At 63.4% G+C, this 55,605-nt stretch carries 54 protein-coding genes and 1 pseudogene (1 of these 55 only partly in view); 16 read left to right on the top strand and 39 right to left on the bottom strand.

The features are described from left to right. The 12 genes from ACIPV6_RS18265 to ACIPV6_RS18210 all read right to left on the bottom strand — a co-directional run. A protein-coding gene (locus ACIPV6_RS18265; RefSeq protein ID WP_400272237.1) for a hypothetical protein crosses the window boundary here: on the bottom strand, positions 1-703 show its 5' portion. 113 nt of this gene lie to the left of the window's left edge; 703 of the gene's 816 nt are visible here — the first part of the coding sequence; the start codon lies at positions 701-703; its stop codon lies beyond the left edge, outside the window. Between the two features lie 495 nt (positions 704-1,198). After that, on the bottom strand, positions 1,199-2,401 hold the full coding sequence (locus ACIPV6_RS18260; RefSeq protein ID WP_400272236.1) for an FAD-dependent monooxygenase: 1,203 nt from the start codon (positions 2,399-2,401) through the stop codon (positions 1,199-1,201). 139 nt (positions 2,402-2,540) lie between these two features. Continuing rightward, positions 2,541-4,370 carry a helix-turn-helix domain-containing protein gene (locus ACIPV6_RS18255; protein ID WP_400272235.1) on the bottom strand — a complete coding sequence of 610 codons (1,830 nt, stop codon included), beginning with the start codon at positions 4,368-4,370 and terminating at the stop codon, positions 2,541-2,543. Between the two features lie 124 nt (positions 4,371-4,494). Continuing rightward, positions 4,495-4,707 (bottom strand): dodecin, encoded by a 213-nt coding sequence (locus tag ACIPV6_RS18250; protein ID WP_400272234.1) that lies wholly within the window; start codon positions 4,705-4,707, stop codon positions 4,495-4,497. A gap of 118 nt (positions 4,708-4,825) precedes the next feature. Continuing rightward, positions 4,826-5,359 (bottom strand): flavin reductase family protein, encoded by a 534-nt coding sequence (locus tag ACIPV6_RS18245; RefSeq protein WP_400272233.1) that lies wholly within the window; start codon positions 5,357-5,359, stop codon positions 4,826-4,828. A 13-nt stretch (positions 5,360-5,372) separates the two neighbouring features. After that, positions 5,373-5,906: an NADPH-dependent FMN reductase gene (locus ACIPV6_RS18240; protein ID WP_400272232.1), complete on the bottom strand. Its 534-nt coding sequence runs from the start codon at positions 5,904-5,906 to the stop codon at positions 5,373-5,375. 54 nt (positions 5,907-5,960) lie between these two features. After that, the gene (locus ACIPV6_RS18235; protein ID WP_400272231.1) at positions 5,961-6,755 is read right to left on the bottom strand and encodes a carbon-nitrogen hydrolase family protein; all 795 of its coding nucleotides are present in this window, start codon (positions 6,753-6,755) and stop codon (positions 5,961-5,963) included. 51 nt (positions 6,756-6,806) lie between these two features. Then, positions 6,807-7,463 (bottom strand): GntR family transcriptional regulator, encoded by a 657-nt coding sequence (locus ACIPV6_RS18230; protein ID WP_400272230.1) that lies wholly within the window; start codon positions 7,461-7,463, stop codon positions 6,807-6,809. 131 nt (positions 7,464-7,594) lie between these two features. Next, positions 7,595-8,677, bottom strand: a complete 1,083-nt coding sequence (locus ACIPV6_RS18225; protein WP_400272229.1) for an LLM class flavin-dependent oxidoreductase — start codon at positions 8,675-8,677, stop codon at positions 7,595-7,597. Positions 8,678-8,797: 120 nt separating this feature from the next. Further along, on the bottom strand, positions 8,798-10,177 hold the full coding sequence (locus ACIPV6_RS18220) for a purine-cytosine permease family protein (protein ID WP_400272228.1): 1,380 nt from the start codon (positions 10,175-10,177) through the stop codon (positions 8,798-8,800). A gap of 170 nt (positions 10,178-10,347) precedes the next feature. After that, positions 10,348-11,286 (bottom strand): cyclase family protein, encoded by a 939-nt coding sequence (locus ACIPV6_RS18215; protein WP_400272227.1) that lies wholly within the window; start codon positions 11,284-11,286, stop codon positions 10,348-10,350. Between the two features lie 2 nt (positions 11,287-11,288). Continuing rightward, positions 11,289-11,588: a Dabb family protein gene (locus ACIPV6_RS18210; RefSeq protein ID WP_400272226.1), complete on the bottom strand. Its 300-nt coding sequence runs from the start codon at positions 11,586-11,588 to the stop codon at positions 11,289-11,291. A gap of 167 nt (positions 11,589-11,755) precedes the next feature. Between ACIPV6_RS18210 and ACIPV6_RS18205 the strand changes: the two genes are divergently transcribed. Further along, on the top strand, positions 11,756-12,679 hold the full coding sequence (locus ACIPV6_RS18205) for a LysR family transcriptional regulator (protein WP_400272225.1): 924 nt from the start codon (positions 11,756-11,758) through the stop codon (positions 12,677-12,679). Between the two features lie 271 nt (positions 12,680-12,950). On the opposite strand, the gene ACIPV6_RS18200 is transcribed toward ACIPV6_RS18205, so the two are convergent. Together ACIPV6_RS18200 and ACIPV6_RS18195 are read right to left on the bottom strand one after the other, a co-directional pair. Beyond that, positions 12,951-14,105 carry a GGDEF domain-containing protein gene (locus tag ACIPV6_RS18200; RefSeq protein WP_400272224.1) on the bottom strand — a complete coding sequence of 385 codons (1,155 nt, stop codon included), beginning with the start codon at positions 14,103-14,105 and terminating at the stop codon, positions 12,951-12,953. 94 nt (positions 14,106-14,199) lie between these two features. Further along, complete coding sequence (locus tag ACIPV6_RS18195; protein WP_400272223.1) at positions 14,200-15,078, bottom strand: helix-turn-helix transcriptional regulator; 879 nt, start codon at positions 15,076-15,078, stop codon at positions 14,200-14,202. Positions 15,079-15,208: 130 nt separating this feature from the next. On the opposite strand from ACIPV6_RS18195, the gene ACIPV6_RS18190 reads away from it, so the two are divergent. Both ACIPV6_RS18190 and ACIPV6_RS18185 read left to right on the top strand, forming a co-directional pair. Next, on the top strand, positions 15,209-16,492 hold the full coding sequence (locus tag ACIPV6_RS18190) for an MFS transporter (protein WP_400272222.1): 1,284 nt from the start codon (positions 15,209-15,211) through the stop codon (positions 16,490-16,492). Positions 16,493-16,564: 72 nt separating this feature from the next. Further along, a complete protein-coding gene (locus tag ACIPV6_RS18185; protein WP_400272221.1) occupies positions 16,565-17,344 on the top strand; it encodes an isocitrate lyase/phosphoenolpyruvate mutase family protein in 780 nt (259 codons plus the stop codon). 84 nt (positions 17,345-17,428) lie between these two features. Here ACIPV6_RS18185 and ACIPV6_RS18180 read toward each other — a convergent pair whose 3' ends face one another. Then, positions 17,429-18,352, bottom strand: coding sequence for a LysR family transcriptional regulator (locus ACIPV6_RS18180; protein ID WP_400272220.1), 924 nt, complete (start codon positions 18,350-18,352; stop codon positions 17,429-17,431). 152 nt (positions 18,353-18,504) lie between these two features. Between ACIPV6_RS18180 and ACIPV6_RS18175 the strand changes: the two genes are divergently transcribed. Next, positions 18,505-18,843: a hypothetical protein gene (locus ACIPV6_RS18175; protein WP_400272219.1), complete on the top strand. Its 339-nt coding sequence runs from the start codon at positions 18,505-18,507 to the stop codon at positions 18,841-18,843. A 125-nt stretch (positions 18,844-18,968) separates the two neighbouring features. Here ACIPV6_RS18175 and ACIPV6_RS18170 read toward each other — a convergent pair whose 3' ends face one another. Together ACIPV6_RS18170 and ACIPV6_RS18165 are read right to left on the bottom strand one after the other, a co-directional pair. After that, positions 18,969-19,217 carry a hypothetical protein gene (locus tag ACIPV6_RS18170; RefSeq protein WP_397325133.1) on the bottom strand — a complete coding sequence of 83 codons (249 nt, stop codon included), beginning with the start codon at positions 19,215-19,217 and terminating at the stop codon, positions 18,969-18,971. A gap of 206 nt (positions 19,218-19,423) precedes the next feature. Then, positions 19,424-19,942, bottom strand: a complete 519-nt coding sequence (locus ACIPV6_RS18165) for a hypothetical protein (protein ID WP_400272218.1) — start codon at positions 19,940-19,942, stop codon at positions 19,424-19,426. Positions 19,943-20,127: 185 nt separating this feature from the next. On the opposite strand from ACIPV6_RS18165, the gene ACIPV6_RS18160 reads away from it, so the two are divergent. Next, positions 20,128-20,724, top strand: coding sequence for a dihydrofolate reductase family protein (locus tag ACIPV6_RS18160; protein WP_400272217.1), 597 nt, complete (start codon positions 20,128-20,130; stop codon positions 20,722-20,724). A 124-nt stretch (positions 20,725-20,848) separates the two neighbouring features. Continuing rightward, a complete protein-coding gene (locus ACIPV6_RS18155; RefSeq protein WP_400272216.1) occupies positions 20,849-21,883 on the top strand; it encodes an LLM class flavin-dependent oxidoreductase in 1,035 nt (344 codons plus the stop codon). 45 nt (positions 21,884-21,928) lie between these two features. Here ACIPV6_RS18155 and ACIPV6_RS18150 read toward each other — a convergent pair whose 3' ends face one another. Both ACIPV6_RS18150 and ACIPV6_RS18145 read right to left on the bottom strand, forming a co-directional pair. Next, positions 21,929-22,372, bottom strand: coding sequence for a helix-turn-helix domain-containing protein (locus tag ACIPV6_RS18150; RefSeq protein ID WP_400272215.1), 444 nt, complete (start codon positions 22,370-22,372; stop codon positions 21,929-21,931). A gap of 81 nt (positions 22,373-22,453) precedes the next feature. Further along, positions 22,454-22,654: a hypothetical protein gene (locus ACIPV6_RS18145; protein WP_397325127.1), complete on the bottom strand. Its 201-nt coding sequence runs from the start codon at positions 22,652-22,654 to the stop codon at positions 22,454-22,456. 151 nt (positions 22,655-22,805) lie between these two features. Here ACIPV6_RS18145 and ACIPV6_RS18140 point away from each other — a divergent pair, with 151 nt between their 5' ends. From ACIPV6_RS18140 to ACIPV6_RS18130, 3 genes are all read left to right on the top strand, one after another. Beyond that, positions 22,806-25,325 (top strand): CHAT domain-containing protein, encoded by a 2,520-nt coding sequence (locus tag ACIPV6_RS18140; protein ID WP_400272214.1) that lies wholly within the window; start codon positions 22,806-22,808, stop codon positions 25,323-25,325. Beyond that, positions 25,322-25,684: a CU044_2847 family protein gene (locus tag ACIPV6_RS18135; protein ID WP_400272213.1), complete on the top strand. Its 363-nt coding sequence runs from the start codon at positions 25,322-25,324 to the stop codon at positions 25,682-25,684. Before ACIPV6_RS18140 ends, ACIPV6_RS18135 begins: the two co-directional genes overlap by 4 nt. 117 nt (positions 25,685-25,801) lie before the next feature. Continuing rightward, positions 25,802-26,308 (top strand): universal stress protein, encoded by a 507-nt coding sequence (locus ACIPV6_RS18130; RefSeq protein WP_400272212.1) that lies wholly within the window; start codon positions 25,802-25,804, stop codon positions 26,306-26,308. A gap of 371 nt (positions 26,309-26,679) precedes the next feature. On the opposite strand, the gene ACIPV6_RS18125 is transcribed toward ACIPV6_RS18130, so the two are convergent. The 4 genes from ACIPV6_RS18125 to ACIPV6_RS18110 are packed head-to-tail and all read right to left on the bottom strand — an operon-like array spanning position 26,680 to position 31,692. Further along, entirely contained in the window at positions 26,680-28,071 is a 1,392-nt protein-coding gene (locus ACIPV6_RS18125) for a GntP family permease (RefSeq protein WP_400272211.1), read from the bottom strand. A 23-nt stretch (positions 28,072-28,094) separates the two neighbouring features. Then, positions 28,095-28,730: a bifunctional 4-hydroxy-2-oxoglutarate aldolase/2-dehydro-3-deoxy-phosphogluconate aldolase gene (locus tag ACIPV6_RS18120; RefSeq protein ID WP_400272210.1), complete on the bottom strand. Its 636-nt coding sequence runs from the start codon at positions 28,728-28,730 to the stop codon at positions 28,095-28,097. Continuing rightward, positions 28,727-30,385: an amidohydrolase family protein gene (locus ACIPV6_RS18115; RefSeq protein ID WP_400272209.1), complete on the bottom strand. Its 1,659-nt coding sequence runs from the start codon at positions 30,383-30,385 to the stop codon at positions 28,727-28,729. The genes ACIPV6_RS18120 and ACIPV6_RS18115 overlap by 4 nt, the downstream gene beginning before the upstream one ends. Before the next feature lie 8 nt (positions 30,386-30,393). Beyond that, complete coding sequence (locus tag ACIPV6_RS18110) at positions 30,394-31,692, bottom strand: alanine racemase (RefSeq protein WP_400272208.1); 1,299 nt, start codon at positions 31,690-31,692, stop codon at positions 30,394-30,396. A 191-nt stretch (positions 31,693-31,883) separates the two neighbouring features. Here ACIPV6_RS18110 and ACIPV6_RS18105 point away from each other — a divergent pair, with 191 nt between their 5' ends. From ACIPV6_RS18105 to ACIPV6_RS18095, 3 genes are read left to right on the top strand one after another with little or no spacing between them, the layout of a single operon-like run. Then, a complete protein-coding gene (locus ACIPV6_RS18105; RefSeq protein WP_400272207.1) occupies positions 31,884-32,945 on the top strand; it encodes a sugar kinase in 1,062 nt (353 codons plus the stop codon). Next, complete coding sequence (locus ACIPV6_RS18100; RefSeq protein ID WP_400272206.1) at positions 32,905-33,711, top strand: IclR family transcriptional regulator; 807 nt, start codon at positions 32,905-32,907, stop codon at positions 33,709-33,711. Before ACIPV6_RS18105 ends, ACIPV6_RS18100 begins: the two co-directional genes overlap by 41 nt. Continuing rightward, positions 33,708-34,112 carry a RidA family protein gene (locus ACIPV6_RS18095; RefSeq protein ID WP_159707956.1) on the top strand — a complete coding sequence of 135 codons (405 nt, stop codon included), beginning with the start codon at positions 33,708-33,710 and terminating at the stop codon, positions 34,110-34,112. The genes ACIPV6_RS18100 and ACIPV6_RS18095 overlap by 4 nt, the downstream gene beginning before the upstream one ends. A gap of 594 nt (positions 34,113-34,706) precedes the next feature. Here ACIPV6_RS18095 and ACIPV6_RS18090 read toward each other — a convergent pair. Continuing rightward, positions 34,707-36,020: an LssY C-terminal domain-containing protein gene (locus ACIPV6_RS18090; protein ID WP_400272205.1), complete on the bottom strand. Its 1,314-nt coding sequence runs from the start codon at positions 36,018-36,020 to the stop codon at positions 34,707-34,709. Between the two features lie 91 nt (positions 36,021-36,111). Continuing rightward, complete coding sequence (locus ACIPV6_RS18085; RefSeq protein ID WP_400272204.1) at positions 36,112-36,468, bottom strand: hypothetical protein; 357 nt, start codon at positions 36,466-36,468, stop codon at positions 36,112-36,114. Between the two features lie 571 nt (positions 36,469-37,039). Between ACIPV6_RS18085 and treS the strand changes: the two genes are divergently transcribed. Continuing rightward, positions 37,040-39,373: a maltose alpha-D-glucosyltransferase gene (treS, locus tag ACIPV6_RS18080; RefSeq protein WP_400272203.1), complete on the top strand. Its 2,334-nt coding sequence runs from the start codon at positions 37,040-37,042 to the stop codon at positions 39,371-39,373. A gap of 222 nt (positions 39,374-39,595) precedes the next feature. Here the strand turns inward: treS and ACIPV6_RS18075 are convergent, their stop codons facing one another. Both ACIPV6_RS18075 and ACIPV6_RS18070 read right to left on the bottom strand, forming a co-directional pair. Further along, positions 39,596-40,282: a hypothetical protein gene (locus tag ACIPV6_RS18075; protein WP_400272202.1), complete on the bottom strand. Its 687-nt coding sequence runs from the start codon at positions 40,280-40,282 to the stop codon at positions 39,596-39,598. Further along, the gene (locus ACIPV6_RS18070) at positions 40,279-40,776 is read right to left on the bottom strand and encodes an RNA polymerase sigma factor (protein ID WP_400272201.1); all 498 of its coding nucleotides are present in this window, start codon (positions 40,774-40,776) and stop codon (positions 40,279-40,281) included. Before ACIPV6_RS18070 ends, ACIPV6_RS18075 begins: the two co-directional genes overlap by 4 nt. 169 nt (positions 40,777-40,945) lie before the next feature. Between ACIPV6_RS18070 and ACIPV6_RS18065 the strand changes: the two genes are divergently transcribed. Together ACIPV6_RS18065 and ACIPV6_RS18060 are read left to right on the top strand one after the other, a co-directional pair. Next, the gene (locus ACIPV6_RS18065; protein WP_400272200.1) at positions 40,946-41,212 is read left to right on the top strand and encodes a type II toxin-antitoxin system Phd/YefM family antitoxin; all 267 of its coding nucleotides are present in this window, start codon (positions 40,946-40,948) and stop codon (positions 41,210-41,212) included. Next, positions 41,209-41,469 (top strand): type II toxin-antitoxin system RelE/ParE family toxin, encoded by a 261-nt coding sequence (locus tag ACIPV6_RS18060; protein WP_400272199.1) that lies wholly within the window; start codon positions 41,209-41,211, stop codon positions 41,467-41,469. The genes ACIPV6_RS18065 and ACIPV6_RS18060 overlap by 4 nt, the downstream gene beginning before the upstream one ends. Before the next feature lie 345 nt (positions 41,470-41,814). Here the strand turns inward: ACIPV6_RS18060 and ACIPV6_RS18055 are convergent, their stop codons facing one another. From ACIPV6_RS18055 to tkt, 9 genes are all read right to left on the bottom strand, one after another. After that, positions 41,815-42,177: a cupin domain-containing protein gene (locus tag ACIPV6_RS18055; protein WP_387439283.1), complete on the bottom strand. Its 363-nt coding sequence runs from the start codon at positions 42,175-42,177 to the stop codon at positions 41,815-41,817. A 122-nt stretch (positions 42,178-42,299) separates the two neighbouring features. Next, positions 42,300-43,739: a PepSY-associated TM helix domain-containing protein gene (locus tag ACIPV6_RS18050; protein ID WP_400272198.1), complete on the bottom strand. Its 1,440-nt coding sequence runs from the start codon at positions 43,737-43,739 to the stop codon at positions 42,300-42,302. A 157-nt stretch (positions 43,740-43,896) separates the two neighbouring features. Next, positions 43,897-44,634, bottom strand: a complete 738-nt coding sequence (locus ACIPV6_RS18045; RefSeq protein ID WP_400272197.1) for a YcnI family protein — start codon at positions 44,632-44,634, stop codon at positions 43,897-43,899. Between the two features lie 100 nt (positions 44,635-44,734). Beyond that, positions 44,735-45,334, bottom strand: a complete 600-nt coding sequence (locus ACIPV6_RS18040; protein ID WP_400272196.1) for a hypothetical protein — start codon at positions 45,332-45,334, stop codon at positions 44,735-44,737. A gap of 111 nt (positions 45,335-45,445) precedes the next feature. After that, entirely contained in the window at positions 45,446-46,468 is a 1,023-nt protein-coding gene (gene fbaA / locus ACIPV6_RS18035; RefSeq protein WP_400272195.1) for a class II fructose-bisphosphate aldolase, read from the bottom strand. A 33-nt stretch (positions 46,469-46,501) separates the two neighbouring features. Next, positions 46,502-46,975 carry a ribose-5-phosphate isomerase gene (locus ACIPV6_RS18030; RefSeq protein ID WP_400272194.1) on the bottom strand — a complete coding sequence of 158 codons (474 nt, stop codon included), beginning with the start codon at positions 46,973-46,975 and terminating at the stop codon, positions 46,502-46,504. A gap of 9 nt (positions 46,976-46,984) precedes the next feature. After that, positions 46,985-47,692 (bottom strand): ribulose-phosphate 3-epimerase, encoded by a 708-nt coding sequence (rpe, locus tag ACIPV6_RS18025; RefSeq protein ID WP_397326471.1) that lies wholly within the window; start codon positions 47,690-47,692, stop codon positions 46,985-46,987. A 120-nt stretch (positions 47,693-47,812) separates the two neighbouring features. Continuing rightward, the gene (tal, locus tag ACIPV6_RS18020) at positions 47,813-48,934 is read right to left on the bottom strand and encodes a transaldolase (protein WP_400272193.1); all 1,122 of its coding nucleotides are present in this window, start codon (positions 48,932-48,934) and stop codon (positions 47,813-47,815) included. 89 nt (positions 48,935-49,023) lie between these two features. Then, positions 49,024-51,186: a transketolase gene (tkt, locus tag ACIPV6_RS18015; RefSeq protein WP_400272192.1), complete on the bottom strand. Its 2,163-nt coding sequence runs from the start codon at positions 51,184-51,186 to the stop codon at positions 49,024-49,026. Positions 51,187-51,387: 201 nt separating this feature from the next. On the opposite strand from tkt, the gene ACIPV6_RS18010 reads away from it, so the two are divergent. After that, positions 51,388-52,662, top strand: a complete 1,275-nt coding sequence (locus ACIPV6_RS18010) for a LuxR C-terminal-related transcriptional regulator (RefSeq protein ID WP_400272191.1) — start codon at positions 51,388-51,390, stop codon at positions 52,660-52,662. Between the two features lie 99 nt (positions 52,663-52,761). Here ACIPV6_RS18010 and gnd read toward each other — a convergent pair whose 3' ends face one another. The 3 genes and pseudogenes from gnd to ACIPV6_RS17995 form a co-directional block, all read right to left on the bottom strand. Then, positions 52,762-53,646 (bottom strand): phosphogluconate dehydrogenase (NAD(+)-dependent, decarboxylating), encoded by an 885-nt coding sequence (gnd, locus tag ACIPV6_RS18005; RefSeq protein WP_400272190.1) that lies wholly within the window; start codon positions 53,644-53,646, stop codon positions 52,762-52,764. 86 nt (positions 53,647-53,732) lie between these two features. After that, entirely contained in the window at positions 53,733-54,497 is a 765-nt protein-coding gene (locus ACIPV6_RS18000; RefSeq protein ID WP_400272189.1) for a DUF5134 domain-containing protein, read from the bottom strand. Between the two features lie 298 nt (positions 54,498-54,795). Continuing rightward, positions 54,796-55,605: pseudogene (locus tag ACIPV6_RS17995) on the bottom strand (tyramine oxidase); the annotation flags it as partial.

The raw sequence follows: 55,605 nt of genomic DNA, 5'->3' as shown, positions 1-55,605 counted from the left end.
CGAGGACGTAGAAGAATGTCCACAGCACGGCAAGGTCGATGAAGCCCAGGGCATCGCCGTGGAGACCTGTCGCTACTGCTGGTTCGTGAAGGATCTGGTCAGCGGCGAAGGAGTAGTAGAGGGCGAAGGTTCCCAGACCGAGGGTGAACGTCAGCGCCGCCCGGGCCACCAGGTTTCCGGCCGCGGGCAGTGCGGTGGGCCGGTTCCCGAAAGCGGTGGCCCACAGAATCATCCAGAAGACCCAGCACACGCCCAGTTGCGCCGGGAACTGGGCGAAGGACGCTCCAAGCTCTGAAACAGTTTGTTGGCCCAGGAGTACATGGAGCAGTCCGGTCATTGCGAAGTACAGCCCCGTTCCAAGAACCAGGTTTCCGATGCTTGACGCCGCAGCCACCCTGCCTGGCCTTCCTCCGCCGATCTGATGCCATGGCCAGTTGTCCATGGTTTGTCCGGTCAACGTGATCGAAACGACCACGGAGTAGAACCAACCCAGAACCGTATCCAGCGGCATCAGCGCAGCAGTGGTCGTCGCCGACAGCGCCGGGAGACCAAACACCAGGTAGAGGCCAAGCGCCGGGAAGGCCAGGATCACAATTTGGACCAGCCCCGAGAGGGGTTGAGGAAGACGGAACGACGTTGAAGGCCACAATTTCCAGTTCTGGACGGACATCGCCCAGGTGACGAACCCGAAGAGGACGAACAACGCCCCGCCAGGTAGCCCTTTCCTTGCGGCCGGTCTGCTGCGAAGTCAGGGTGGGCTTCTCCCAGGAGGTGGGCCAGGAACCAGGTAACGGCTACGGCGAACAGGGACGCTGCGACCATGATGGCCAGGCCCCGGAACGGCTGTCTGAGTGTCCTGAAACCTGCAAATTCACAAATGAAACCTGCAAAGACGAAGAACAGCATGGCCCAGAAGACCAAAGCGTTGAACGGCATCGGGTACAGTCGCACAGGGCTTAGGAGCGGGTCCGCCAGTAAGTACCAACTGGAGAGGGACAAGGCTCCAACGACTGCCAGGTTGGCCAGTCCGAAGCCGATCCACTGTGCTGAACGACATGTAGAGGTCCGTCCCGGCACGGTTGCTGTGTGGGCGGTCATGGGCGATCTCCTTCGATCGGGGGCAGCTTCGACCAGCCAGTGCTCCTGTTCTCACGCAGAGACTCTGGCTACCGGTTCCACCCCGGAGCGAAGCTTTCGGTCAGTAGTTGAAGGACTCCCTCGGGCCGAGAAGACCGAATCGCATGGCGGGGTCCCCGGGTGTCCAGGAATTCGCGAACTGGGAGCTGTTGCCCATGTTGGCTGCACGTTCCAGCAGGGCGTTGCCGATCCGCAATTGCCCTGGTTCCCATTGCTGGAGTGCTTCCGGGATGTCACCGCCGGCCTTTTCGAGGGCATCCGCCAAGGCCCAGGCATCCGCTGCCGCCTTCGCTGTACCGGCAGCTGCGTGGGGACGGGCGGCGAAAGCGGCGTCACCGATGACGGCGACCCTGCCTGAGGCCATGTGCTCGGAGCGAACGTCGACGATGCGCTGGATGTAAGGCTGCTCCGTTCTCCGGACCAGTTCGGCCGCCGCAGGGGCGAGCACTTCGGCCCCTGCCCTCATCTGCTCAATGAAGCGGTCCTGTACCAGGCCTGGCGGAATGGACACGCCGCTTCGGGCACCACGCTTGTTGATGAAGATCTCTTCAGCTTCCGTGCCCTCGGGCATGTTCCGGTACCAGACGTAGTTCAGGAGCCGGTTGCCAACGGTCAGAGCCTCCTCCGGGCCCGGAATGGGGTACATGGCGATGTGCGTGTTGGGAGCGAAGGAGTAGGTGAACGCGTCGCTGAGCAGGTCGAAGGTCTCCTTGGAAACTTCGCCTTCAGGCACGGTCCCCCGCCAGCCGACATAGCCGGAGTAGTGCAGCGGAACGTCTCCATTCAGACGTTCACGTCCCACCGAAGAGATCCCGTCGGCAAAGACGACAAGTTCTGCCTGTTCGGTGCGTCCACTGGCGAAGCGGACCTCGACCGTGTCTGAATCTTGGGTGAAACCGACGGCGAACTCGTTCAGGACGCAGTTCTCTTGCCCGAAGTCGGTCAGCAGCGCCCGATACAACGTGCTCCAGGAGCTGTAACGCCATTCAGCCGGTTCCTCGAACAGAACCTGGTTGTCGCTGCCGAGATACCGCAACCACTTGGTGACTGTAGCGACTTCTTCAGGCGCGCTGATGCTGCGCTCGGTGAACCATCGGAGCATCTCCGGCTGCAGTACGATCCCACCGCCGCGCCCGTAGAGTTCGGAGGAGCTGCGTTCAAAGACCGTGACCTCGAAGCCTTGGTCCCGGAGCAGCAGCCCGGCAGTCAGCCCGGCGATTGAGCCGCCGAGTATGATGGCGCGCGATCCGTTCTTTGTGGTCATTTCCTACTCCTTTTGCTTCGTTGCCCGTCAGCGGCAACCGTCTACTTAAAGTGTGTTTCAGTTCCGGTATCCGTGAAATGGTCTGGCTGACACGAATCGGTCCCTGTGGTGGTGGCGGTGACACCACCGAGTTGGGTTCTCATCTGGTGCCTGCCTCCATGACGTCCTCGACGCTTAGCGCCGCCACGAGGTGCGCCAACGCCTCCACGCTGCTCAACTCGATGCCGAGTATCTCCTCGATACGCTTCCTCCGTTTGTTCACCGTGTTTCGGTGGACAAACATCCGTTCAGCGGTTTCGCGCATGTCCAGATCGGAGGCCAGAAGGACCCTGAGGGTAGGAAGCAAGGCGGTGCCTTCTGCCAGATCGCGGTGGCGAAGCGGACCGACGATTCGATCGACATAGGCGCTGAGCTTGGTGACGTCCGGCAGTTGCAGGAACAACCCGGCCATCCCCAGATCTTCAAGTGTCAGCGTTTTCCCGCCCAGTCCCCGCATGGCGGCAAGCTCCACGGCACCCCGGGCCATGGAGAAGATCTCAGGATAGTCGGGCATCCCCAACGCCGGCCCGGCGACGGCCATAACCATGTTGTTGTCGTGTTGACCCCGCATGTGGAACGTTTCGCGCATCATGCGGGCGAAGGTTTCCGTCCCGTTCAGTGAGCCGCCAGTCAAAGGCAAGAGCGCCACGATATAGCCATCGTGCAGGCCCAAGAGCGGTCGCGGTTCGTGCTTGTCCGCCAGTCGCTCGAAAAGCCAGGGAAGCTGATGGGGCTTCGGTCCCCCTCGGGTTGGGTCGGGCTTGAGCACAAACACTGCGTGCTGGCGGGAGAGATCGTGGCCAAGTCTTCCCGCCTGGCTGAGCAGCGCCGCTGTCCCGTGCCGGACGCCGGCGAGCAAGGCCGAAAGTATTTCCCCTGAATCCCGCCATGAAGCCTCAGCCGCAGCACGTGATCTTAGCAACTCCAGTGCCAGCACCGTGCAGGTTTGCTCAATGGCGCGGCGGTCCAGCGCTCGTAGGGTACCGGTTTCACCGGAGGTCCAGATCCACGCCACGACTTCGTCCTTGATCAGAACCGGAGCGCGGACAGCGCCGCGTAATCCGTAAGGGGCGTCGGCTGGTCCGGGCTCCGGTGGTACATCAAGGACAGCGCTGTAGTCTCCGGTCCCTGCGTCGATCAATAGAGCACCCAGATGTTCGCCACCGGATTCAGCGCTGTACATCAGCGAACCGGTGGCACTCTGAACAACGACGGGCCGGCCCAGGAGCTGGGCCAAAGCATCTGCCACCGCCGGCACTCCCCCACCTTCGAGTGTTAAGGCCGTCAACCGGGTGTGGATTTCCACGGCCTGGCGTTGTAGGTCGAATTGCTCTTCCAAAGACTCGTTCAACCTGTTGAGGTCGCTGATAGTCATGGCCTGGGCAGCGCGCAACCGGGAGGTGATGATGGCGATTGCTGCCTGGTCAGCCAGCATTCTCAGGAGCGAGACTTCATCCTCGGCGAAGACGTGTTCGGCCTTGGTGTAGCAGTTGAGAGTTCCGACGACCTTCCCGGCTGAGACCAAAGGCACCGAGATCGTCGAGATGAACCCCTGATCCCGCGCGACCCCAGCCCATGTCGCAAATGCCGGGCTGGTGCGGGTGTCGGTGACCTGAACTGATTCTCCGGACAGAAACGCCCCGCTGGAAGGTGCCATCGTCGGACCCGGAAGAAGAGGTATGGGGTGTGAGGTATTAACGCGGTGGATGTACTCCGCTGACAAACCATGGGATCCACGGATGAGCAAGGAGGAGGCGTTTTCGTCGGGAAGCGTGACGGCACAAAAGTCGTACGACATCAGTTGGCAGGCGGTTCTGGCGACGGTATCCAGTAGTTCCTTCAACGACACCGAGGTGTTCACCGCCGCACCAATGGCGGCCAGGGCACGGAGCCAGCCCTGAAGCCGATTGTCATTGTTTTCGTACTCCATGTCGATGCCAAATCTGCGGGAGAGGGGCGCCTAGCGCCGGTGACCGGTCCTACCGGACCTGAGGGGAAGGTGACAGGGGGCCGCTGGAAACCAGCGGCCCCCGAGGCCGCGCTACGAGGGTGGGTCAGTGCTCTTCTAGCCGGAAGCCGAGTTTGATGGTGACTTGCCAGTCAGCAACTTGTCCGTTCTCCAAGTGACCCCGGATTTCTTTGACCTCGAACCAGTCCAAGTGCCGCAGAGTCGTGGCCGCCTGGGCTACTGCCTTTTTTACAGCGTCATCCACTCCCTGATCCGACGTGCCGACGATTTCCGAAATGCTGTACGTATGGTTTGACATCGCTTGTCCTTATCCTTTGTTGTGATGGGTCTGCATCAAGCCTCATATCCGACGGGATCGGCATCCGACACGAGACCGGCCCTCGCGTCCCCCAATGGCTCCACCCCAGCCAGCTGGACTATTCTGTGGCGTTGAGGCCGCGGAGGTGGCGGTATTGGCCTTTGAAGTAGAGCAGTGGTTCTTCTTTGTGCCAGGTCGCCGGGCTCATTTCGTTGACGCGGCCGATGACGATGTAGTGGTCTCCGGCCTCGTGTTCTGCCCAGATGTCGCAGTCGAGCCACATCAGGGTGTCGGCGATGACGGGGTTGCCGGCGTTGGTTTGGGACCAGTCGATGCCGGCCCACTTGTCGGTGCCTTTGCGGGCGAACTGGTTGGAGACGGTGTCCTGGTCGTGGGCGAGGACGTTGACGACGAACTTTCCGGTCTCGCGCAGCCGCGGGTAGGTCGTTGAGTTGGTCATGACGCTGAAGGAGATCAGGGGAGGTTCGGTGGAGACGGAATAGAAGGATTGGCAGGTGAAGCCGATCGGGCCCTCTTCGTCGATGCCGCTGATGATGGTGATACCTGAGGCGTAGTGACCGAGCGTGTCACGGAAAACCCGCGGATCAAACGCCGGGCCGTGGACGATTGCATGGTTTTGGGCCAGGGACATGATGCTCGTTTCCTTAGGACACCGGAGCGGACAACGACGCGGCGATGTTGGCGACACGGCCGAGATTGGCTGCGTATTCCGCCGCCGCTTGGGCAGTGATTTCTTCCACTTTGTCCATCTGGCTGGATACGAAGTAGAAACCGCGCCCGGGAACCACCGCACCCAGCTCAGCCAACAGCGGTGCAAGGTTCACTGTGGGGCCCATGGCGTGAGTCAGGTCGCCTCCGGTGTGAAGGGGGATGGCCGTGACCCCAGCCAACCCGTTACTTGGGTACCTGTCCAGGAATGCCTTCAGGAGGCCTGTGTAGGTTGCCTTATAGGTCGGGGAGGCGAAAACGACCAAGTCGCTCTCGGCGACGCGCGCATTCAATGCAGCCATCTCATCCGAGGGCCAGGCGAAGATTTCGGTGACGTGATCGGCAAGATCAATGATTTCGAGGACGTAAGTGCCGGGGGCCAGGAGCTTTTCAACGAGGCTCCTTGCCACCTCGAGGGTGCGGGACTGCGGCTTGGGATTGCCTACGACGATCGTGGCTTTTAGTGTCATGGGGTAACTTCACTTCTTCGTGGTCAGGATCTATTGACGGGAACGTGCACGGATTCAGAATTGGCGGGCGTTGGCCAGTACCGGCAGTTTGTGGCGGGCCTCGAGGACCTGTGAGGGTTCAATGTCCACGACCACGAGTTCGGGGTTGCCGCCGAGCTTGGCCAATTCGGTGCCAAGCGGTGAGATCACCGCGCTCCGGCCGATGCCGGTGGGAGTTGCGTCGGCGGGTCCGGCGCCGATGCTTTCCGGGTCGCCCTGGCCGCAAGCGATGACGAACGTGGTGCTGTCCAAGGCCCGTGCACGGACCAGCAGGTCCCACTGTTCGGCTTTGCCCTCTCCGGATCCCCACGATGCGCAGACGATGTTCACCTGGGCTCCGGCGTTGGCATTGGCGGAGAACAGCGCCGGGAAACGGACGTCGTAGCACGTGGCCAGGCCGAAGACCGTGCCGTTATGTTCGAACGTCACCGGGGTCTGGCCTGCATCGACGCTGTCGGATTCGGCAAATCCGAAGGCATCAAAGAGGTGTACTTTGTCGTACGACGTTTCGGTGCCGGGTCCGGTGACGAGCAAAGTGTTCCGGACGCGTCCGTCTCGGCCTGGTGTGAACATGCCAGCGACGATGACAAGGTCGAGGTTTTTTGCGATGCTGCGGACCTCGTTGGCCCAGGGACCATCGATGGGTTCGGCTATGTCGTGTAGGGAGTGACCGAATGCGCGCATGACCGCCTCAGGGAAAACGACCAACTCGGCTCCGGCTTTCTTGGCCTCAGTGGCGTACTGCCGGACGAGACCCAGATTGGCTGTCGGGTCGGCGCCGCTGATGATCTGGGCGACTGCGAGGCGCATGGAAGAACTCCTTTTGTGCGTGATTCTTGGTGTGGGCCCGGCATTTTCCGGTCAGTTGCGGAGCAGGTTGTCCCGGGTCGATGCCAGGTGCTCATCGATGGCTTTCTGGGCCTGGACGACGTCCCCGGAGACCAGGGCATCGAGTATCTCCTGGTGTTCGGAGCAGACGGCTTGGCGTCGCCCTGTGGCACGGCACGCGGCGCTGACGCCTGCCAGGGTTTGCCGGACATGGAGGTTGCTGTACGTCCGGGAAATGAGGTCATTTCCGGCGGCGTCCATGAGTTGCTGGTGGAAAAGCGTGCCAAGGCGGAGGAAATGGCGGGCGGATTCCGGGTCATCGTTGTGGGGGACTGCGGCTTGGAGGCCGAGTGTGGCCTGCATCTTTTCGGCGGGCACGCGCCCTTCAGCGATGACGAGGCGGGATGCGTAGCTTTCCAAGATGCTGCGCAGTTCCATGAGTTCGGAAATCTCTCGGCCGGAGATGGCCGGGACGTAGGCGCCACGTTGCGGGATCAGCTCGACGAGGCCTTCTGAGACCAGGAGCATCAACGCTTCCCGGACCGGGGTACGGGAGATGCCAAGCTCAGCCGCCAGATCCGTCTCGTTGATGAACTGGCCTTGCATCTGCGGATCCGTGAGGACACTTTCGCGCAGATGCGTGTATGCCTTGTCACGACCCGAGGTGGTCGTGCCCGAGAACTTTCCCATACCGAGGCCTTTGATACGCGACGTGGATAGATGGATACATGCTGGCCGGGAGTCCGGCGGGGACTTCCGGGCGGCCCTGGTGAGGCAACGATGTTGCAGGCCAGGGCCGCCCGGAAGTGCACGGTGACCTCTTAGGCAGGCTGGAGTGCGGCGAGCTTCTCGCGGACGAGCGGCAGAACCTTTTCGCCGAAGGCCTTCACGTCCGGCACGTAGTCCACGAATGCCATCAGGACGCCGGCAACTCCCGTGTCACGTTCCATCGTCGCGATCTGTTCAGCGACGTTTTCGTAGGATCCGTGGATGACCGGGAAGCTCATGAACGTCAGGTTGCCCTCTTCTGCGGGAGCGTTGAGCCCGGAAATGAAGTGTGCACTAGTTCCGCCGGTCTGGGGATCGAGTGCGGCGCTGCCGGCAACGTTCTTGAGCGCTTCGAGGTCACGGCCATCGATGATGTGCTGGGTCCGTGCGTAGGCCTCTTCGTCGGTTTCTGCGGCAATCACGGTGAAAAGGGCGTAGGTTCCTACGGTGCGTCCAACACGCTCTGCTTCTTCGAGCATCGGCTTGGTGATCTGCGGCAACAGTTCGCGGTCTCCGAAGACGAAGTTGTAGTCGCCGTGGTGCGCGGTGTAGTCCTGGCCCTTCTTCGACTGGCCGGCCGTGACGATGGGCAGTTCCCGGCCCGAGGTTGGCAGGCAGGTTGCATCCTTGATGTCGAAGAACTCGCCCTTGAAGGTGGTGCGTCCGTTCTTCCAGAGCCCGCGCAGGATCTGCACGTACTCGGCAGCGTAGTCATAGCGGCTGTCGTAGTACTCGTCACCGGGCCACAGACCCATGGGATCGTATTCCGGGCGGTTCCAGCCGGTGACAAGGTTCACTCCGCCGCGGCCCTTGGCGACCTCGTCGAAGGTAGCCAGCTGACGGGCTGCGATGACAGGAGGAATACCGATGATCGGAAGCGTGGCGTACACATCGATCTTGCTGGTCAATGCGGCGATGCCGGTGGCCAGGATGACCGAGTCGAGGCAGCCCTCCCAGTAGCTGGTCTTACCGCCGAAACCGCGGTACTTGATCATCGAAAGGACGAAGTCGAGGCCCATCTTCTCGACTTCCTGGGCGATCTCCAAGCAGTGCTCGAAAGAGGGCTCGTACTGCGGTGCGTTTTCCGAAATGGTGTATCCATTTTGACCATTCGGAAGGAATACTCCGAGTTTCATTGGTGGTTCTCCAATTTCATTGTTGTGTATTGCGTACGCCGGTTCGTTCTGGGTGACGTATGCGTTCGGTCCGGTGTGGCGGGGTTCTGGCTGTGTTGATGGCCGTTACCCCGCCTCCGTTTAGGCCGGTGTGGTCCCGGCTTTGGTGTGCAGGTGCAGGGCACTGTGTTGCTTGAAAGCGCCCCTCAATCCTGCGTACAGGCCGCTGGCCACGATGACGGTTGCGATCGGACCCCATGTCGCGCCCCACGGGAACGCGCTGGTCAGGAAGATGCCCACCACGGTCGCTGCGATCCAGGCGATCATTCCGGGGTAGTGGACCTGCTTGTAATGTTCGTCTCCGAGCAGGCCGTGTTCTTCTTGGCGTGTCCGGTTCAGAACAATGTGCGTCAGGGCGATGGCTACCCACCCACTGACCAGCACACCCTGCCATGCCAGGGCTAGGAGCAGGTATTGGATGATCGGCAACAGCATCAGCAGGTAGATGATGACGGAGGATACGATGACCCAGAAGGCTGCCGGGAGCTTCACGCGGAACAGACGTTCGCCGAATTCCTGGATGTTGGCCGCCCCGATGAAGTAGTTCGCCGTGTTGATGCGGGTTTGGAACACGAGCACGAGCAGGAGCCCGATCGGTCCCATCAACCCCACGAGACCGCCTGAGAGGCCCGTTTCCGATACGTCCAGACCGGGAATGGTGAAGGTCAGGAAAATGCCAACCAGAGCATTCACGCCGTAGGTGATGACCCAGAACAGCCAGCCGAAAGTGTACTTCTGGTGGAACTTGGTGTCCTTGCGCTTGCCCAGTGCTGCGTAGTCCATGACGTACATCATCAACACCCATACACCCAAATATGCCGCGAAGGTCGCGAGCCAGCCAGGGCCCCCGGCAGCCAACGGAAGTTCAGGCCCCGGGGTATGGGTCAGCCATGCATCCGAGAATCCGTACTTGATGCCCGCCCAGGCCACCATGACGACAAGCCCGAGCAGGTACAGCGGAAGCAGCCACCCGTTGAGCTTGTCAAGGAACCGCCGAACCCCACCGAGAATCAAGGGGGTGGAGTAGGCAACCACCACAAGGCTCCAGATCCAGTTTTCTCCGCCAAACGCCGTGCGGAAAGCGTGCACGACGATGAGTCCCTCAAAGACGGCGTAGTAAATGGCGGTCAGAGCCAGAATCACGCTGGCAATAATGGTGCCGGCCTTACCCAAAATGGTCCGTGAGAACCGGGCCACCGTCGTGCGGTTGTTGATTGAGTGCTTGGCAAGCACCTGGTTAATCAAGCTGTAGACGACGATGGTCAGGGCAAGGCCGATGATGGCATTCATCGTGCCGTAGGTGACCGCCATCGCTGCGCCGATGTAGAGCATGAACATGGCACTGGCGATACCGTAAAACGCCATCAGCAGTGACCACTTGCCCATCTGGTCCTCGTCGGAACCAGTACGGTATAAGGCGTCCGTCACCTCGACCGTGTTGTTAGTGCCCTTGAGATCCATGAGTTTCTCCTTTGAAACTTGGAACTAATAGCCCGTGGTGGTCATCTCTCCAGCGAACCGGACATTTGTTCCGGTCTGCTGTTCACCGTTGGGCTCCCCCGTGGTTATGTGGATTATCGTTCAGCTCAAACAAGACCTGAACGGACGAACTGCTATCCGTGTTGGCGGCTTTAGTTCAGCTTCAGGGCCATGGGGCGGATTGGTGCTCCCGTGGCTCCCTTCAGGCGGATTGGCGCGGCGATGACGCAGAACTCGTTGACGTCATCTGCCGAGAGTTCTTCCAGGTTCAGCAGCTCGATCATCGGTACGCCAGCTTCTGCGAGGAAATGGCAGTGTCCGGGAAGCCAGTTGTCTTCGTGGTGGCTGGGGCCAACTTCCACGCACTCCTGGTCCGCGCCGATGACGCTGATTCCCTGGGCGGTGAGCCAACGGGACGCGTCAAGGCTGAGGCCTGGAGGGTTGCCAAGTGCCTTGCTGCCGTCCGGCCAGAAAGCCATCCGTCCCGTGCGAACAAAGACGACGTCGCCCTGCCCGATGGTCAGGCCGGTGCGCTGCAGCTCGTCCTGGATGTCTTCGACCGTGATGGCGTAGGAGTCCTCAAGGCACTGCACGCCCTTGAGCTTGGCGATGTCCAACAGTACCGTGCGGGCAATGATCGGTGGGATTGTGTCCACACCGCCTTTGGTCCAATTGCGGCTGCCCAGGTGTTCTTTGGCTGTGAAACCGTTGTAGATGGCTCCGTCGACGCCGAAGTGGTTCAGGGCGTCGATGTGGGTGCCGGTGTGGGTGTAGAGGAACACGACGTCGCCCGAGTAGCAGACGTGCTGGTTGACCTGGTCCCCCGCACCGTTGAGGTTGTCGACGACTGTTCCGTCCGGTGTGTGGCTCATGAAGATCTGGTAGGACGGATCACCAGCCGCTTGGAAACTCGGCATGCCCACGAAGTAGTCCACGCTCAGGTCATAGACCTTGGAGGTGTCCACTCGACCCAGGGCGTTGGTCTGGGCCGCCAAAGCCAGAGTGTTCAACGCACCAAGTTCATCGTCGGCACCATAAGGGCTCGACGCGACCTTGATACCGGCCCTGGTTTCTGCAATGTTCGCAGTCACGATTACTCAGCCTCGCGAATGAAGTCGACGACCGCGCGGCTGCGCACCATGGGGAGCAACTGCTGTACGATCTCTTCGTGGAAGGGGTCGGAAGAGTAGGACTCGAGATCGGCCCAGGATTCGAAGTCCGTGATCAGGACACCGTCCCACGGCTCGCCGTTCTCGTTGGGCTCGCCGACGTGACCGCCCAGTTCCCAGCTGCGGATAACCGTCAGCTTGTCTGAAAGCTGGGTCAGAAGGTCAAGGATGGCTGAATTTTCAGCGTTTTCTGCTGCCTGCCACATGAATACGTGCCTGATCAAAACTGATCTCCTTCTCGATCTAAGAAGACCACCGGTGTAGCGCTCGAACTTTCGGACGCTGTGTGCACTCGTGGTCTTTTTCTTGTGTAATGCCATCTTGCTGTGACCCAGGTCTATGAGTCCAACACATACTTGTCATCACACCAATCGATATGGATCATGGATCCATGGAGTTACAACAGTTCCGCTACGTAGTGGCCGTCGCTGAGGAAGGCAACTTCACCCGCGCGGCGGCTCGATGCTTCGTGGTGCAATCGGCCTTGAGTCACCAAATCAAGCGACTGGAGGAGGAACTGGGGGTGACCCTTTTCAACCGGACGAGCAGGCGAGTTGAACTAACTGCTGCCGGTTCGGCATTCGTTGCTGCGGCACGTACCGCCTTGATTGCCGCAGAACGCGCAGCAGTTGACGCAGCGGCGGTCGCAGGACACATCACGGGCCGCCTCAGCGTCGGGGTCATTCCCACCGTTACTGCCGTTGACGTTTCTGATCTTCTCCAAGCGTTTCGCACAGCACACCCTCAAATTCACATCATGTTGCAGGTAGGTGGCAGCGATGAACTCGAGGCGTCTATTGCACGCGGAGATCTCGATGTGGGTTTTCTGGGGCTTCCGGAAAACCGCCAACCAAAGGGAGTCTCGTGGCGACATTTGGGTTCAGATCCGCTGGTAGCAGTCACCAGCCAAGAACACCGACTGGCGAACGCCCGAGAAGTAAAGCTGCATGACTTGGCCCAGGAGACATTCGCTGACTTCCCCAGCGGAACTCCGGCGCGTGACGAAAGTGACCAAGCATTCGCAGCAGCCAATATCCATCGCGAAGTGGCCTTCGAGTCAATGGCCACGGACCTCACCATCGATCTTATTCGCCATAATCTGGCGGTGGCATTGCTGCCAGCGGGCTACGTTCCGCGCCACCCAGCCTTGGTCAGTATTCCGATCACCGACGGGCCGTCGCGCTCAGAATATGTCGCCTGGAGCAGCTTTAACCCGAGCCCAGCAACCCACGCCTTTCTCGAACTGATCAAGTCGGCAGACTCTCAGAACGAACCACAGAGTCTCGTCGAGATTGAAAAGATGCCCACTACTTGAGCGCTGCAGACTCGGGGTTGAGTGCCACCACCGACGACGACCGCAGTCATAGTAGGCCCGAACTGTGTAATTGCGGTGCGTGGTTTACGCCAGGGCACGACGCTCTCATCCGAATAGAGCACACCCCAACCTGACGTCAGAGAGCCCCTGAGAACCCGTCAGATTAGGGCCAGAAAGCCAATTCCCGGACACGGGTCCAAGCACTCCTAGACCCAAACCTGACACTTCCTCACCCGAAGCACCCCGCCCGCCCAAACCACCCAAAACGCATTCACCCTCGCCCAACCCCCGCCACCACCTGGCCAGCCACATTGAACGCCCGGTTCCGCCCCGCGGCTTTGGCCTGGTAGAGGGCCTCGTCCGCCGTCTGGATCAGTTCCTCCAGCGACGGCCCGGAACAGGGGGTGGACGCGATCCCGTAGCTGACCGTAGGAAAACTGAGTCCGTCCGGGGCCGGAGCAGCGGCCAGGCGGCGGCTGATTTCCGCGGTGATGGCTCCCGCCGCAACCTCGTCGGCACCCGGCAGCAGGATGACGAATTCTTCGCCGCCGTATCTGGCCACCAGATCCGTCCGGCGCAGTGACCCTTCGCAGGCTGCGGCAAAGGCCTTGATTGCGGCGTCACCGGCGGTGTGGCCGTGCGTATCGTTGATGGTCTTGAAGTGATCCAGGTCTGCCAGTACGACGGCGGCCACCGCACCAGTCTGCTGCGCGGCAGCAAGCTCGCGTCCCGCCAACTCCATGAATGCTTCACGGTTCAGCAGCCCGGTCATACCGTCCCGCGTGGCCCGTTCGTTGAGTGCGCTGATGAGTTGGTCGTTGCTCAGCACGGTCATGCTGAAGGAGACCAGGACCAGCAACATGAGCAGCAGCATGCACGTGATGGCGGGGCTGAAGAACGAGCTGAGTATTTCGCTGGTGGGCCCCTCCAGGACATACACCGCGGCCCGGCATCCGAAATAGGCCACCAGGATGGCTGCGACAACCAACAACGGCCGGTGCGCCTGGGACGCCGGCGACTTCAGCATCGCCAGTTCCCGGACAGCCAGCGCCATCCCCACTGCCATCGAAACGAAGTAGACCAGGCCGCCGGGCCAGACTCCGTCAGTGCTTGTTTCCAGGAACGAGGCACAGGTCGTGGCCCCGGGAGCAACCAGGAAAGGCCACAACGGAGCCCTCAACCCCCGAAGGGAACGGAACCCTGCCCACACACCGAAAGCACCCGCTACCAACAGCGCATTTCCGAAAGGATTGGCTGCCCAGGTCCAGTCGGTGCCCTTCAACCAGTAGGCAGCGTTGCCCACCAGCCAACAGCCCAGCGCAACGCACCAACAGGCGCTGTACAGGGACCGGGTCCGCCGATAGGACCCCCAAAACAGCACGCACAACGTCAACGTCACGATTGCCAACGCCAACTTCAAACTCACTAAATCCAGCATCAACGCCCCCATCCAACGGACCAGCCTAGAGCCTTCCCTTGGATGGGCCGAACATGACGCGGCGGGCCGCGTTCAGGAGGCCTCAGCTGGCGCCCGCAGCCACCTTCTCAACCACGTTTTCAGTCGCCGCCCAGGACGCGAGAAGCTTCAAGGCTTCCTCACTGGAACTGCCGGGAACGGCGGGGTACACGGTGACGTGCAGGCCTGTGTCTTCATCGAGCTCCAACTGTTGGTAGGTGAGCTCCAAAGCCCCCACCACCGAATGATGGAAATTCTTCATGCCCGAACGGTGGCGCCGCACATTGTGGGCTGCCCAGAGCGTACGGAATTCCTCACTCCGCATGGACAGCTCTCCCACCAGCTCGGCAATGCCCTTGTCGTGCGGGAAACGTCCGGCCTGGCGGCGCAGGATCTCCACGTTGGTGTTCTTGGCCCGTTCCCAGTCGGGGTAGAAGTCCTGTCCGCGCGGATCCAGGAAGATGAACCGGGAGTGGTTCGCCGGCCCGGCCATGCTGCGGAAGAGGTCGTAATACATGGCGTAGCCCAGGGCATTCGCCGCCACCACGTCCATGCGGTTGTTCGCGATGAGGGCCGGCGCACCGGTGATGGCGTCCAGGAAGTACTGCAAAGCGGGGTCGAGGGTGGGCCCCGTCTTCTTGGCCTTGGCCCGGTTGCCGCGGTTGGCTGTTCGGGCAAGATCGTAAAGGTGGTCCTGTTCGGCACGGTCCAGCTGCAGTGCCCCGGCGATTGCGTCCAGCACACTGTCCGATACGCCTGACAGGTTTCCCCGCTCCAAGCGCGTGTAGTAGTCCACGCTCACTCCGGCCACGCGTGCCACCTCGTCACGGCGCAGGCCGGAAACACGACGGCGGACACCGAACGTTTCGATCCCGGCCTGCTCAGGTGTGATGCGTGCGCGGCGGGACATCAAAAACTCCCGCACTTCCGATCGATTGTCCATGATCAACACGTTACGACCCCACACGTGTGTTGTGAGAGGTTCTGCTGGAACCCGTATAAACGGGGCCTCCCACCTCCTGTACGGGCCGTGGTCCGATAGGTCTCAGTTGCTTTACCGGAGAGGCCCAGCCATGTCACCAGATACTTCCACTGCCACCCCGCACCAAGCCCAGGCTGACACCCATCGCGTGAGTCATTGGGCCGGGGTCTTCGCCCTGTCCTTCGGAGCCTTCGCCCTGGTGGCTTCCGAATTCATGCCGGTCAGCCTGCTCACACCCATGGCCCAGGACCTTCAAGTCTCCGAGGGCCTGGTGGGACAGGGGATCGCGATCTCCGGGCTGTTCGCTGTCCTGACCAGCCTGTTGATCTCCACGGTGGCCGGCAGGCTGAACCGGAGGACGTTACTGATTGGCCTGGCGGTGCTGATGGGCGCTTCTGGTGCCCTAATCGCCCTCGCACCGGGATACCTGCCGTTCATGGTGGGTCGCGCCTTCATCGGCGTCGTAATCGGCGGCTTTTGGTCCATGTCCGCAGCCACCGCCATTCGCCTGGTTCCCGCACCCCGGGTTCCCCGCGCCCTGGCCATCGTCAACGGCGGCAACGCGTTGGCCACCGTGCTGGCGGCACCGCTGGGCAGTTACCTTGGCTCACTCATCGGTTGGCGCGGCGCCTTTTTCTGCCTGGTTCCGGTGTCCGTCGTGTGCGTGGTGTGGCTCTGGTTTTCGCTGCCGTCCTTGGCGGCACCGTCGGTGACCAGCCCGACGGCGACAACAGGTCCGACGTCGGACGCTGAGTTTTCGTCGCAGGCACCAAAGGTGCGCAGCATCTTCGCCATCTTCACCGCTTTCCGCCAGCCCGTCGTCGCCTGGGGCATGGCCGCGTGTGGTGCCTTCTTCATGGGCCAGTTCATCCTGTTCACCTACATCCGGCCCTTCTTGGAAACCGTGACAGGGGCGGACGTGACCTCAGTATCGCTGGTACTCCTCGTCCTTGGGGTGTCCGGCTTCGCGGGTACCGCGCTCATTGGCCGCTTCCTGGGCGCGGGCCTGTACCGGACCCTTATGGTGATTCCGGCCGTCATGGCACTCATTGCGGCGGCCCTGATCCCGTTCGGTGCGGTTTTCGCCGCCGTCGTGGTTCTTCTCGGCCTCTGGGGGCTGCTCGGAACGTCGGCGCCCGTGGGTTGGTGGAGTTGGGTGGCGCAGGCCATGCCCCACAACGCAGAGCAGGGCGGCGGACTCATGGTGGCCGTGGTGCAGACCTGCATCGCGCTCGGGTCTACGCTCGGCGGTGTTTTGTTCGACTCGCTCGGCTTTGAAAGCACGTTCCTGGCAAGCGCCGGTGTGCTGCTGCTGGCCGCGTTCCTTGCCTGGCAAACCAAGCGCGTCACGGCGCGAAGCACTACCTTGCGTTAGGTGGTGGGCATATGCCTAGGTTGGGTTTGGAATGTGCAAGCCCACTCCCACACAACGGATGACGGAGAAACCATGACCGAATCAAACACCAACGCACTCGCGCAACAGCTGAAGGCCCTGCACGAGGCACCCGAAATCCTTAGTGTCGTCAATGTGTGGGACGCGGTCAGCGCAACTACGGTTGCAGCCCTGCCCGAAACCAAGGCGATCGCTACGGCCGGCCACTCCATCGCAGCGGCCTACGGCTACGCCGATGGAACCATGCCCCTGGACGTGGCGCTCAGCGGCGTGGAGCGGATCGTCAAGGCAGTGGACCTGCCGGTCACGGCAGACCTCGACGACGGTTATGAAGACCCTGCCGAAACCATCCGCCGGGCGATCGGCATCGGAGTTGTGGGCGCCAACGTCGAGGACCGCTTGCGCCCTTTCGACGAGGCAGTAGCCCGCGTGCAGGCCATCATCAAGGCCGCCGACGATGAGGGCATCGCCTTCCAGCTGAACGCCCGCACTGATGCCATCGCCAAGGGTGGCGACCGGCCGATCCAGGAGAGCATCGAGGACGCCATTGCGCGTGGCCGTGCCTTCCTCGACGCCGGTGCTGCGCTGGTTTTCGTGCCTGGCGCGCTCACCCGTGAGGTCATCGAGCCTTTGGTGGCGGGCCTCGGACACGGCAAGCTCTCGGTCATCGGCGCCCCCGGTGCCCTGCCCGCAGCCGAGCTGCAGGAACTCGGCGTGGCCCGGGTTTCCTATGGTCCGTTCACGCAGCGGGTTGCCCTCCGTGCCCTGCAGGACCTGGCCTCCGATCTCTACGGCTCCGGCGTCATCCCCAAGGACACTCCTGCGCTGAACTAACTGCCAGGCATGATGTGGTCCCGTCGCTATCGCAGTGGCGGGGCCATTTTCATGAGCCGGACCGCTTTCATGAGCCGGTCGCTTTTAAGAACCGGACCGCGTATCGAACGCCGCCGCGGATTCCCTGAGCAGCCGCGCGACCGTGTCCACAGGCAGGCTCGTTGGCCTCCGCCGCTCAAACCGCCGCAAGGCGATGTGCCTGGTCCCCAGGCCGGGAACATCCAGGACATCCACTTGGTCCTGGACCACGCCCGTCAGCGCCAACGTAGGCACAATCGCCACACCCTCGCCGGCCGCCACCAAGGCGAGTGCCGTCAAAGTATCTGCGTATTGGTGGACGGTCTCGATTCGTACACCTGTTGAATGACGCAGCCTGCCGAGCACCGCAATGTTGGCCGCGGACGGCTCGACTCCCAACCAAGGCAACGGCAAGCGGCTGAGGTCAATGCTTTCCGTAGCCAGCAACGACCCCGCCGGAACCACCAGTTTCCAGGGTTCGTCCAGCAGGGGTTCCTCAACCATTCCCGATGCCAGCGGTTGCTGCTCTGCCGCCGTCGAATCCTTTTCCACCACCACCGCGTCGAGTTGGCGTTGCCGGAGCAACCGCATCAGGGGCGGGAAGCTGTCCTCGACGATGTCGATCTTCAACTGCGGGTACATGCTGCGCCATTCTGGGAGGCGCGGAATCACCACCGTGCGCATGAAGCTGGTGAAGCCACCCACCCGGACAACACCGGCCACTTTGGCCTCGCCTTCCATGCGGGTCCGGGCGACGCTGAGTGCCCTTTCGATCTCTTCACCAGCCTCGGCCATGGCCAGGCCCGCCGGTGTGAGCACCGATCCTTTGGGCGTCCGGACCAGGAGCGCTTGGCCCGCTTCGCTCTCGAGTTTGCTCAGCTGTTGAGACACGGCAGAGGGCGTAATCCGCAGTTCGTCGGCCGCCGCGAGGACCCCGCCAGTGCGGGCCACGGCTAGCAAAACGAGGAGTCGGCGCGGGTCCATTTCCATGTTAAGAGATCCTAAATACCGGCTTCAGATAAATGCAATTGAACTAAACAAATATCTCCAGCAAGATCTATCTCAGGGCCACTTCTTCCGGCCCACATCTCACCAAAATCCGCTCGCCGCTCCGGCCGGCACCAACTCGTGAAAGGACTGAAATGGAAATGCTGTGGGAAGTTGTTGGATGGACCGGTGCGGCGGCGATGCTTGGCGCTTTCATGTCAGTCTCCATGGGTTGGCTCAAGCCGGGAATCAGCTTCCAGGCCGTGAACCTGTTCGGCGCGTGCGCGTTCATCCTCAATGGCTTGCTTCATGGCGCCTGGCCCTCAGTTGTGACCAACATTGCGTGGTTCCTGATCTCCAGCATCGCGATTTTCCGCATGCGCGCCAAGCAGCGCGCGGCGGCGGGGACCGTCACGCCCACCGCGGACGTCAGGGAATTCACGACGACGGACACCGGCACCCACGTGGTGGTCCCGGTGGCTAAGTGCGCGTAAGGGGCCTGCGGCCGTTTGCTGTCTCGATGATTGATGCACGGAAGTGCCCCCATCCTTTGGATGGGGGCACTTCGCATTGTGCTGGTGGTTGCGCGGGGCGCACAGCCAGCGAATTTAGCGTGTCGCTATCCGCGGACAGTGACAGAGAACTTCCAAACGACTTTCCCGGTATCGGTCATGATGAAGCACTGACTTGCGCGGGTCCAGGAGGAGTTCATGGTTAGGCGCTTCGTGTTGCACGCGGACTGGGTGCTGAAGTCAGTCGGGTAAAGGTATGAGTAGCCCGCCGCCTGCGCTGGCGCCGCAACCGCGAGGCCTCCGACGGCAACTGCGATGGCTGCGGTAATACTGGCAATGGTGTTTCTACGCTTCATAGTCTCTCCCCAAATAGGCCTGAACGATTACGGCTAAAGCTACCAGCGGGGACTTGGCACCACGATGGGGAGAAGTGCCCACTACCGGGCACAAGTTGGTCGGCTACGGGAAACGCAGGCCCGAGGATCGCTCACCGCGTGGCCCGCGCCCTTGCCCCCGTGTATCGGTCTGGCTTTGTGGAGCAGGACTTATGGTCGGCCTCATTTCAGTCATCTGAAGCCACAATGACGTGAAGTGTGCGGAGGATCCGATCAATGACGATGAACTCGTGGAAGCCCAGGTTTCCGGTGACGAAGCCGTAGTCATGCTCGGATTCCCGTGGGGGATTGCGTAGCTTCAGTACGGTGCCCGAGCCCATCAGGGTGTAGATGGTTTCCAGCCTTTGAATAACTTCGAAGGGCTGGGAGTATTGCGGGTCCGTCCATTCTTGGTCATTGGCCCAAATGGCGATCTCGGCCTTCGCCGCTTCGGCCGTCGATGGCTCGAACAGACCCGGTTGAATGGCATCAATCACCCACCGACCATGTATTCCCCATGCTCGGACTTCCGTGGCCGAGGGAAAGGGCGAGGCATAGTCGTGCTGGTACCCGGGGCTCTCGATCAGGCTTTCAAGAATAGATTGGTCGTCCTGATCCGGGTCGATAAGGAAACGCGTCAGCTGGACCCACATAAACGTGCCGGAATCAAGATGAACAACTTCATCTCCGACGAGAGGCAATGTCATGGCTCAAATCTATTTAGGTTCGACCACTGGACTATGCCGGCGCGCACAAGCGGGCGTTGTCCTGTTCAGCAGACGTGAGCACGTCCCCGCCCTTTTGCTGGCGAAAGCTGCGGAGTACTCGGGGTTCCCCATGTCTGCCCTCGCTGCTACTTTGTGACCATCTTGTCGCCAGAGAGGAACGGGTCATGAAGCTTACCGTCAGCCTGCAGGTCACCCTCGACGGTGTCGCCCAAGCCAACGGCGGCAACAATGAGGAAATGGATCCCGGATTCACTCGCGGCGGCTGGGCGATTCCGCTCAACGACGCTGAAGCCGTTCAGTACATCCTCGATACCTGGAGGCGCCCCGACGCGTTCCTCCTCGGACGGAAGACTTACGGACTGTTCGAAACCTACTGGGGTGCACGCAGCGACGACGGCGGCTTCGGCGAGGCAATCAGCTCAAAGCCCAAGTACGTCGTCTCCACCACCCTGGCTGAACCAAGCTGGGAACAGACAACTGTGGTCCCAGACGACCTTCCCAACCGGGTGAAAGAACTCAAGGCTCGGGCCGGCGGCGAGCTTCTCGTGGTTGGCAGCGTCTCGCTCGCACGATGGCTGCTCGAGAACGAACTGGTGGACGAACTGAATCTGGTCCAGTTTCCCGTTATCGTCGGCGAAGGCGAACGCGTCTTTCCCTACCAAGGGCTCGACTTCAGACTCCAGCTGACGGACTCTCGCGTTTTTGCGAGCGGAATAGTGGGACTCACCTACCGAGTGGGCGGACGCCCCGAGTATGCCTGAGACGGGCACTCGGTCACCGGCCGCGCGAACTGCGGCTCATCACAAAAGGTAACCTCCCGCCGTCGTGATCTCAGCGGGCGCCTATTCTGGGCAGTAGCCGCCGCCCCACCGTGAAGGAACCCGCATGCCCAACCCCGCCCGTCCACTCCGCAAGCTTGGCTTCCTCACCATCGGCCTGTTCGATCCGGCGGATCCGGCGGCCGGGCACCGTTCCACGTTGGAGATCATCGAACTTGGCGAGAAACTTGGATTCGACAGTGCCTGGCTCCGGCACCGTCACCTGCAGTTCGGGATTTCGTCCCCGATCGCCGTGATGGCCGCCGCGAGCCAGCGCACGTCCAGGATCGAGCTCGGGACGGCTGTCACTCCGCTCGGCTGGGAGAACCCACTCCGCCTGGCAGAGGATCTTGCCACAGTTGATGTTCTCTCCGGTGGACGGATCAACCCGGGGCTGAGTGTCGGTGAGCCCATGAACTACGACACTGTGAAGCACGAACTGTACCCGGACTCTGCCGAGGCTGAGGACTTCAGCTACGCCCGCGTGGAACGTCTTGCCCGGCTGGTAGCGGGCGAAAAGGTGCGGGAGTTTTCCGGCAAGCAGGGTGTGGTGGAGGAGTTCTCCAACCGCGTGGAACCACACTCCCCCGGCCTCCGGGATCGGCTTTGGTATGGCGCCGCCAGCCTCAAGTCGGCCGTCTGGGCGGGGAGGAACGGCTTCAACCTGCTCTCCAGCAGTGTCATTTTTCCGGAAGAAGGCCAGGAACCGGACTTCGCCCAGATCCAGCAAAGCCAGATCAGGGCTTTCCGCGAGGCGGCACCGGCCGGACAAGCGGGGAGGGTCTCGCAGGGCCTGGTGGTGATCCCCACCGATTCCGCCTCAAGTGCCCAGCGGGAAAAGTACCAGCGCTACGTCGACGAACGGACTCCCCGCACAAGTGCGCCTCAGGGACCCAAGCGCATGCTGTTCGCGAGGGACCTGATCGGCACCAGCGAACAGATCGCCGAGCAACTTTACGCGCACAAGGGATACCAGGAAGTGGACGAGGTGGCGTTCGCGCTTCCGTTCAGCTTTGAGCACGAGGACTACGTGCAGATCCTCACGGATATCGCTGAGAAACTGGGCCCGGCCCTGGGTTGGTCAGCGGCCGCGGACGCCTAGTCAGGCGCCGGACGTGCTTCCGCTGACCGGCCAGCCGTGGTTGCTTCAAGCAATTCCATCGATGCGGTCCTCAAGCTCCAGGAGTTCTGCTATGGCTCTTCGCCGGTTCGCCTCACGCTCGGCCCTGAACGCCAGCACCTCGTCCCTCTTGAAGCGGGTGTGCGTTCGAACCTTGAATGACGCGATCTTGCCGTCACGCGCCAGCTTCAGGAGCGTGGGGCGCGAAATGCCGAGAACCTCCGCCGCTGTATTGCTCGTGAGTTCTTGCGGCAAGGTACCCACAGTGACGCTGCCGTTGGCAGCGAGGGCCTGAAAAGCCTTATTGATGATCATGGACAGTTCGGGAGAAAGGTGCCTCACTGTCCCATCGCTCATTACTGCAGCGAAACCGACGACGCCTGCGGGCGCTGTTTCGACTTCCTGCCTAACGGTGGATAACGCTTCATCCGTGACCAGGACGTCAGTCTGGGAAAGCAGTATTGCGGTCATTGGTCACCCCTCGATGGTGGAATTGAACCAATACTACAATAGCTTTCACTTATAAGTGAAAAAATTTCCCGACAGACCTGATCAGTCCACGAACTCCGACTGCGTCTCGATGAAGTCCCAGTCCGCCTCCGTAAGCCCACCGCTGAGGTCGTCCTGATGCGGTCCGCCGGCCTCGGCAATGTGCTGCAGGACCTGGAGAGGGAGTTCCTCCGAGCGCAGGTTTTCGCGCAGCCATTCCTTGCTGTCCAGATGAAGATCGAGCCACCACATGAAGATTTCCATCGCACGCCGCCTTCCTTCGGATGAGAGGCCACGAGGCCACGGATTAACCGTAGGCCGAGGCAGATTCCCCTTCAAGAGCAGAGAACAACCCCTTGTAAGGGACACGGAACAAGGGCCAATCTGTACGTAAGAACCACAGAGGGATCCCGCGATGGACTGTGACATCGAGCTGGAGATCGTTACCGGCTCTGCACGCGGAGAATATGCGGTGCACGTGGTCCGTGCGCCGGCGGGAGGACACGCGTCCGGCACCTTCACCTTGGACGTGGACAGCATCCAGGACAGGCTCCCACAACTCGAAGCCACCGTCCTTGCCTCAGCAGTCGCGGCCAGGCGAACCCTCCCGGTGGCGGAGGTCGCCGTCCGCGAAGTCGGCCAGGAACTCTTCCAGGCACTCTTCACCCGCGAGGTCTACGGCACCTATCGGGCCAGCCTGGGTGCAGCACAGCACGCTGGCCAACAACTCCGCGTAGTGCTGAGGCTCTCGGCACCCGAGCTCGCGATGATGCCGTGGGAGACCCTGTTCGATCCCGAAACCGAGACCTATCTCTGCCAGACCGAGCCCCTGCTTCGTCACGTCCCCGCTCCCGACTACAACCTCAACCCCCTCGACGTCGCACCGCCGCTGCGGATCCTCGGCATCGTCGCCTCCCCACGGGACCTTCCGGCCCTGGACATCCAAACCGAGAAGGACCACCTGAGCCGGGCACTTGCAGGGCCCGTTGATGAAGGCCGGGTGGAGCTGGTTTGGTCGAAAACTGGCACGTGGGACGACGTCCAATCGATGCTCCTCGCCGGCCCGTGGCACGTAGTCCACTTCGTCGGGCACGGCGACTACGACTCGCGCACCGACGAAGGCCGCATCGCCTTGGTAGGCCCCGATGGCCGGGCCGCCATGGTCCGCGCCGTCAGGCTCATGGCCCTCCTGAGCGTCGCCTCGCCCCGCCCACGGTTGGTGGTACTGAACTCGTGCTCGTCCGGCGAAATGGGCCAAGCCGATCTCTTCTCCGGCACCGCATCGGCCCTGGTCCGAAGCGGGATCGGCGCGGTTGCCGCCATGCAGTTCGCCATCAGCGACGCCGCAGCGATCGCCTTCGCGCACGGCTTCTACGCAGCCATCGCCAACGGCCGCACCGTGGACGAGGCCGCCAGGGTGGGCCGCATCTCGGTCATGGCCAGCCCGGACGGCACCCTCGAATGGGTCACTCCCGCCCTCTATGTCCGCGGCGGCTCCACGCAACTGTTCACACTGAAAGGCACCCCACGCGCGCCCGCCCCTGCTGAAAATACGACGCCGCGACGCGCCTTCAGCGGTTCGGGCACACCGCGCGATCAAAGCACGACGGCGGTTGTCGCCCAAGGCGGGCAAGCCGCCTCCGCGGTGGGACCGGCCAGCGACACAGGCACCGCCCGCGCGGCGCAAGGCAACGCGGAGCTAACCATGAAGCGCGCCCAGCTCCGCGCCCTCTACGTCCAGGCATCGGCTGAGTTGCGGGCACGGCGATATGAGCAAGCCATTGAGCTGTTCACCGACCTCCTGACATTGGAACCCGATTACCGGGACGCACCCACGCTTCGGAGCGCAGCCCAGGAACGATTGGAGATGTCCCGCGCGTACCGTGATGCGGTCGTCGCCGAGGAGGCCGGCGATTGGTTGGCCGCGGCGGACGGTTTTGCCCGCGTGCAGGACGACCCCGCCTACCCCGACGCCGCCGCCCGGAGGAAGGATTGCGAGCGACGCCAGCGCATCGCCGACCTGCAGGGTGAGCTCCGCTACCACTCCTCGTTGGGCTCGTGGGAAACAGTGCTGGATGTCTCGCAGGAACTGGCCACCCTTGACCCGGACCAGGCGGACCCCGATGGCCTGGCCTCGGCCGCCAGGGAAGAGATCGAGAAAGTGAAGCCACCCGAATCCACACCGGTCGAGCCGGCGCAGCCCAACGAGCCTGGGGAACACCACGCGTCCTACACGGCCTTCGACCCGCCGGAACCGACGCGACGGCCAAGCAGCCAGCAACGAAGCCAGGCACCGCCGTCGTCCGCTGCTGTTGAACCAAGCCCAGCGCAAACCCAAGCCACGGCACGCAACGCCAAACCGCCCGACTGGATCCCGCTGGCTTGGGGCGCGGCGTCGCTGCTGGTTGCCGGCGTCGTGGGCGCATGCTTCGCGGTCTACTTCATCTGGCTCGACGACAACTACTGGTACGAAAGCGGCGGCGACGGCTCACTGCGAGTGGTTTACGGGCTGGTCGCGCCGTTCGGGTACCTGATGCTCGCCGTGGCAGGCCTGCCCGACCGCTCCATCCTGGGCCGCACGGTCATGGCCGGGCTGGTGGTGGCCCATGGGGTGTTTGGCCTGTCCGGCCTGAACTACACGGTGGAAACCACCGCCATTGTCGGAAGCCTCGCGGTGGCCGGGCTGGGTCTCTGGGCGGGAGTCCTGGCACTGCGGTCGCAGCAGGATCGTGTCCTCGGCTGGCTGTTGCTGCTCGCCACTGTGTCCATTCCGCTCGTGTGGTTCCAGGACAAAGGGGTCTTCATGGAGGCCTGGTACCGGACGCATGCGTACTTCGCCCTGATCCAGTTGGTCATTCTGGCGGTCGCCGGAGCCGGACTGTTGGTGGCATCCCGCCGCCTCCGGACCCCGCAGGTGGAAAGGACAGCACCATGACGCGCTTGGTCGAGTTCGCAACGGACGACGGCGGCACCGTAGTTGTGGAGGTGGCGAGCTCGGCCGGGAGCCTGGTCACACGGGGTGGCGACCACTCGGCGGAGCACTCGGGGGTGTTCGCCCGGGCCCAACAGACGTTCCAGCGCGCGCTGGAGCATGTCCGGCCGGCAGTCCAGGGCGTGATCGACGAGTTGCTGAGCCTGGAGAACAGGCCCGATGAACTCAGCGTGGAATTCGGGATCGACCTGCACGCGGAAGCCGGTGCGTTCATTGCCGCTGCCAGCACCGGATCCAACTTCACGGTGCGCCTCACGTGGAACAAGCCCGCCAACCCAACTAACCCCACCTCGTCCGCGTAGCCCCACCCAAGTAAGTCGCAGTTCGGGTCGTTCCCAGTGCTGGGAACGACCCGAACTGCGACCCAGTTGGGGACCAAACAGCCTGTTCAAGCCCCACGCCCGGCGCAACAATAAGGTATGGCTGCGGAAAATTTCAGCGGGCGCATTCCCTTGGTCGTGGGCGTTTTACCGGACCAGCATGTGGAGGTCCTGCAGACCGCCCGGACCCTCGCCGAACAACTCGGGGTGCCCCTGGTGTGCGCGTACGTGGACGAGGCCAGCTACCTCGTGGAGTGGGATCCCTCCCGCGAGACCCACCGGATGTCCCTGCATCCGGACAAGGACGACGAGGATGTGGCAGCCGTCCGGGGCGATTTGGGAAGGGCCATTGCCGACGCCATGGACGGCGGCTCCGCCGATTGGACGTTGCGATTGTTGGCGGGCGATCCTGCCCGGGCACTAGGGCGGCTCGCCGAGGACATCAAGGCGTCGATGATCATTGTCGGCACGCCGGAACCTGGCCTGGGGCACCGGATTTCCGAGGCATTGAACGGTTCCGTGGCGGCCTGGTTGAGCCATCACCAGCGTCGGCCGGTGCTGATTGTGCCGCAGAAAAAACGCCCGAAAACCGCCTCGAAAAACTAAAGCGAAAGTACTAATTCGACATGGTGGCAATGAGGGCTCACGGGACGTAGAGTATTTAGTGCAGGTGAGCGAGAGCCCCTGCCTCAAAGGCTGCTCCGGAGTGCGTATCCCCCAATAACGCACTCCGGAGCTTTTTTTAATCACACCCAGTCCCCCGCACTCGCTGGCGTGTGCCGCTACGACCTTCTTTGAAGCCACGACGGCCCCGACACGCCTATGGAAGGGCATGTCGGGGCCGTTTGGCATTCAAAGTGGGTGGTGGTGGCACTCGCCGCGGCGGGAAGGTAAGACGGCGGGCACCCATCTCGGGCGCGGCGGCCTCCCGCCCGGCAGAAAGGTACGACGGCGGCACTCACCTCAGCGGAGCGGCGTCACCTCACGAATGTGTACAGCAGGGCCGCCATGCCGAAGCCCACCAAGGACAGGACGGTCTCGAGCACGGTCCAGGTCTTCAGGGTGTCCTTGACTGACATGTTGAAGTACTTGGAGATGATCCAGAAACCGCCGTCGTTGACGTGGCTGGCGATGATCGAGCCGGAGGAAATGGCCACCACGATCAAAGCCAACTGCGGCTGGGAATACCCGGATGCCAGGCTCGGGGCGAGGATGCCACCCGTGGTCACGATCGCCACGGTTGCCGAGCCTTGGGCGATGCGCATGCCGGCACTGATCACGAACGCGGAGAGGATGATCGGCAGGCCGGCCTGGGACAGCGAGTCAGCCACGGCCTTGCCAACACCGGTCGCTGACAGAACGGCACCGAAGAACGCGCCCGCACCGACAACCAGCAGGATCATGCCCACCGGACGCAGCGAGGAGCCAGTGATTTCGCTCAGCTCGGCGGCGGTCATGCCGCGGCGGATGCCCAGGAGCCACATGGCCAGCAGAACAGCGACGGTCAGTGCAATGGCCGGGTTGCCGAAGAACTGGAGGGCGTCGCGGAACGGACCGGCGGGAGCGAAGATGTTGCCGAACGTGCCACCGAGGATGAGGATCATCGGCAAGCCAATCGCCAGCAGCACAATGCCGATCGAGGGCTCGTGGCCCTTGGCTTCCTCGGCTTCTTCAACAATCCGGTCCTCGGGCACCGTCACCATGACGCGCTTGCCGATCCAGGTGCCCCACAAAATACCGGAAGCGAACCAGGCCGGGATACCGCAGATGAGGCCCATGAGGATGATCCAACCAAGGTCCACGTGGAACAAACCGGCAGCAGCGACGGGTCCCGGGTGCGGAGGAAGGAAGGCGTGGGTCACTGACAGGCCGGCCAACAGCGGAAGTGCATACAGGGCCAGGGACTTGCCACCACGGATTGCAGCGACATAAACAAGCGGTGCCAGCACGAAGATGCCGATATCGAAGAACACCGGGATACCCAGCACGAAGCCGGTGATACCCATGGCAAGCGGCGTACTCTTCTCGCCGAAGATCTTCACGAGCCTGCTCAGCAGCACTTCAGCGCCACCGGAACGTTCAAGGATCGCGCCGAGCACCGTACCAAGGCCAATGATCACCGTGATGTGGCCAAGGATGCCCGCGAAGCCCTTCTCAATGAGGGCGTCGCTGCTCTTGGTGGCCGATCCCACCAAGGCTTCCACCGAGATCCCGCCCACCAAGGCCACCAGCACACCCGTTCCCACCAGGGCGATGAACGGTTCGAGCTTGACCTTGATGATCAGGAACAGCAGGAGCGCGATGCCGGCGCCTGCCAGGAGGAGCAGGCCGACGGTATCGTGCCGCAGCCAGTCGAGGAATTCATTCATGGACGTTACTTTCTAGGTGGGTCCTACTTGAGGGTGCCGGTGAAGGCGGCGGCACGTGCCGCGATGTCTGCCCAGTCGCCGGCAGCCACGGCTGCGGGCGGGACCACGCTGGTGCCGCAGCAGACTGCGGCAGCACCGGCGTCGAGGTAGCTCTTGGCGTTGGAGGCGTCGATGCCTCCGGAAGGAAGCAGGCGGATGCCCGGGTAGGGCCCCTGCAGATCCTTCAGGTACGCCGGGCCGAGCTGCCGGGCGGGGAAAATCTTGACGGCGGCGGAGCCGAGGTCCAGCGCCTGAGCCACCTCGGTGGGGGTCATGGCGCCGAGGCTGAAGGGAATCCCGGCGGCCGCGGCAACTGCCGCAACCTCGGGCCGCAGTCCGGGGGTCACCAGGAACTGCGCACCGGCGTCGATGGCTGCGCGGGCTTGGTCGCCGGTCATCACCGTGCCGATTCCGACGGCGGCGCCGTGGTCCGCTGCCGTTTCGGCCGCCCGCTGGACGTGCTTGAGCGCATCCGGCGTGGTGAAGGTCAGTTCGACGCTGCGGATGCCGCCCTGGGTCAATGCCCGGCACAGGTCCGCGGCGTCCGTGATGGAGGGTGCCCGGACCACCGCGAGGGTACGGTCGGCTTCGAGCTGCTGGACGAATTCTTCGGGGGTCATTGGCTTCTTTCTTTTGTGAGGCCGTCACCCTGCCTGCGGAGGGCGCGGCCGGCGCGCGCGCCGGTGGGTTTGCCGCCGTCGATCGCTGCCGTGCCGTTGACGAACACGAACTCGATGCCGCTGGCGGCTTGGCGGGGATTCTCGAAAGTGGCGGTATCGCGGATGGTTTCCGGATCGAAAAGTACGACGTCGGCGGCGAACCCTTCGCGGACCAGTCCCCTGTTGTGGAGCTTGAGTCGCGCCGCAGGCCGGCCACTGAGATGGTGGACAGTCTCTTCCAGGCTGAGCAATCCGAGGTCCCGGGAGTAGTGGCCGAGGTAGCGCGGGAACGTACCCCAGGCGCGCGGGTGCGGCTTGGCCCCGACCAGGAGTCCGTCGCTTCCGCCGGTGTGGGTGCGGTGCTTCATGATGGCCTGCACGTTTTCCTCGTGGCCCACGTGCTGCAGGATGCCGGTGCCCAGGCGGTCCTCGGTGAGGATCCGGGCAAACACGTCGAAGGACTCCTCCCCCGTTTCCGCGGCGATGTCTTTGATGGTCTTGCCCACGTAGCCTGCGAGCGCTGGGTTCTGGACGCCGCTGATCTCCAGGGTTTCCCACTCTGCGACCACGCCGTGACAGCCGTCGGAACCGTAGATCTCTACTGCTTCGCGGATTCGCGCCCTCGTCTCGGGTTCTGCCAGGCGGTCCAGGGTGGCTTCCGTTCCGCCGGACGACGCCCAACTCGGCAGGATCGCACTCAGCGTGGTGGCGCCGGGGAGGTAGGGGTAGGTGTCCAGGGTGATGTCCACGCCTTGCTCCAGCGCTTCATCGATGAGGTCCAGGAGTTCCCCGGCGCGGCCCTTGTTCTCGGCGAAGTTCATGGTGGCGTGGGACAAGTGCAGGGCGCATCCCGTGTCCCGGCTGAGCCCGATCATCTCTGCGTAGGCATCGAGTGCGCCCTTGCCGTAGGAGCGGTGGTGCGGCGCGTAGAACCCGCCCAGTTCGGCGACGACGCGGCACAGCCCTGCGAGTTCCTCGGTTTGCGCGTACATTCCGGGCGTGTAGGTCAGGCCGGAGCTCATGCCCACGGCGCCTTCCTCCATGGCCGTGCGGATGACGTCCTGCATCTGCTGCTGTTGCTCGGGCGTGGGGTCGCCTTCCGCGAAGCCCATCACGAGCGCCCGGACCGTTCCCTGCGGGACGAGGTAGGCGGCGTTGGTGGCGATGCGGCCGGTGCTGCCGTCCGCGCCGGCTTCGAGTGCATCAAGCCGGTCCAGGTACTCCCCCACGGTCCGCCAGTTCCAGTCGAAGTCCGCCGGGTTGTCGTTCCAGCCCGCGATCTTCTCCCGGACACCGGCCAGCGTGGCATCGTCAACGGGCGCATAGGACAGCCCGTCCTGGCCCAGCAATTCCGTGGTGACGCCTTGGCTGAGCTTGGCGAAGTGGTCGCGGTTGACCAGCAGCTGCAGGTCCGAATGCGCGTGCATGTCGATGAACCCGGGGCTCAGGACCAGGCCCGTGGCATCGATGACACGGTCCGCGCCCGTGCCCGCGGCGGTGAGGCTGCCGGCGTCGGCGATCACGGCGATCACCGGACCGTCCAACAGGATGTCCGCAGGGCGGCGGTCCGCTCCGGTTCCGTCCACCAAAGTGGCGTTGCTGATGAGGGTCTTCATGGTTGGTCCTAGAAGAAGGTATGGATGAGGTCGACGACGGTTTGGTCACGGTTCGTGTCGGCGAGGACGGGGATGACGGTCCACTTGTCGAAGGCCGTGCACGGGTGGGACAGGCCCAGCCGGACTACGTCGCCGGGGCGGACCGTGGTGGTTTTGGGATCGAAGGTCATGAAGGAATGCTGGTCATTCACGGAGGTGATCTCCACGCCGACCAGGGGTTCCATGGGTCCGCCGAGCACCGGGCCGATGAACTGCGGCTCGGGAAGTCCTTCGTCGAAAGGGAGGTCGCGCTTGCCGGCGTCGAGGATGGCCAGGCCCGGTTCCGGCTGGGACACAACGCGTGCCCAGCCATGCATTCCGGCCTTGAAGGGAGCGTCGCCTTCGCGGGAGAACGGCGAGATGCCGCGGTAGAAGCCGTCGTCGTGGATGATGTAGGCGCCGCTGCGGATCATGAGGTCCACCGACGGACCCCCAGTTTCGGCCCCTGTGCTGATCGCCGGGGCAAGAACCGTGACCACGTCATCGAAGTACGCGCTGCCGCCTGCAGTGATGATCACTGACCCCGACCCGTACAACCCGGCCGCGAGTAGTTCCTCATGGAGCAGCCGCATGTCGGCGAGGTAGCCACGGACGGCGGCCAGTCCGGCGTCGTCCGCTGTGTGCGCGAGCGAGCCTTCATAGCCGCTGACGCCCACCAAGCGGAGGTGATCCGACGCGGACACTGCCCGGGCCACGTTCATGGCAGCTTCCACGCCGCGGGCACCGGTCCGGCCGCCGTGGGCACCGAGTTCCACCAGGACCTCCAGCACTGAGTCTGTGCCGGCGAGGGTGCTTTCGATCAGTTCGACGGTCCCGACCGAGTCCACCCAGGACAGGATGGTGGAGTCTTGGTCCGCCACCCACTGGATCGCGTGCGGGTCGGTGAGGCTGTTGGCGAGCTGCAGTTTCTGCACGCCAAATTCGCGGGCCACGCGGAGTTGAGCAAAGTTGGCCAGCGTGATCCCCCATGCTCCCCGGCTGAGCTGTTTGTCCCATAGCTGCGGGGACATGGTGGTCTTGCCGTGGGGCGCCAGCAGGACGCCGCGCTCCGCACACCAGGCCGCGAGCCGGTCCGCATTGGCTTCCAGGGCGCGGGCGTCGAGCGTGAGCAACGGGGTCTGGAAATCGGCCAGCGTGTGCTTGGCGGCGAGGAACTCCGTGTGCGTGGTCCCGTTGGCCGTGGCGGGCACGGCTTTGTGCCGCCAGTCGAGCTGACGGTTGGCCAAGGCTGCCACGGCGGAGGCCGAGATTGCTTCGGAAGTGTTCACGCGTTGATTCCCTTCGCGGTGCTGCGTCTTTGGGGCGGCGGGGTTGTGTGTTCGCTGCTGCGATTCTGATTGCGTTGCGTATTTTGCAACGCTGGTTGCAAAGCTGCTGGTGCTATGTCTAACATGGTGGCGGATTGAGAGTCAAGGCCGCGGCATGATCCGCAGGGTCCCTCAAACCCCCGCGGATCGACGTGTCCCGCGGCGAAAACAACGCTGAAAACGCACTGATCGGGTACGGGAGTTACATGCTGTCTGCTGTTTGTGTTGGCGAGACCATGGCCATGCTGACCCCTGCCCAGGCGGTCCCCCTGCACTTGGCCACGGAACTCCATTGCGGAATTGGCGGCGCGGAATCCAACGTCGCCATGGGCTTCGCAGCCATGGGCCTGGATACGCACTGGGTGAGCCGGGTGGGCCACGACGGCTTCGGTACGCGCATCCTCAACGAACTTCGGGACCACGGCGTAGGCGTATCTGGCGTCGAGGTCGACTCCACGCGGCCCACCGGCGTGTACGTGAAAGTCCCGGCCCAGGAGTCGGACCCCGACGGCGGCAGCTCAGTCCTGTACTACCGGCAAGGGTCCGCGGCCTCGGCCATGGGACGGTCCTTCCTGGAGAATCCAGCCGTGGCCTCGCTGCTGAAAAACGCCTCGCTCATCCATCTGAGCGGCATCACCGCGGCACTCTCCCCTGAGTGCTTGTCGCTGCTGGAGGCCCTCCTGGCGGCGCCCCGCCATGGCCGGACCATCAGCTTCGACGTCAACTGGCGGGCTGCCCTATGGGCTGGACAGGACCGCGGCGTCCTGCAGCGGCTGGCGAACCTGGCCGACGTCGTGCTTGTTGGGAAAGACGAAGCCGAACCGGCCTTCGGCACCAATGACGAAGCCGCACTCCGCCGCCTCCTGCCGGACCCGAAGGTGCTCGTCATCAAAAATGAGGCGATCAGCGCCATTTCGCTCGACCGGAGTGGCACCCGGGAGGAAGTGCCCGCGCTGTCCGTGTCCGTCGTCGAGCCTGTTGGCGCCGGTGACTCATTCGCCGCCGGTTACCTCAGCGGCCTGCTCTACGGGCTCGGCCAAAAGGAAAGCCTCCGTCGCGGCCACGTAGCCGCCGCCTGCACCCTGACCGTGCACGGTGACCGCGGGCCCTTGCCGCCCGCGGAGCAGCTCTCGGCAATCCTCGATTCTTCGGATCAGGACTGGGCTGCTATCCATGTTGAAGAGGGACAATTCAACACCAGAACCGGAGCGTGACACTTTGAGCCAGAGCCTGATGCGGGCCATCGACCTGCTTGGCGAACTCGCCGCGAAACCAGCAACCCTGGACGAGCTCTCGTCCAAGGCCTCCGTGCACAAGACCACCGTGATGCGGCTCCTCCACGCCCTCGAGGAAAAACGCCTCGTGGTTCGCGACGACGACCAGAAGTTCATGCTCGGCTCAAAGTTGTTCGAACTGTCCTCGCTCGCGCTGGAGCAGCGGGACATCCGCAAAGTCGCCCACCCGCACCTTGCCGAGCTCAACGGCAAGACCGGGCACACCGTGCACCTCGCGGCGTTCGAAGGGAACGAGGTGGTGTACATCGACAAGTTCGAATCGCACCACCCCGTCCGCATGTACTCGCGCATCGGCCTCACTGCATCGCTGCACTCGGCCGCTGTGTCCAAGGTCCTCCTCGCTGACATGCCGCGCAGCCGGCAGGAAAAAATCGCCGCGGGGTTGGATTACGTCAAAGTCACCGAAAATACCCTGACCTCCCCGGAAGCCCTCTTGGCGGAACTGGAGCAGGTCAGGGAACAGGGCTGGGCCCACGACAACGCCGAGCACGAGGCCTTCGTGCACTGCATCGCGGCCCCCATCCGCGATGCCAGCGGTGCCGTGGTTGCCGCAGCCTCTTGTTCGGTACCGGTAGTAATGCTCAGCTATGAAGGACTGCTTGAGCTGCTGCCCGACCTCAAAGCCAGCACCGAGGCCATCTCCAACGACCTCGGCTGGATCAGCCATGAAAGGAACTCAGCATGAGTGAAAAGACCGTAGTACTCACCGAAAACGCCCCCGCCCCGGCGCACGTTTTCTCCCAGGGAATCAAGAAGGGCGGCATGTTCCAGGTATCCGGCCAGGGGCCCATGGATCCTGCCACCAACCAGTACATCGGCGACGGCGACGTCCGCGTCCAGACCCGCCGCACCCTGGAGAACGTCAAGGCCATCCTCGAAGCCGGCGGCTCCTCCGTTGAAGACGTCCTCATGTTCCGCGTGTACCTCACCACGCGCGACGACTTCGCCGCCATGAACGAGGTCTACGGCGAGTTCATCCGCGAGAACGTCCCCAGCGGCCTGCTCCCGAGCCGCACCACGGTGTTCGTCGACCTCCCGCACGAGGTCATGCTGGTGGAAATCGACGCCCTCGCCGTCACCGCCTGACCCTCTCTCACCGAACACCCCCTTCCCCCGGATCCTCTCTCACCGAACACCCCCTTCCCCCGGATCCTCTCTCACCGAACACCCCCTTCCGCAGGATCCTCTCTCACCTGCCGAAAAGGTGGCCGACGGCGGCACTCGACTTGGGTGCCGCCGTCGGGGATCCAATGGGTGGCTGGCTGTGGGCGGTGTGCCGCCACGACCCACTTTGATAGCCAACCCGGCCAACACGCCGCACTTTCCCGCGAACTCGCGTGCACACGGCGTCAAAGTCAGTGGTGGAGGCCCGCCCAACGCGGAGCGGAGGCTAGTCCCGCGGGGTTGCGGGAGGCTTATTGGTCGCTCGCCTGGTCAATCCCAGGATCAGGAAAGTCGCGCCCGTGGTTGCAAAGGCTATCCATCCAGGGTTGCCAAGGATCAACAAAGAAACTCCCAAGACGGCAAAGACGATGCCAATGGGCAGGAATGCCTTGTCTCCGGAGTTGTTCTTCTTGACCGACGGCCCTGACCTAGTGTTCGTGTCCCCATTCACCTTTGTGAGGCTACCTCAAACGCGGCGCCCATTCCGTTGCGACCCCGCTGCTGGGCAACGCCGGGCTAGCGGGGCTGCGACGTTTTCATGGGAAGGGCCGGGACGGCCGGGACCCGTTGGCGCTTCGCGAAGATCCGCGCACGCTGGCTGGACAGGGCCAGCAGCACCAGGATGTCCGTGGCCAGGCCAGCGAGTCCGGCCTCAAGGGTGATGCTGGTGGTGCCGGTGGAAGCGTCGATCGCCTGGACCAGGATCGAGACCGAGCTCAAACCCATGGCGATCACCCGTGCCCCGTTGCTCCCCAGGAAGATCCTCCAGGCCAGGAACACCTCCCCCAGCCCGAACACCAACACGACTATCCCCACAACGGTGACTGCCGCCGTCGTGGTTTCCGGGTCGGCCGGGGCGTCACCAAGGGTGAGGTCGGCGAAGACATCAGACGAAGTGAAAAGGGTGACGGCGAGCGCGAGTGCCGCCAGTGCCCTGACCACCACCAGGACGGCGCCCATGGTGGTGGGGGCCGGACGGCGGTCGCGGCTGTCAGTCTGCCTGGGCATGTCGCCATCGGGGATGGAGACAGGGCGGGCGTCGACGACGGGCAGGTCGCCGTCCGTCGAAATGGAATCGCCGCCTCCATTGCGCGAGTGGTAGCCCGTGGAGAAGTCCTTGATCACGTGAATGCGGACGGAAGGTTCGCCCTCTGAAACGGTCCGGACAATGTGATCGCGCTCCACGTCGGTGTTCTGCTCGATCTTGTGCGTGATCTGGAGCGTGAAGAGGGAGAATCCGACGCTGCGGTCATAGGTTCCGGCGGCCAGCCAGTCCACCTTGTGCCCGCCCGGCAACATCCACCCGTCGGGGCATCGCCAGAAGCGGACGTGGTGCCGTTTGCCAGGGTTGTTGTCCACTTCCTGCTGGTAGGCGAAGTCCTGTTGCCGGTCGAAGAGATACAAGGGGCTGACCGGGGCCCGCTCATAGCTTTGCCGCAAGATGGTGGAACTGATAATCCGGCGACTGCTGGCGAACGTCACGTCATCCGCGATTGTCCAGCCTGCGCGGCGCATGATGGCGTGGACCTGGCGTTCCGTACCGAGCAGCGCCACGTTCACGGGATCCCCCAGCAGGCCATCGCTGGTTCGGGCACGGCCAATGAAATAGCCGGGCACGTAGATGGTGGTCAGGATCCGGTGCAGGCGGGGCAGGAGCAGGTAGGCCAGGAACGCCCAGAACACGAGCCAGGACCAGAGCTGGCCCCAGCCGAGTTGGAAGCTTTCGCCGACCAGGAGGAACGCGAGCCACACCGCCCCGACACCGCCGAGGACGAAGAACCCGCGGTCCAGCCACGTGTCTGTGGCCTCCTTGCTCGGCGCCTTGTACATGAAAGCTCCCCCGGTTGCGTTCCTTAAGCTTCGCGGTTGCGGCGGGGGTTGTACATGGCGATCACTGCAGCAGCCAATCGAGTGGGCGGTCTCAGCTGGCGAGTTTGTGATGGCGCTGCAGCAGCAGGTGAACAGCCTCCCGGACCAACGCGCTTTGACCCTTCCCCGTTTCCCTGATCAGGTCGTTGAACGCTTGGTACTCCTGCTCGGAGATCCGTCCACGTACCGTCGGAGAAGGGCCGGCGGACTGCCGCTGGCCCACTTTCGGACGCCCTGGACGCAGTGCGGCCTCGATGGCCTCTTCACTACCAAACTCGCGCAAGAGGAATGACCTGCCAGCCGCGGCCGCATCCGCGCCATGAAGGGCAGTACCTTTTCCTTGAACCTCCGTGTCAGGATCGTTCAGACGCTGCGCCAGTGCCTCGTAGTACATTTCATCTCCAGCCATCTGGGTGCTCCTCTCGGAATCGAGTGAACTTTGGCCCTAAATGCATTGCGTGAAAGATGGAAGACTCTCTGCCATCCCCGAGCTCATGAACCAGAATCTCAATCTCCCGGTCCGTCTGGGCATGCTCAGGACCGACGTAGAGAACTATCCTTCCCTCTCCAACCGGCTCGTCCAATTCATGCACGAAGCTCGCGTTCAAGATCGCGTAGATCTGGTCTTGGCGCGAAACGCCATGCTTCTCGCTCGATGGTTCCCAGCGGGGCGCCATAATCCACCCTAATTTTTTGTAGCAATTTATTGTAGCAGCATTCTATGGACAACCGGCCAGCCTTAGCTGGCGCGGGAAACGCTATGTGGATAACCCGTCCAGGGTTCGAGTTCGCGCCCGCACCATCAACGGCTGGCTACATGGCTGCGTCCGCTTGCGTGAAGACTCACTTCTCCCCAAGGTCGACAAACAGCTGCCAAGGATGCTTAGCATGAAGACGCCCGGCCATAACGGGTACGTGACCTCTTGAACGACCCCTCGGACGGTCGCCGTTGACGCGGCGCCCACGTAAAGGAGAAAGCTGTGCGGGAGCCTGTAGTCAGCGAGAGTGTGTCGGAAACCAGCGAGGGACCGGCGGAGACGCCCGTGGAACCTGTACAGGCATCGGATCCTTCGGCGGAAACAGTGACCGAGGAGGCGACTGAGGAGACCCAGGCCGCCGAGATCACCTTCGACGAGCAGTTCTACCCCGCCCGCCCTAAGGCACTCAGGCCGATCGCCCGCCGTCGTCAATTCTTTGCCGCCCGGCCTTCATTGGAGTTTGACGGCCTTAACAAAACGTACGTGGACTGGCTCCGGAACCAGTCCATGCTGGGGGACGCGAACACCATGGCGCGGCAGCTGTCCGGGCAGGCGAGCATGTGGCAGAACGCCTACGCCCGGCCCAACCCGAGGGCAGCAGTGGAGAAGGCACCCGTGTGGTTCACGGCCTATCCGCTGTCCTTCATCACGCGCGAGAACCAGTCGTTCCTGGCCGCCCTGGGAGACCCGGAACTCTGGAAGGCCTTCCGCGAGATCGGCATCCGCGGCCTCCACACAGGCCCCGTGAAACTGGCCGGCGGCATCAGCGGCTGGTCCCAGACTCCGAGTGTCGACGGGCACTTTGACCGGATCAGCATGGCAATCGACTCCGCGTTCGGCACGGAGGAGGAGTTCCGACAGATGTGCGAGATCGCGGCCGAGCACGATGGCACGGTGATCGACGATATTGTCCCCGGGCACACGGGCAAGGGCGCCGACTTCCGACTGGCCGAAATGAACTTCCGCGACTACCCCGGGATCTATCACATGGTGGATATCCCCGAGGAGGACTGGCACCTGCTCCCGGACGTTCCCGAGGGCAAGGACTCGGTGAACATCAGCCCCGAAGCCGAACAAGCGCTGCAGCAGGCCGGGTACATCATCGGCCGGCTCCAGCGCGTGATCTTCTACGAACCCGGGGTGAAGGAAACCAACTGGAGTGCCACCCGACCCGTCGCGGACACCACCGGCCAGGTCCGACGCTGGGTGTACCTGCACTACTTCAAGGCCGGGCAACCCTCCATCAACTGGCTGGACCCCACATTTGCCGGAATGCGCCTGGTGGTGGGCGATGCCCTGCACTCGCTGCTGGACCTCGGCACGGGTGCCCTTCGGCTGGACGCCAACGGATTCCTCGGCGTCGAGAAGAGTGCCGAGGAACAGCCTGGTTGGTCCGAAGGCCACCCGCTCTCCGAGGCCGCCAACCAGCTCATCGGCTCCATGATCCGCAAGGTGGGTGGGTTCTCGTTCCAGGAGCTCAACCTCACCATCGACGACATCAAGGCCCAGTCCGAAGCCGGCGCGGACCTTTCGTACGACTTCATAACCCGCCCTGCATACCACTACTCACTGGTCACGGGCGATACCGAATTCCTTCGGCTGACCCTTCGCCTGGCCATGGAAATCGGCGTGGACCAGGCGTCCCTGGTCCACGCCCTGCAAAACCACGATGAGCTCACCTACGAACTCCTGCACTTCGCTGCGGGACACCGTGATGACGTGTTCGAGCTCGGGGGCGAGGAACTGACGGGTGCCGAGGTTGCGGAGAAGGTCCAGCAGACACTTCGCGAGCGCCTGACCGGCGAGAGCGGCCCCTACAACGCCTTGTTCACCACCAACGGCATTGCCTGCACCACTGCGAGCTTCATCATGGCGGCGATCGGTATCCAGGATCCGGACTCTGTTACACCCGAACAAGAGGCTCAAATCCGCGATGTCCACGTGCTCCTGTCCATGTACAACGCACTGCAGCCCGGCGTTTTCGCCCTCTCAGGATGGGACCTCACCGGCATCATCGCCCTTCCCCGCGACGTGGTGGGCGAACTGACCGCGCAGGGCGATACCCGCTGGATCAACCGTGGCGCACATGACCTCATGGGCACCCGTCCGGACGCCGTGAGGTCCGCGGCAGGTATGCCCCGGGCCCGCAGCCTTTACGGTTCCTTGCCGGAGCAACTCAAGGACTCCGGTTCCTTCGCGCGCCGGCTGCAGGAAATCCTGCACGTCCGTGAGACGTCCGGCGTCGCCACCAGCATGCTCCTGGACGTGCCGGACGTGTCCAACCGCGCGCTGCTGGTGCTGGTCAACCAACTCGCCGACGGCAACCTCGAAGTCACGGTCCTGAACTTCTCGGACCAGGACATCGCGGGCAGCATCCAATCCCCGCACCTGGTTCCGGGGGCCACTGTCCACGACCTCTTCAGCAGCACGGACGTGGGCCAAGTGGACGACCTGCACAGCTTCTTCCTCGAGCTCGGTCCGTACCAGGGCACGGCTCTGGTGCTGCGGGAGCCGGAACCCGTTGAGGAGGAACCGGCCGCGGGGTCAGCCAACTGAATCGCAGTTGATACCGTTTTGAGCCGTCATAACGGCACTACCTGCCATTCAGTTTGGAACGCGCTCGACGTCGGCACCCGGGTGAGTGCCGATGTCGGGCGCCTTTTCGGCAGGTGAGAGAGCATCCTGCCGGAGGGGATGTTCGGTGAGAGAGGATCCGGGGGAAAGGGGTGTTCGGTGAGCGAGGGTCAGGCAGTGACGGCGAGGCCGCCGGGCGGGTGCCTACCGGACCGGGTCCCAGCTCTGGACCAGAAAGGCCCAACCACTGGGAGCGCATGGTCCCGGATCTACGTTCCCGCCGCCCCCTCCGAACAAGAAGTCATCGCCAATCTTCAACGTGGCGCCGTCGGGAAAAACAATGCCCGTCTCAGTAATTTTCGTCCCTTGGGGGAAGATGAGTGCGTCCTCGCTACCTGCGCTGACAAAGCATCCCGCGCTGTTCAGTCCCAGCTTCCCCCTATTGCCGGCATCCATATGAAAGTCCGCTGCGGGGTCGTTAGCGACGGCCGCCTTGTTGCCGTTGCTCCCGGTGACCAGGTGGTTGTCGAAAGTCGGCATCCGGCCTGTGATCTCGGGCAGTGGGCCACCTGACTCGGGTGCAGGTGACCCCGGGGCGGGCTGCGTCACCGCTGGCGAAGCCTGATCTACGGGCAAGCCTGACACGGAGATCGCAACGACGCCCGCAATAACCGCAGCCGCCGCAACCAAACCAGCCCCCGCCGCCAGCCGGAACCGACGGGTGGACGACCGCCTCCGGAAGTGTTCAATAGAACCGGCCACCGTGAGTTGTTCCGCGTCGGAGAACCTGACAGCGAGGCTCTTCTCCCTGCTCCGGGCCAGTTCGTCGTCCGTTACCGCCAAGGCAGGATCGGCTGCGGCCAGTCTCTTGAGGGCATGCTTGTTGCTCATTCGTTGTCTTCCTCTGCGGCGTGGTCAGCCAGAAGCAGCCGACTGAGTTCTTTGCGGGCACGGTGCAGACGCATCCGCACGGCCGTTGCGGTCAGTTGGAGCAATTCGGAGATCTCGGCCGAACTAAAACCGTCCCAGTAAGTCAGCAGGAGAACCTCGCGCTCGTCCGGTTTGAGCCTGTCCAGCGCTTCCCGGACCCCCTCCTCGTCTGAACCAAGAAGCTGCGTCCGCTGCAGCTCCAACTGCTGCGTAAGGTTTCGGGAGCGTAAGTCCGAGCGGTAATGGTTGCGCAGGACGTTCCGGGCGAAGCCAAAGACCACCAGCACGGAGAGTTCCTGGTCATGACGGGTCTTCTCCCACGCAATCCTGAATACCTCCGCGCAGAGATCCTCGGCCGTGGACGCTCCCTCCGTCCGGCGACGAAAGTACCTGTAGACCTTGTCGTGGCAGGCCGCGTGTGCTGCCAGGAAATGCTTCTCCCTGGCCGACTCCACACGATCTCCTTGATCCGTCTTCACGCTCATAGCCGGTTAATGTCCGGCAGTCAGAAGAATGTAACCAACTTTGCGGAGAAGGATGGGTTCCGGCGCCTTACTGGGCGCCAAAGGCCGCCAGCCCTGCCATGCCAGTAGCTGAAATGTACATTTCAGCTAAAATGTCCCTATGAGCGAAATGACCGTAACCCACGCCAGAAGCAGGCTTTCCGAGGCCGTTGACACCGCACGGGTAAGTCACGAGCCGGTGTACTTGCTCCGAAGGGGTCGACGCGTCGCCGCACTGATCGACGCCGAAGACCTCGCCAGGCTCATCGAGGCGGCCGAGGACCTGGAAGACTTGCGCGCGGCAGATGCCGCCCGTTCAGAGATGGATGAGTCCGGGGAAGGTCCCGTGCCGTGGGAGGAAGTCAAGGCGGAACTGGGCCTGGAGTGAGCTACGCCGTCCAACTCGCGCCAGCGGCAGTCCGGCAGTTACGGAAACTCCCTCCCGACGCACGTCGCAGAATCCAAGCGGCAATTGAACTTTTGGCCGATTCGCCCAGGCCTCCAGGGGCAAAGAAGCTTGTCGGCAGCGCCAACGACTGGCGCGTTCGAACGGGAGACTATCGGATCATCTACGAAATTCAGGACGGTCGACTCGTCATCCTGGTGGTCGCCGTGGGGCACCGCCGGGACATCTACAAAGGATGACAACCAATCAACGCGCACGACGTCGGGACCCGGGTGAGTGCCGACGTCGCCGTTGAAATCACCAGCCCCGTACCGTCACCACCAACTTTGGCCGCCAACCTTGGCGGCATGCAGTGATTTCGCGGCGTGTCGGCCCACGTGGAAGTCAAAGTGGGTGGTGGTGGCACGCCTACGCGACCCGCACCCCAGCAAAGCGGGTGGTGGCGGCACGCCTACGCGACCCGCACCCCAGCAAAGCGCGTGGGGGCGGCACGCCCACCCGACCCCACACCCAAGCAAAGCGAACGACGGCGGGAGGTTCCCGCCGTCGTTCGCGTTGTGAGGTGTGCTGCGATGAAAAGGTGATCAGGAGTTGAAGATCACGAAGAACTTGCGGATGCGCTCCTTGATGTCCCACGTGCCCTGCCAGCCGATGGGGAAGAAGGCCGCGTTGCCGGCCTCAACGGTGACGGGCTCCTTGCCGTCTTCGGTGACAACCATGCGGCCTTCGAGGACGTGGATCACTTCGCCGCGCTCCAGGAACTCCCAGCGGGACAGGCCGGGGGCGGCTTCCCACACGCCGGAGAGGATGCGGGAATCGTCGCTGGCGAACGGGACCGCCATGCGAACAGCAATGTCGTCGCCCAGGACCTCGGCGAACGGCTGGCCAAGGAGGGACTTCTCGAGGTCCGTTTCGAAGAGTTCCTTGGGCTGGAATGTAGTGGCCATGTGGATCTGCCTTTCTGCTGGCACCGCTTCTGTGCGGCTGCTGATGGATGGATTCCGCGGGTTGCTATCCATCCTGCGCGGTATCCATCAAAGCTAAAACCCTCAATCAGGACTGTTTTACGCTATCCCTTTGAGTGGGCACGGCGTTTGAGCTCGCCCACCACGGCATCCCCAACAAGGAATACCAGCAGGCTCCAGCCCAACAAGGGCAAGAAGAATCCCACGGCCACCATCACAGCGATGGCCGCGAGTACACCCACCCAGTGCCCTCGCAGGAACGCGCCACGGGGAGCCGGCCGGCCCATGGCCCAGGCGCTCCCGCGGGTGGGGCGGCGCTTCCACCACATCACGTAGCCCCACACCACCATGGCGGCCAAAGCCAGCGCCACAGCAAGGAGAAGCAGCTGGTTCGCCAAGCCAAAGAGCAGCCCCATGTGCCCTGCAATGCCCCAGCGAGTGAGTTTCGCTGCGAGGTTGAAGTCGTCGAAGTCCAGGCGGTTGGCGATCTGGCCGGTGGCCGGGTCGACGGCGACAGCGCTGGCCGACGCCGGCCACTCACGCCCGGACTCGGTGACAGACCACGCGGTACCGGGCTTCGTGGTTGGCTTAATGTCGATCATGGGGGCTTTGATGATGTCCGCCCGGGCCGCACTGATGACAGTGTCAAATACGGCTGGATTGAAGGTTTCCGCAGTCCCCGGGTCCGCGGCTGCACTCCCGTGGGCCGAGTGGTCTCCTCCCGCGGTCGAAGTCCCACCGGTCAGCGAAGTCTTGAGACTCGGCGTGGTCCAGTCCAAGGCCGTGCGCAGCTTGCTGACGTTTGCTCCGGCGTTCTCGGACCACGTCAGGCCGGTGGCAGAGAGGAACAAGAAGGCCAGGAGCATCACGGTTCCAGTGGTGCCGTGCAGCCAAACCGTGCGGGCACGGCTCTTGCGGGGTTTGGCTGCCTTAGTGGTGCGCTTACGACGGATCCGTTCGATCCACAGCAGAAGTCCGCCCAGGGCGATGACCCACAGCCACGACGCCGCGAGCTCGCTGTAGATGCGGCCCGGCTCGCCCAGGTTCAACGAACGGTGAAGATTGGAAATCCACGTCCGGATGGGCATCGAACCGCTGCTGCCGTAGGTAGGCAGGTCGCCGCGGATTTCGGCGGTGCCCGGGTCCACGAAGACGGTCCGGTACGTCGATTCGGCCAAGGTCGGGTCGGCAAACAGCACGCGGGTGGTGTCTTCGGGCCCCGGCGCCGGGCGCACGGTGACGGGAACCGCGCCGCCGGCCACATCCATGGCGGCCTTGACCTGGGTGGAGAGCGGCAACGGGTTCGCAACAGCCTGTACGCGCAACTCCTTGGCGTACAGGATCGGTTCGAGTTGCGGCGCCATGGCGTAGAGCCCACCGCTGACGGCCGCGACCAACAGGAACGGCCCGGCGAGGATGCCGGCGTAGAAATGCAGGCGGAGGAGGAAGGCCCGGAACCAGCCCCGTTCACTGGCTGGTTCGCGTTCCGGTGTGGGCTGAGGTGATTCGGCTGCCCCGACTGGGGGCTTGGCAAGAAGAGTCATGGGAGTTCTTTCAGGAAGTTTTTGGGCGCGTGGCCACCCAACTGAGGGACAGCAAACGTCCCTATGGGCGCTCAGTGGAGCAGGTGCTGTCCCCCAGTTGGGAGAGCGCGGGGTTGGGTGCGCGGCGCGGGGTGGAGGGTGCGCGGGGCGGCGTGGGTTAGCGCTTCGCGGGGCGGGTGCGGGCCAGGGCCGTCACACCTGCGGCAAGTCCCACCAAGCCCGCAGCGAGACCGAACCATCCCGCCGTCGAACCTCCATCAGAGGCGGACGACGGCGATGTCGCTGCGGCGGGTGCCGGCGTCGCAGAAGCGGTAGCCGCGGCGTGGTGGTCATCCGAACCGGCCACCTTGGCCGTGGTCACGAAGGACGGCGCCGGGTGTTCCGGTTCTTCCTGTCCCTCAACGGTCTTCTCGTCCCAGGCAACAACCGTGCCGTCCGTGTAGCTCTGCTTGGCAGGGAGCGTGATGGTAGTGCCGGCGTCGGGCAGGACACCCACGGAGATGGAGAAGGTCTGGTACTCGTTCTGGCCGATCTGGTGTGCGTCGTCGGCGGTCCAGACCACGGAGCTGGGAGCCTTGGTGACCGTAGCTCCGTTAACCGTGACGGGCTTGGGCAGGTCGGCGGTGACTACCTGTGCGGTCCAGCCCTCCACGGGCTTCACGGAGACGGAGTTGAACGGAGTGTCCGTGGGCAGAGCAACTTCGAGCTTGTTGGTCTTGGCCGTGGCGGATTCGTTGGGGACGCTGAACGTCAGGTGGGTGTAGCCGCCCGCTGTGGTGCTTTCCGGGTCCACGTGGACGTGGGCGGACGCTGTGGCGGCGCCGGCGGCGAGCATTCCTGCGGCGAGGGCAGCAACGGAAACGGACTTCAGGGTACGGCGAATAGGGGTCTTCATGGCTTGATGCCTTTCACAGAAAAGGTGGGAGTCCGGGCCCCGGATTGGCCGGGCCGGCAACTGTGCCGCCTGTGTCCTGTGAACTGAACGTGCAAGGGTCTCAGACGGCGGGCATCATCGCCGGCGGACCCCGCCGTTCGGGCATGCGGCGGACCATCTGGTCACGCGGAAGGACGATCGGTGCCGCGACGGGTCCGGGGACCCGTGCGGGGACGATCACAAAAGGTTCAAGGAGCTTGATCAGGGGACGGAGCCAGGCCGACAACGCCCAGAGCGCCTGCTCACCGCGGGCCAGCACCACGGCTGTCACCACAGTGGCCACCGCGTGGGCGGCGAACATTTGCCAGTCGCCGGACGCCTGAACCGCCCCGGAAACACCAACAGCGTCAACGGCCATACCGGAAGCGTGGTGTGCGTGGCCGCCTGTCATCGGTTCGCCGGAGGTAGCTGCGGAGAGCGAGTGGAAGGCCCAGTGCAACCACGCCTGCCCGACGCCAAGGACCGCGATCAAGACAGGGAAAGACAAGCGAAACGCGGTGAGGATTGTTACCGGCAACACCGTCAGGGCACACAGTCCCAGGAGAATCGCCGGTTCGGGAAGGACTCCGCCGCCTGCGAGGTGTCCGCCGGAAGCCAAGACGATGATGAGCGAAGAAATCATCCCGGTACGCAACAACCGGAAAGAAGCACGACTAGCCATCAGTGCTCCTTTCCGGTTGCTTAGGGACTGCGCTTCGGCTGACCAAACCCGCAGTCCAATGGATCACAATTTTACGGACATACCCGGAGGTAGTTCCGTTTGCTGCAAAAGTTACGCGAAGGTCTTTCCCGCCGATCCGAGTTGCTGGGCGGCCTCGACAATGCGTGCCGCCATTCCAGCCTCGGCTGAAGCACCCCACACGCGGGGGTCGTAGGTCTTCTTGTTGCCCAATCCGCCGTCGACCTTCAGCACGCCGTCGTAATTGGCGATCATGTGGCCGGCCACCGGGCGGGTGAACGCGTATTGGACATCCGTGTCGATGTTCATCTTGATCACGCCATGGGACACCGCCTCGGCGATTTCCTGCTCGGAGGAACCGGAACCGCCGTGGAAGACCAGGTCGAACGGCTTGTCCTTGCCGATCTTCGCTCCGACTTCGGCCTGGATCTGCTTGAGCAGCTCCGGCCGGAGTTGGACGTTGCCCGGCTTATACACGCCGTGCACGTTGCCGAACGTCAACGCGGTCAGGTAGCGGCCGTTCTCCCCGGCGCCCAGGGCCTCAATCGTTGCCAGGGCGTCCTCCGTGGTGGTGTAGAGCTTCTCGTTGATCTCGTTCTCCACGCCGTCTTCCTCGCCACCCACGGTGCCAATCTCGACTTCGAGGATGATCTTCGCGGCAGCCGCGCGTTCCAGCAGTTCGCGGCCAATCCGCAGGTTATCCGAAAGAGTCTCGTGCGAGCCGTCCCACATGTGCGAGTTGAAGATCGGGTCCTTGCCGGCCTTGACGGCTTCCTCGGACGCGGCCAGCAGCGGCAACACGAAGTCTGATAGCTTGTCCTGCGGGCAGTGGTCCGTGTGCAGGGCGATGTTGACGTCGTAGTTCCTGGCAACCTCGCGCGCAAACGCGGCGAAGCCCAAGGAACCAGCCACCATGTCCTTCACCGACGCACCGGACCAGTACGCCGCACCACCCGTGGAAACCTGGATGATGCCGTCGGATTCAGCCTCGGCGAAACCGCGGATCGCAGCGTTCAAGGTCTGCGACGACGTCACGTTGACCGCGGGGTACGCGAACCCTGACGTCTTCGCGCGGTCGATCATCTCCGAGTAAATCTCTGGGGTTGCAATGGGCAAGGTGGCTCCTAGGCTGGGCTTGGGCTAAGCGGGTTAGTTGGCTACGACGCCGGTGGTCTCGTAAGTGGCAATCTTGCCGATCCGGCGTTCGTGGCGTTCGGCATTGGTGAACGGCTCCGCGAGGAACGCCTTGATCAGCTCCGTGGCTTCTTCCACGGTGTGCTGGCGGCCACCGACTGCCACCACGTTGGCATCATTGTGCTGGCGGGCCAGCACGGCCGTGTCCAGGTTCCAGGCCAGCGCCGCGCGCACGCCCTTGACCTTGTTCGCAGCGATCTGTTCGCCGTTGCCGGAACCTCCCAGGACGATGCCCAGGGCGTCAACGCCTGCGGCTTGGTCATTGACGACGGCGGTGGCGGCGTTAATGCAGAAGGAGGGGTAATCGTCCTCCGGATCGTAGGAGGTGGGCCCGTGGTCCACCATCTCGTAGCCGCTCTCCGTGAGCGCGGTGATGAGGTGCGAGCTGAGTTCAAGCCCTGCATGGTCAGTTGCGATGTGAACGCGCATGGGTGGTCCTTAGGCTTTCTGGAGTTCAGGGGTGGACGTCGGCGCAAAGGCGAGCTGCCCGTTGGTGCGCAATGAATCGATCGCGTCCGCGGGTGACGGCTTGCCGTAGACGGCCGAGCCGGCCACGAAGATGTTGGCGCCGGCCTCGGCCGCGCGGATGATGGTCTCTTCGGTGATGCCGCCGTCCACCTGGATGGCAACGTTCACGCCGGATCCGTCCACGGCTTCGCGGGCGCGGCGGATCTTGGGAAGGACAACGTCCAGGAACGCCTGGCCACCAAAGCCGGGTTCAACGGTCATCAGGAGCAGCATGTCCAGCTCGGGCAGCATGTCCAGGTACGGCTCCACAGGAGTCGCGGGGCGCAGGGCCATGCCGGCTTTGGAGCCACGTGCGCGGAGTTCGCGGGCGAGCTTGATGGGGGCCATGGCGGCTTCCACGTGGAAGGTCACCGAGTCCAGGCCGGCGTCGGCGTACAGGGGAGCCCAGCGGTCGGCGTCGGCGATCATCAAGTGGGCGTCCAGCGGCACGGGACTGACTTTCTGGATCCGTTCCACAACCGGCAGGCCAATGGTCAGGTTCGGCACGAAGTGGTTGTCCATGACATCCACGTGCACGGCGTCGGCGTTGCTGATGCGGGCCAGCTCGGCTTCGAGGTTGACGAAGTCGGCCGAGAGGATGCTGGGGTTGATGCAGCACGTCAATGGGGAGGTGGACATGATGTCCTGCCTTTCAGGAACGGTCAGAGCGGGAATAAAGGGCGTGGAGACCCCCGGAACAGGGGGTCTCCACGCGGGGCGCCAGATGCAGGGGCGCCCGGGGAGGAGGGCTTGCGAGGGTCAGGCAGCCTTGCGGGCGGCGGCAAGTGCGCCTTCGACGTCGGCCAGCAGTTCCTTCCAGCTGGCCACGAACTTCTCGAGTCCTTCGGACTCAAGGAGGGCAACAACGTCGTCGTAGGAAACACCGATGTTCTCGAGGGCGTCGAGGACCTTCGCGGCGTCCTGGTAGGTGCCCGTGAGCGTATCACCCTTGGCAACGCCGTGGTCGAAGGTGGCATCCAGGGTCTTCTCCGGCATGGTGTTCACCACGCCGGCGGCAACCAGTTCGGTTACGTAGAGGGTGTCCGGGTACGCGGGGTCTTTCACGCCGGTGGAAGCCCACAAGGGACGCTGGGCACGGGCGCCGGCCTGGGCCAGGACGTTCCAGCGCTCGGTGGAGAACAGCTCCTCGAAGACCTGGTAGGCAAGGCGTGCGTTGGCAACACCGGCCTGGCCCTTGAGGGCCTTGGCTGCATCGGTTCCGATGGCGTCGAGGCGCTTGTCGATCTCGGTGTCCACGCGGGAAACGAAGAACGAGGCAACTGAGTGGATCGTGGAGAGGTCGTGGCCGTTGTCCTTGGCCTGCTTGATGCCGGCCTGGAACGCGTTGATCACTGCGCGGTAGCGGTCCAGGGAGAAGATCAGGGTGACGTTGACGCTGATGCCCTCAGCCAGGACGGCGGTGATGGCCTCGAGTCCTTCAAGGGTGGCGGGGATCTTGATCAGGACATTGTCTTTGTTGACCTTCTTGTACAGTTCCTTCGCCTCGGCGATGGTGCCTGCGGTGTCCCAGGCCAAGCGCGGGTCGACTTCGATGGACACCCGGCCGTCAACACCGTTGGTGGCTGCGGCAATCGGGGCGAACAGATCGCAAGCGGCTGCCACGTCCGTGGTGGTGAGCTCGAAGATGGTCTCTTCCACGCTGGAACCAGCGGCGGCCTGTTCGGCGATGGCGTCGTCATAGTCTGAGCCTGAGGTAATCGCAGCCTGGAAGATGGATGGGTTGGTGGTCACGCCAACCACGTTCTTCTCCTCGATGAGCTTCCGCAGGCTGCCCGTCTCGAGTCGGTTGCGGGAAAGGTCGTCGAGCCAGATGGAAAGACCGGCTTCGGAAAGCTGGGCTGTGGGAGTTGCGTTGGTCATGGCTTCTTCTTTCGAAAGAGAGTGGCAGTGCGGCGACGGTGGGACGAATGCGCTGCGTCCCGCTGCGGCGCCGCACTGCGGTTCAGGGGTTAGTTTCCGACGGCGGCCAGGGAGTCCATGGCGGCTGCGGTGACGGCTTCGGCGGTGATGCCGAACTCGGTGAAGAGTCGCTTGTAGTCAGCGGAGGCGCCGAAGTGCTCGAGGCTGATGGAGCGGCCGGCGTCGCCAACGAACTCGCGCCAACCCAGGGACAGGCCGGCTTCAACAGAAACGCGGGCCTTGACCGAGGACGGGAGGACGGATTCGCGGTAGGCCTCGTCCTGCGTCTTGAACCACTCAACGGAAGGCATGGACACAACTCGGGTGGCGATGCCCTCGGACTGGAGGGCCTGGCGGGCTTCGACGGCCAGGCTGACTTCCGAACCGGTGGCGATCAGGATTACCTGGGCCTGGACCGTTGCACCATCGCGGGAGGCCTCGGCCAGAACGTAACCGCCCTTTGCAACGCCCGACGGCGAAGCGAACGTATCGCCTTCCGCGTTGCCCGTACCGCGGGCAAAGACCGGGACGTTCTGGCGGGTCAGGACAATGCCTGCCGGGTTCTGGTGGTTCTCCAGGATGGTCTTCCAGGCGATGCCAACCTCATTGGCATCGGCCGGGCGGACAACGTCCAGGCCGGGGATGGCGCGCAGCGTGGCGAGCTGCTCCACGGGCTGGTGTGTGGGACCGTCTTCGCCCAGGCCAATGGAGTCGTGCGACCACACGTAGATGGACGGGACACCCATCAGCGCGCCCAGGCGGATGGCCGGCTTCTGGTAGTCGGAGAAGATCAGGAACGTGCCGGAGAACGCGCGGGTCCGGCCGTGGAGCGAGATGCCGTTCACGATCGACGCCGCAGCGTGCTCGCGGATACCGAAGTGGAGCACACGGCCGTAGGGGTTGCCCTTCCAGGCTTCCGTGGAACGCGAGGCCGGGATGAACGACGGCGAGCCCTCGATGGTGGTGTTGTTGGACTCGGCCAGGTCGCAGGAACCGCCCCACAGCTCGGGCAGTGCTGGGCCGATGGCGTTCAGGACCTTGCCGGAAGCGGCGCGGGTGGAAACATCCTTGCCGGCCTCGAACACAGGCAGGAGCTCGTCGATACCTGCAGGGAGCTGCTTGGACTCGATGCGCTCCAGCAGTGCTGCGCCCTCGGGGTTCGCGGACTGCCAGGCGTTGAAGGAAGCGTCCCACTGTTCACGGGCAGCCGCGCCGCGGTCCACCACCTTGCGGGCGTGGGCAAGGATGGCTTGGTCTACTTCGAAGGACTTCTCCGGGTTGAAGCCCAGGACTTCCTTGAGTGCTGCGACTTCCTCGCCGCCCAGTGCGGAACCGTGGATCTTTCCGGTGTTCTGCTTCTTCGGGGCCGGGTAGCCGATGATGGTGCGCAGCGAAATGATGGACGGGCGGGTGGTCTCGGCCTTGGCCTTGAGCAGCGCGGTGTAGAGCTCCTGGACGTCTTCCACGTACTCACCCGTGCGCGTCCAATCCACTCGCTGGGTGTGCCAGCCGTAGGACTCGTAGCGCTTCAGGACATCTTCGGTGAAGGCAATGTCCGTGTCATCTTCGATCGAGATGTGGTTCTCATCGTAGACAACAACGAGGTTGCCCAGTTCCTGGTGGCCGGCCAGGGAGGAAGCCTCCGAGGTGACGCCTTCCTGGATGTCGCCGTCGGAAGCGATGACCCAGATGGTGTGGTCGAACGGGGATTCGCCGGCGGGAGCATCGGCGTCGAACAGGCCGCGCTGGCGGCGCTGGGAGTAAGCGAAGCCGACCGAGGATGCCAAGCCCTGGCCCAGCGGACCGGTGGTGATTTCCACGCCCTTGGTGTGCTTGTACTCCGGGTGGCCCGGGGTCAGGGAGTCCCAGGTGCGGAGAGCCTCGAGGTCCTTCAGTTCCAGGCCGTAACCGGAAAGGAAGAGCTGGATGTACAGGGTCAGGGAGGAGTGGCCCGGGGAAAGGATAAAGCGGTCACGGCCGATCCAGTCGGCATCGCGCGGATCGTGGCGCATCAGCTTCTGGAACAGCAGGTATGCAGCGGGAGCCAGGCTCATGGCCGTACCGGGGTGGCCGTTGCCCACCTTCTCCACGGCGTCGGCTGCCAACACGCGGGCGGTGTCAACGGCGCGCTGGTCCTCTGCGGTCCAGTCGAGGGTTGCGGTTTCAGGATCTGCGTCGCTGAATGTAAGAACCGCGCTTGCTGTTGGATTCACGATTGATCCCCTTTGATGTGTGGTTCGGCCGCCATGGCCGAATGCATGCTTTGGTTGGTTTCAATACTTCCGAAACAAAGGGGTAGGTAAAACACTGTTTTCTGACAGTTTTTGACTATACTTTCGGACAGGGCGGATTATTTTGCCCGGGCAGTTGCGCACCGGAGCACAGCAGCCAGAGAGCACAACAAGGAATTAGCCATGACCCTGTCGAACCCCCCATGGCCGCTGTTGCATTCCGTGGCAGCCTTGGCCGATGCCCCCCTGTCCCAAATCGCCGAGCGGCTCCGCGAAGCCACGCTCCCTTCAGTGGGCAGCACTGCGCTGGTCATCTTTACGGAGGACTGCACGGGCCGGCCGCAGAAGAAGGCGGGCGCGGAGGAGATCATCTCCCGCGTCTCCATCGAAGAGCTGGACAACCTCCGCGCGGAGTTGCCCGACGACGGGCCTTGGCGTGGCGAAGCCGAACTGGCCGGCAAGCCCCGGCAGGCGTTGGCCCTCAAGCACGCCCCCAGCAACGCCCTCCTGGTGCTAACGGATCCCCGCCTGGTGGACCCGGACAGCGAGGCTGGACTGGAAATGCTGAAGTACCTGTGGAACATCACGGCCCGGCGCATCCAGGAAAAAGTCGCGGATGCACCGCCGTCGTACCTCATCGAATCGCGGGCGGCGTCAGCCGAGCGCCTGCGCGTCACCGCCGAACTGACGGACCTGCACTCCACCACGCTGGAGACGCTCCTGGCCGCGCTGCGGTCCTCTTCCATGGACCACGCCACCGCCCGCACCACGGTCACGGACCTCGCCGCCAAGGCCTTGGTTGGCCTGCGTACGCACAGCGACCGCACCACGGAACTGGTGAAGGAACCGGTGGCCAAGGCCTTCGAGCGCCTGCGCGATGACCTGCGTCCACTGACGGGTTTCAGCGGCATCGAGGTCCAGTTCATCGAACCGCCGCTCAACGGCAGGGATCTCCCCGGCGAGGTGGCGCATGCCGCGCGAGCCATTGTCCGCGGCCTGGTCCTGGCCATGATGGAACAGCCCGAAGTCAGCCGCATCCGCACGCACTGGGACTGCGACGGCGAGAACCTGCTGATCAACGTCCGCGACGACGGCGGCGGTGCGCTGACCACCGAGGATCCGAACATCAGCCGCCTTGACCGGCGGGTGCAGGCGCTCACGGGACAGCTCCGGATGGACGTGATGGCGGGCTGGGGTGCCGACGTTTTCGTCTCCCTGCCCTTGGACCTCCCGGCCCGCCCGGCCGGCGACGTGACCGGCTGGAACCTCGCGGCCCGCGAACTTGAGGTTCTGCAGCACCTCGCTTCCGGGCACCGCAACCGCACCATCGCGTCCTCCATGGGCATCAGCGAAAACACGGTCAAGTTCCACGTGCGGAACCTTTTCAAGAAGCTCGACGTCGGATCGCGCACCGAGGCGATCGCGCTGGCCCACAGCCACGGCATGCGGCAGTCCTAGTACCCGGATCCGGGCACGGGAAGAAGCGGGACGACGTCGGTCGTCCCGCTTCTTCTGTTTTGGGCCCGAAGGCGAAAAACTATACTAAAGAGTAGGTGGTCAGGCAGCCGGACGGGTCGCGTGACCCCCAAACTGGTGCCGCAGGGCGGAAACCATTTTCATGGCGGGTGAGCTGTCCTCACGCGAAGCGAAACGGGCAAACAATGCCGCGGTAATGACAGGAGTGGGGACGGCGTTGGCGATCGCTTCTTCGACCGTCCACCTGCCTTCCCCGGAGTCCTCAACGTAGTCACCGATGGTGCGCAGTCCTGGGTCCTCGTCCAGCGCCTTGACCATCAGGTCCAGCAGCCAGGAACGCACCACCGTTCCCTTTTGCCAGGCACGGAAGGTCCCGGGTAGGTCAGTGATGATGTCCTTTGCCTCCAGCAACTGGTATCCCTCGGCGTATGCCTGCATGAGGCCGTACTCGATCCCGTTGTGCACCATCTTGGAATAGTGGCCCGCGCCCACCCCACCCACGTGGACGAAACTGTCCGCACGTTCGCCGTCCGGCCGCAGGGCATCGAAGACCGGCATTGCGCGCTGGATGTCTTCGGTGTCTCCCCCAACCATGAGGCCATACCCGTTCTCCAGGCCCCACACACCTCCGGAAACACCGCAATCCGCGAAGCGTACGCCGCGCGCGGCGAGCAGTTCGCTGTGTTTCTGGTCTTCCGTGAACCGCGAGTTGCCGCCGTCGATCACCAAATCTCCGGGGCTGAGCTTTTCACCCAGTTCACCGATGACGGCCTCCGTGGCGGCACCGGCCGGGACCATCACCCAGATGATCCGCGGTGCGGGCACCGATTGCAGCAGCTCGTCCAGTGATTGCACATCGGTGACGTCGGGGTTCGGGTCGAAGCCCGTGACCGTCACGCCGCCTTTGCGGAGGCGTTCCCGCATGTTGAAACCCATTTTTCCAAGACCTATTAGTCCGATGTGCATGGTGCGGCTCTTCTCGTGCGTTGGGGATGGCGTCTGGGCTGGCCTGGTGCCGGCCGGTGGTCGGGGGTTTTAGATGGCCGGCGGTTTTAGGTGGTCATGGTGGCGAACATGAGGGCCATGGTGGTGGCTCCGGCGGCTTCGAGGCCGTGTTCGGTGCGGGTGTTTGTGGGGTGGTGGTGGGTGTTGGTGTGGGTGGTTTGGGTGCGGTGGCGTAGGAGGAGGATGAGGAAGGTGGTGGCTGCTGCGGCGAAGGCGATGGTGAGGAGGGTGGCCAGGGCGGGGGTGTTCTGGAACACCGATGCGGTGCCGGTTCCTGTGCCGGTGGTGGTGGCGTGGTGGGTGTGGGCTGCTGCCGGGGTTGTTGTTGTTTGGGTGGGGGTGGTGTGGTTGGTCATCATGGCGATCATGATGGCTGCTGCTGCCATGGTGGCTGCGTGGTAGGTGCACTTGAGCCGGCCGGTGGTGCCGGCGCAGAAGGTGCGGTATTGGGGGCGGGCGACGGCTTGGATGGTGAACCAGAGCGCGGCGGCGGCCAGGAGGAGGATTTGGGCGAGGGTGGTTGCGGGGGCGGCGTTCCAGAGCATGGCTGCCATGAGCAGGTGCATGAGCGCGTGCAGGCCCTGGTTGGTCCGGTCGGCCCAACTGGGTCGCAGTTCGGGTCGTTGTGAGGGCTGGGAACGACCTGAACTGCGACCCAGTTGGGTGCCTTGTTCGGTGCGGGTGTGGGTGCCTCCAGGGCGGCGGGTGCTGGTGTGGGCGGGGCGGATGGTTTGGATGGTGTGCCAGGCTCCACTGGCCAGCAGCACCACGGTCAACGCCCAGGTCACGGCAGGGATAGCGAACACACTCATCACGCTCTCAATACATATATATAAGGAATACGGAGTTGGATCCGGTCCCCGGCACGGCTACCAACAGCACTGCTGTTGCCAGCACCGGGGACCGAAGTCTTGAAGGGTTCGCCTGATGTGGCGCGGCTGCGGTTCCTGGGGGCGGATTCCTGGAGAGTCCAGTCCGGCCCGCGATCCTGAAAAAGGTTTATGGGGTGAGGCCGCGGGAGCGCCGGTGTTGCTGTGGCGCTCCCGCGGGTCTCGTTGTGACTGTCAGTTACTTGGCGACTGCCAGTCAGTTGGCTCCTTCGGGAACCCTTTACTCTCCGGTCTTGCAGCAGCTGTCACTGGTTTGGGTGGTGCTGGTGGTGGTGGGGAGGTTGAGGGTGGGGTTTTGGTTGAAGAAGCCGTGGGGTTCGAGCATGAAGCCGATGTTTTGGCGGGGCATGACGGGCCAGTCTTCGAGGCGGACGACGTGGTGCATGCCGAAGGTGTACCAGACCACGAGGTCCTGGTCGACGATGTTGCGGTCTTTTTGGGTCCAGATGTGCAGTCCGTCATCGGCGCCGGTGGCCTGGTTCGGGTACTCGCCCGCGGCGAAGCGTTCGGTGCGGTCGTAGGGGGTGACCCAGAGGTTGTGGCGGGCGAATTGGGCGCGTTTGGAAACGTAGGCGTCGTCCCGGGCGGCGAGTTGGATGCCGTTGGTGGGGATCAGCCGGTACGCGACGGGTTCGTTGACGAGGTTCTTGGAATCGTGGTTGGTGATCTTCCAGAACCGGTGCTTGGCCTCATCGGTTTTCCGGATCGCTTTCTGTTCGGTTTCCAGGAGCCGGTCCACGGCCATGAACGCGGTGCCGGTGGGGTTGTGCTCGGGGTATTCCATGTCCACTTCGTACACGGCGTTCTTCACCCCATCGAGTTCGAAGTCCATCCGGACGTTGAACATGTGCTGGTGGATCGGTGCGTAAAGCCCGTCGTTGTTCAGGTTCTGACCATACGGGTTCCGCTGGCCGGGTTGCTGGCCGGCGGTGGAAAGGATACCGGTGGCCTTGACCAGGAACTCAATACTTCCGTCGAGGAAGAGGTGCCAGTAGAAGGCGTATTCGTAGTTCGCGACCGTGGCGATGAA

The organism is Paenarthrobacter sp. NPDC089988 (assembly GCF_044748465.1).
In the GTDB taxonomy this organism is placed as follows: Bacteria; Actinomycetota; Actinomycetes; order Actinomycetales; family Micrococcaceae; genus Arthrobacter.
This window is presented reverse-complemented; position numbering and strand designations above follow the sequence as displayed.

What these genes read in the sequence shown, in the direction of transcription:
- ACIPV6_RS18260 (WP_400272236.1), bottom strand. Translation starts at nt 2,401, where the DNA reads ATGACCACAAAGAACGGATCGCGCGCCATCATACTCGGCGGCTCAATC.
- ACIPV6_RS18255 (WP_400272235.1), bottom strand. Translation starts at nt 4,370, where the DNA reads ATGGAGTACGAAAACAATGACAATCGGCTTCAGGGCTGGCTCCGTGCC.
- ACIPV6_RS18250 (WP_400272234.1), bottom strand. Translation starts at nt 4,707, where the DNA reads ATGTCAAACCATACGTACAGCATTTCGGAAATCGTCGGCACGTCGGAT.
- ACIPV6_RS18245 (WP_400272233.1), bottom strand. Translation starts at nt 5,359, where the DNA reads ATGTCCCTGGCCCAAAACCATGCAATCGTCCACGGCCCGGCGTTTGAT.
- ACIPV6_RS18240 (WP_400272232.1), bottom strand. Translation starts at nt 5,906, where the DNA reads ATGACACTAAAAGCCACGATCGTCGTAGGCAATCCCAAGCCGCAGTCC.
- ACIPV6_RS18235 (WP_400272231.1), bottom strand. Translation starts at nt 6,755, where the DNA reads ATGCGCCTCGCAGTCGCCCAGATCATCAGCGGCGCCGACCCGACAGCC.
- ACIPV6_RS18230 (WP_400272230.1), bottom strand. Translation starts at nt 7,463, where the DNA reads ATGGGAAAGTTCTCGGGCACGACCACCTCGGGTCGTGACAAGGCATAC.
- ACIPV6_RS18225 (WP_400272229.1), bottom strand. Translation starts at nt 8,677, where the DNA reads ATGAAACTCGGAGTATTCCTTCCGAATGGTCAAAATGGATACACCATT.
- ACIPV6_RS18220 (WP_400272228.1), bottom strand. Translation starts at nt 10,177, where the DNA reads ATGGATCTCAAGGGCACTAACAACACGGTCGAGGTGACGGACGCCTTA.
- ACIPV6_RS18205 (WP_400272225.1), top strand. Translation starts at nt 11,756, where the DNA reads ATGGAGTTACAACAGTTCCGCTACGTAGTGGCCGTCGCTGAGGAAGGC.
- ACIPV6_RS18195 (WP_400272223.1), bottom strand. Translation starts at nt 15,078, where the DNA reads ATGGACAATCGATCGGAAGTGCGGGAGTTTTTGATGTCCCGCCGCGCA.
- ACIPV6_RS18190 (WP_400272222.1), top strand. Translation starts at nt 15,209, where the DNA reads ATGTCACCAGATACTTCCACTGCCACCCCGCACCAAGCCCAGGCTGAC.
- ACIPV6_RS18185 (WP_400272221.1), top strand. Translation starts at nt 16,565, where the DNA reads ATGACCGAATCAAACACCAACGCACTCGCGCAACAGCTGAAGGCCCTG.
- ACIPV6_RS18180 (WP_400272220.1), bottom strand. Translation starts at nt 18,352, where the DNA reads ATGGAAATGGACCCGCGCCGACTCCTCGTTTTGCTAGCCGTGGCCCGC.
- ACIPV6_RS18175 (WP_400272219.1), top strand. Translation starts at nt 18,505, where the DNA reads ATGGAAATGCTGTGGGAAGTTGTTGGATGGACCGGTGCGGCGGCGATG.
- ACIPV6_RS18170 (WP_397325133.1), bottom strand. Translation starts at nt 19,217, where the DNA reads ATGAAGCGTAGAAACACCATTGCCAGTATTACCGCAGCCATCGCAGTT.
- ACIPV6_RS18165 (WP_400272218.1), bottom strand. Translation starts at nt 19,942, where the DNA reads ATGACATTGCCTCTCGTCGGAGATGAAGTTGTTCATCTTGATTCCGGC.
- ACIPV6_RS18160 (WP_400272217.1), top strand. Translation starts at nt 20,128, where the DNA reads ATGAAGCTTACCGTCAGCCTGCAGGTCACCCTCGACGGTGTCGCCCAA.
- ACIPV6_RS18155 (WP_400272216.1), top strand. Translation starts at nt 20,849, where the DNA reads ATGCCCAACCCCGCCCGTCCACTCCGCAAGCTTGGCTTCCTCACCATC.
- ACIPV6_RS18150 (WP_400272215.1), bottom strand. Translation starts at nt 22,372, where the DNA reads ATGACCGCAATACTGCTTTCCCAGACTGACGTCCTGGTCACGGATGAA.
- ACIPV6_RS18145 (WP_397325127.1), bottom strand. Translation starts at nt 22,654, where the DNA reads ATGGAAATCTTCATGTGGTGGCTCGATCTTCATCTGGACAGCAAGGAA.
- ACIPV6_RS18140 (WP_400272214.1), top strand. Translation starts at nt 22,806, where the DNA reads ATGGACTGTGACATCGAGCTGGAGATCGTTACCGGCTCTGCACGCGGA.
- ACIPV6_RS18135 (WP_400272213.1), top strand. Translation starts at nt 25,322, where the DNA reads ATGACGCGCTTGGTCGAGTTCGCAACGGACGACGGCGGCACCGTAGTT.
- ACIPV6_RS18130 (WP_400272212.1), top strand. Translation starts at nt 25,802, where the DNA reads ATGGCTGCGGAAAATTTCAGCGGGCGCATTCCCTTGGTCGTGGGCGTT.
- ACIPV6_RS18125 (WP_400272211.1), bottom strand. Translation starts at nt 28,071, where the DNA reads ATGAATGAATTCCTCGACTGGCTGCGGCACGATACCGTCGGCCTGCTC.
- ACIPV6_RS18120 (WP_400272210.1), bottom strand. Translation starts at nt 28,730, where the DNA reads ATGACCCCCGAAGAATTCGTCCAGCAGCTCGAAGCCGACCGTACCCTC.
- ACIPV6_RS18115 (WP_400272209.1), bottom strand. Translation starts at nt 30,385, where the DNA reads ATGAAGACCCTCATCAGCAACGCCACTTTGGTGGACGGAACCGGAGCG.
- ACIPV6_RS18100 (WP_400272206.1), top strand. Translation starts at nt 32,905, where the DNA reads ATGTTGAAGAGGGACAATTCAACACCAGAACCGGAGCGTGACACTTTG.
- ACIPV6_RS18095 (WP_159707956.1), top strand. Translation starts at nt 33,708, where the DNA reads ATGAGTGAAAAGACCGTAGTACTCACCGAAAACGCCCCCGCCCCGGCG.
- ACIPV6_RS18090 (WP_400272205.1), bottom strand. Translation starts at nt 36,020, where the DNA reads ATGTACAAGGCGCCGAGCAAGGAGGCCACAGACACGTGGCTGGACCGC.
- ACIPV6_RS18085 (WP_400272204.1), bottom strand. Translation starts at nt 36,468, where the DNA reads ATGGCTGGAGATGAAATGTACTACGAGGCACTGGCGCAGCGTCTGAAC.
- ACIPV6_RS18075 (WP_400272202.1), bottom strand. Translation starts at nt 40,282, where the DNA reads ATGAGCAACAAGCATGCCCTCAAGAGACTGGCCGCAGCCGATCCTGCC.
- ACIPV6_RS18065 (WP_400272200.1), top strand. Translation starts at nt 40,946, where the DNA reads ATGAGCGAAATGACCGTAACCCACGCCAGAAGCAGGCTTTCCGAGGCC.
- ACIPV6_RS18055 (WP_387439283.1), bottom strand. Translation starts at nt 42,177, where the DNA reads ATGGCCACTACATTCCAGCCCAAGGAACTCTTCGAAACGGACCTCGAG.
- ACIPV6_RS18050 (WP_400272198.1), bottom strand. Translation starts at nt 43,739, where the DNA reads ATGACTCTTCTTGCCAAGCCCCCAGTCGGGGCAGCCGAATCACCTCAG.
- ACIPV6_RS18045 (WP_400272197.1), bottom strand. Translation starts at nt 44,634, where the DNA reads ATGAAGACCCCTATTCGCCGTACCCTGAAGTCCGTTTCCGTTGCTGCC.
- ACIPV6_RS18040 (WP_400272196.1), bottom strand. Translation starts at nt 45,334, where the DNA reads ATGGCTAGTCGTGCTTCTTTCCGGTTGTTGCGTACCGGGATGATTTCT.
- ACIPV6_RS18030 (WP_400272194.1), bottom strand. Translation starts at nt 46,975, where the DNA reads ATGCGCGTTCACATCGCAACTGACCATGCAGGGCTTGAACTCAGCTCG.
- rpe (WP_397326471.1), bottom strand. Translation starts at nt 47,692, where the DNA reads ATGTCCACCTCCCCATTGACGTGCTGCATCAACCCCAGCATCCTCTCG.
- tal (WP_400272193.1), bottom strand. Translation starts at nt 48,934, where the DNA reads ATGACCAACGCAACTCCCACAGCCCAGCTTTCCGAAGCCGGTCTTTCC.
- ACIPV6_RS18010 (WP_400272191.1), top strand. Translation starts at nt 51,388, where the DNA reads ATGACCCTGTCGAACCCCCCATGGCCGCTGTTGCATTCCGTGGCAGCC.
- gnd (WP_400272190.1), bottom strand. Translation starts at nt 53,646, where the DNA reads ATGCACATCGGACTAATAGGTCTTGGAAAAATGGGTTTCAACATGCGG.
- ACIPV6_RS18000 (WP_400272189.1), bottom strand. Translation starts at nt 54,497, where the DNA reads ATGAGTGTGTTCGCTATCCCTGCCGTGACCTGGGCGTTGACCGTGGTG.